The 57,671-nt window shown below is 69.5% G+C and carries 43 protein-coding genes; 21 read left to right on the top strand and 22 right to left on the bottom strand.

Going from position 1 to position 57,671, the window contains the following annotated elements; translation table 11 throughout:
- The first annotated feature begins 85 nt into the window (after window positions 1-85).
- From ABZ404_RS26825 to ABZ404_RS26780, 10 genes are all read left to right on the top strand, one after another.
- The gene (locus ABZ404_RS26825; RefSeq protein WP_358835677.1) at window positions 86-1,003 is read left to right on the top strand and encodes a helix-turn-helix transcriptional regulator; all 918 of its coding nucleotides are present in this window, start codon (window positions 86-88) and stop codon (window positions 1,001-1,003) included.
- Entirely contained in the window at window positions 1,000-1,884 is an 885-nt protein-coding gene (locus ABZ404_RS26820; protein WP_358835676.1) for an SAM-dependent methyltransferase, read from the top strand. The genes ABZ404_RS26825 and ABZ404_RS26820 overlap by 4 nt, the downstream gene beginning before the upstream one ends.
- Window positions 1,865-3,283, top strand: a complete 1,419-nt coding sequence (locus ABZ404_RS26815) for an MFS transporter (protein ID WP_358990965.1) — start codon at window positions 1,865-1,867, stop codon at window positions 3,281-3,283. The genes ABZ404_RS26820 and ABZ404_RS26815 overlap by 20 nt, the downstream gene beginning before the upstream one ends.
- Before the next feature lie 361 nt (window positions 3,284-3,644).
- Window positions 3,645-4,013: a recombinase family protein gene (locus tag ABZ404_RS26810; RefSeq protein ID WP_358832727.1), complete on the top strand. Its 369-nt coding sequence runs from the start codon at window positions 3,645-3,647 to the stop codon at window positions 4,011-4,013.
- Window positions 4,010-4,312 (top strand): helix-turn-helix domain-containing protein, encoded by a 303-nt coding sequence (locus ABZ404_RS26805; protein ID WP_358832728.1) that lies wholly within the window; start codon window positions 4,010-4,012, stop codon window positions 4,310-4,312. The genes ABZ404_RS26810 and ABZ404_RS26805 overlap by 4 nt, the downstream gene beginning before the upstream one ends.
- Window positions 4,309-4,920, top strand: coding sequence for a DUF6624 domain-containing protein (locus ABZ404_RS26800; RefSeq protein ID WP_358832729.1), 612 nt, complete (start codon window positions 4,309-4,311; stop codon window positions 4,918-4,920). The genes ABZ404_RS26805 and ABZ404_RS26800 overlap by 4 nt, the downstream gene beginning before the upstream one ends.
- Window positions 4,921-4,952: 32 nt before the next feature.
- Window positions 4,953-5,867, top strand: a complete 915-nt coding sequence (locus ABZ404_RS26795) for an endonuclease/exonuclease/phosphatase family protein (RefSeq protein WP_358832730.1) — start codon at window positions 4,953-4,955, stop codon at window positions 5,865-5,867.
- 24 nt (window positions 5,868-5,891) lie between these two features.
- The gene (locus tag ABZ404_RS26790) at window positions 5,892-6,785 is read left to right on the top strand and encodes an endonuclease/exonuclease/phosphatase family protein (protein WP_358832731.1); all 894 of its coding nucleotides are present in this window, start codon (window positions 5,892-5,894) and stop codon (window positions 6,783-6,785) included.
- 55 nt (window positions 6,786-6,840) lie between these two features.
- Complete coding sequence (locus ABZ404_RS26785; protein WP_358832732.1) at window positions 6,841-9,048, top strand: tetratricopeptide repeat protein; 2,208 nt, start codon at window positions 6,841-6,843, stop codon at window positions 9,046-9,048.
- A gap of 94 nt (window positions 9,049-9,142) precedes the next feature.
- Entirely contained in the window at window positions 9,143-9,808 is a 666-nt protein-coding gene (locus ABZ404_RS26780; protein ID WP_358832733.1) for a M15 family metallopeptidase, read from the top strand.
- A 198-nt stretch (window positions 9,809-10,006) separates the two neighbouring features.
- Here the strand turns inward: ABZ404_RS26780 and ABZ404_RS26775 are convergent, their stop codons facing one another.
- On the bottom strand, window positions 10,007-10,315 hold the full coding sequence (locus ABZ404_RS26775) for a DUF6300 family protein (protein WP_358990993.1): 309 nt from the start codon (window positions 10,313-10,315) through the stop codon (window positions 10,007-10,009).
- Between the two features lie 71 nt (window positions 10,316-10,386).
- Window positions 10,387-13,989 carry a DNA polymerase III subunit alpha gene (gene dnaE / locus ABZ404_RS26770; protein ID WP_358832735.1) on the bottom strand — a complete coding sequence of 1,201 codons (3,603 nt, stop codon included), beginning with the start codon at window positions 13,987-13,989 and terminating at the stop codon, window positions 10,387-10,389.
- Window positions 13,990-14,395: 406 nt separating this feature from the next.
- Here dnaE and ABZ404_RS26765 point away from each other — a divergent pair, with 406 nt between their 5' ends.
- Window positions 14,396-15,223, top strand: a complete 828-nt coding sequence (locus ABZ404_RS26765) for a carbon-nitrogen hydrolase family protein (RefSeq protein ID WP_358832736.1) — start codon at window positions 14,396-14,398, stop codon at window positions 15,221-15,223.
- 291 nt (window positions 15,224-15,514) lie between these two features.
- Here the strand turns inward: ABZ404_RS26765 and ABZ404_RS26760 are convergent, their stop codons facing one another.
- The 12 genes from ABZ404_RS26760 to ABZ404_RS26705 form a co-directional block, all read right to left on the bottom strand.
- Window positions 15,515-16,345 carry a methyltransferase domain-containing protein gene (locus ABZ404_RS26760; RefSeq protein ID WP_358832737.1) on the bottom strand — a complete coding sequence of 277 codons (831 nt, stop codon included), beginning with the start codon at window positions 16,343-16,345 and terminating at the stop codon, window positions 15,515-15,517.
- Window positions 16,346-16,498: 153 nt separating this feature from the next.
- On the bottom strand, window positions 16,499-21,847 hold the full coding sequence (locus tag ABZ404_RS26755; protein WP_358832738.1) for a condensation domain-containing protein: 5,349 nt from the start codon (window positions 21,845-21,847) through the stop codon (window positions 16,499-16,501).
- Entirely contained in the window at window positions 21,840-22,103 is a 264-nt protein-coding gene (locus ABZ404_RS26750) for an acyl carrier protein (protein ID WP_358832739.1), read from the bottom strand. The genes ABZ404_RS26755 and ABZ404_RS26750 overlap by 8 nt, the downstream gene beginning before the upstream one ends.
- A gap of 10 nt (window positions 22,104-22,113) precedes the next feature.
- A complete protein-coding gene (locus tag ABZ404_RS26745) occupies window positions 22,114-23,367 on the bottom strand; it encodes a condensation domain-containing protein (RefSeq protein ID WP_358832740.1) in 1,254 nt (417 codons plus the stop codon).
- A 91-nt stretch (window positions 23,368-23,458) separates the two neighbouring features.
- Entirely contained in the window at window positions 23,459-24,274 is an 816-nt protein-coding gene (locus ABZ404_RS26740) for a hypothetical protein (protein WP_358832741.1), read from the bottom strand.
- Between the two features lie 14 nt (window positions 24,275-24,288).
- Window positions 24,289-25,938, bottom strand: a complete 1,650-nt coding sequence (locus ABZ404_RS26735; RefSeq protein WP_358832742.1) for a condensation domain-containing protein — start codon at window positions 25,936-25,938, stop codon at window positions 24,289-24,291.
- Window positions 25,935-28,508: an FkbM family methyltransferase gene (locus tag ABZ404_RS26730; RefSeq protein ID WP_358832743.1), complete on the bottom strand. Its 2,574-nt coding sequence runs from the start codon at window positions 28,506-28,508 to the stop codon at window positions 25,935-25,937. Before ABZ404_RS26730 ends, ABZ404_RS26735 begins: the two co-directional genes overlap by 4 nt.
- Window positions 28,501-29,457 carry a TauD/TfdA family dioxygenase gene (locus ABZ404_RS26725; RefSeq protein WP_358832744.1) on the bottom strand — a complete coding sequence of 319 codons (957 nt, stop codon included), beginning with the start codon at window positions 29,455-29,457 and terminating at the stop codon, window positions 28,501-28,503. Before ABZ404_RS26725 ends, ABZ404_RS26730 begins: the two co-directional genes overlap by 8 nt.
- Window positions 29,454-30,698: a Zn-dependent hydrolase gene (locus ABZ404_RS26720; protein WP_358832745.1), complete on the bottom strand. Its 1,245-nt coding sequence runs from the start codon at window positions 30,696-30,698 to the stop codon at window positions 29,454-29,456. The genes ABZ404_RS26725 and ABZ404_RS26720 overlap by 4 nt, the downstream gene beginning before the upstream one ends.
- Window positions 30,698-33,784, bottom strand: coding sequence for an amino acid adenylation domain-containing protein (locus ABZ404_RS26715; RefSeq protein ID WP_358832746.1), 3,087 nt, complete (start codon window positions 33,782-33,784; stop codon window positions 30,698-30,700). The genes ABZ404_RS26720 and ABZ404_RS26715 overlap by 1 nt, the downstream gene beginning before the upstream one ends.
- 32 nt (window positions 33,785-33,816) lie before the next feature.
- A complete protein-coding gene (locus tag ABZ404_RS26710; RefSeq protein WP_358832747.1) occupies window positions 33,817-35,004 on the bottom strand; it encodes a cytochrome P450 in 1,188 nt (395 codons plus the stop codon).
- 1 nt (window position 35,005) lies between these two features.
- Window positions 35,006-37,000: a carbamoyltransferase C-terminal domain-containing protein gene (locus ABZ404_RS26705; RefSeq protein WP_358832748.1), complete on the bottom strand. Its 1,995-nt coding sequence runs from the start codon at window positions 36,998-37,000 to the stop codon at window positions 35,006-35,008.
- Window positions 37,001-37,289: 289 nt separating this feature from the next.
- Here ABZ404_RS26705 and ABZ404_RS26700 point away from each other — a divergent pair, with 289 nt between their 5' ends.
- The 3 genes from ABZ404_RS26700 (at window position 37,290) to ABZ404_RS26690 (ending at window position 40,779) form a co-directional block, all read left to right on the top strand.
- Window positions 37,290-38,711 carry a hypothetical protein gene (locus ABZ404_RS26700; RefSeq protein ID WP_358832749.1) on the top strand — a complete coding sequence of 474 codons (1,422 nt, stop codon included), beginning with the start codon at window positions 37,290-37,292 and terminating at the stop codon, window positions 38,709-38,711.
- 111 nt (window positions 38,712-38,822) lie between these two features.
- Window positions 38,823-39,374 (top strand): NUDIX hydrolase, encoded by a 552-nt coding sequence (locus ABZ404_RS26695; protein WP_358832750.1) that lies wholly within the window; start codon window positions 38,823-38,825, stop codon window positions 39,372-39,374.
- 292 nt (window positions 39,375-39,666) lie between these two features.
- Window positions 39,667-40,779, top strand: coding sequence for a hypothetical protein (locus ABZ404_RS26690; protein WP_358832751.1), 1,113 nt, complete (start codon window positions 39,667-39,669; stop codon window positions 40,777-40,779).
- Window positions 40,780-40,849: 70 nt separating this feature from the next.
- On the opposite strand, the gene ABZ404_RS26685 is transcribed toward ABZ404_RS26690, so the two are convergent.
- The 4 genes from ABZ404_RS26685 to ABZ404_RS26670 all read right to left on the bottom strand — a co-directional run bounded on the left by ABZ404_RS26685 (window position 40,850) and on the right by ABZ404_RS26670 (window position 43,959).
- On the bottom strand, window positions 40,850-41,083 hold the full coding sequence (locus tag ABZ404_RS26685) for a hypothetical protein (protein WP_358832752.1): 234 nt from the start codon (window positions 41,081-41,083) through the stop codon (window positions 40,850-40,852).
- Window positions 41,084-41,180: 97 nt separating this feature from the next.
- The gene (locus ABZ404_RS26680) at window positions 41,181-42,110 is read right to left on the bottom strand and encodes an aminoglycoside phosphotransferase family protein (RefSeq protein WP_358990964.1); all 930 of its coding nucleotides are present in this window, start codon (window positions 42,108-42,110) and stop codon (window positions 41,181-41,183) included.
- Window positions 42,107-42,931 (bottom strand): NUDIX hydrolase, encoded by an 825-nt coding sequence (locus tag ABZ404_RS26675; protein WP_358837270.1) that lies wholly within the window; start codon window positions 42,929-42,931, stop codon window positions 42,107-42,109. The genes ABZ404_RS26680 and ABZ404_RS26675 overlap by 4 nt, the downstream gene beginning before the upstream one ends.
- Window positions 42,931-43,959, bottom strand: a complete 1,029-nt coding sequence (locus ABZ404_RS26670; protein WP_358837271.1) for an NUDIX domain-containing protein — start codon at window positions 43,957-43,959, stop codon at window positions 42,931-42,933. The genes ABZ404_RS26675 and ABZ404_RS26670 overlap by 1 nt, the downstream gene beginning before the upstream one ends.
- Window positions 43,960-44,745: 786 nt before the next feature.
- Between ABZ404_RS26670 and ABZ404_RS26665 the strand changes: the two genes are divergently transcribed.
- From ABZ404_RS26665 to ABZ404_RS26655, 3 genes are all read left to right on the top strand, one after another.
- Window positions 44,746-45,642 carry an aminoglycoside phosphotransferase family protein gene (locus ABZ404_RS26665; RefSeq protein ID WP_358990962.1) on the top strand — a complete coding sequence of 299 codons (897 nt, stop codon included), beginning with the start codon at window positions 44,746-44,748 and terminating at the stop codon, window positions 45,640-45,642.
- Entirely contained in the window at window positions 45,639-47,576 is a 1,938-nt protein-coding gene (locus tag ABZ404_RS26660; RefSeq protein WP_358837115.1) for an ABC transporter ATP-binding protein, read from the top strand. The genes ABZ404_RS26665 and ABZ404_RS26660 overlap by 4 nt, the downstream gene beginning before the upstream one ends.
- A gap of 80 nt (window positions 47,577-47,656) precedes the next feature.
- Window positions 47,657-48,832, top strand: coding sequence for an NUDIX domain-containing protein (locus tag ABZ404_RS26655; protein ID WP_358837116.1), 1,176 nt, complete (start codon window positions 47,657-47,659; stop codon window positions 48,830-48,832).
- Window positions 48,833-48,949: 117 nt separating this feature from the next.
- On the opposite strand, the gene ABZ404_RS26650 is transcribed toward ABZ404_RS26655, so the two are convergent.
- The 3 genes from ABZ404_RS26650 to ABZ404_RS26640 form a co-directional block, all read right to left on the bottom strand.
- A complete protein-coding gene (locus ABZ404_RS26650; RefSeq protein ID WP_358837117.1) occupies window positions 48,950-49,981 on the bottom strand; it encodes an XRE family transcriptional regulator in 1,032 nt (343 codons plus the stop codon).
- A 49-nt stretch (window positions 49,982-50,030) separates the two neighbouring features.
- On the bottom strand, window positions 50,031-50,957 hold the full coding sequence (locus ABZ404_RS26645; RefSeq protein WP_358837118.1) for an SGNH/GDSL hydrolase family protein: 927 nt from the start codon (window positions 50,955-50,957) through the stop codon (window positions 50,031-50,033).
- 93 nt (window positions 50,958-51,050) lie between these two features.
- Window positions 51,051-51,416, bottom strand: coding sequence for a hypothetical protein (locus tag ABZ404_RS26640; RefSeq protein ID WP_358837119.1), 366 nt, complete (start codon window positions 51,414-51,416; stop codon window positions 51,051-51,053).
- 302 nt (window positions 51,417-51,718) lie between these two features.
- Between ABZ404_RS26640 and ABZ404_RS26635 the strand changes: the two genes are divergently transcribed.
- From ABZ404_RS26635 to ABZ404_RS26620, 4 genes are all read left to right on the top strand, one after another.
- Window positions 51,719-52,246: a hypothetical protein gene (locus ABZ404_RS26635; protein WP_358837172.1), complete on the top strand. Its 528-nt coding sequence runs from the start codon at window positions 51,719-51,721 to the stop codon at window positions 52,244-52,246.
- 152 nt (window positions 52,247-52,398) lie between these two features.
- Window positions 52,399-52,608 (top strand): hypothetical protein, encoded by a 210-nt coding sequence (locus tag ABZ404_RS26630; RefSeq protein WP_358837171.1) that lies wholly within the window; start codon window positions 52,399-52,401, stop codon window positions 52,606-52,608.
- A 179-nt stretch (window positions 52,609-52,787) separates the two neighbouring features.
- On the top strand, window positions 52,788-52,925 hold the full coding sequence (locus ABZ404_RS26625; RefSeq protein ID WP_358837170.1) for a hypothetical protein: 138 nt from the start codon (window positions 52,788-52,790) through the stop codon (window positions 52,923-52,925).
- On the top strand, window positions 52,925-53,095 hold the full coding sequence (locus ABZ404_RS26620; RefSeq protein WP_358837169.1) for a hypothetical protein: 171 nt from the start codon (window positions 52,925-52,927) through the stop codon (window positions 53,093-53,095). Before ABZ404_RS26625 ends, ABZ404_RS26620 begins: the two co-directional genes overlap by 1 nt.
- Window positions 53,096-53,240: 145 nt before the next feature.
- On the opposite strand, the gene ABZ404_RS26615 is transcribed toward ABZ404_RS26620, so the two are convergent.
- Complete coding sequence (locus tag ABZ404_RS26615) at window positions 53,241-54,299, bottom strand: DUF6624 domain-containing protein (RefSeq protein ID WP_358837168.1); 1,059 nt, start codon at window positions 54,297-54,299, stop codon at window positions 53,241-53,243.
- Window positions 54,300-57,671: the final 3,372 nt, after the last annotated feature.

Below are 57,671 nucleotides of genomic sequence, written 5' to 3'. Positions count from 1 at the left end.
CAACCGTGTCCCTGGCCCTGCTCCGGCAATCGCACCAGGCACCTGCCCGCCCCGCGCTTCCAGCGGTGACGACGGCGGTGTACCAATGACGACCAGCACACCTGCCCCCGTGCCGTGCGCGCCGTCCTGTGACGCCCCCTCCCTGCCACCGGTCCTGGTCGGCGCGCTGATGCGTCACTACCGCACACGCGCCGGGCTGAGCCAGATGAAGGCCGGGCACATCCTCGAGACATCGGCCAGCCGGATCAGCGCCCTGGAGACGGCCCGGACCGCACTACCCGTCTCAATCGCACACGCACTGCTGGATGCCTACGGCACACCGGCCCCCGAGACCCGGCAGGCACTCGCGCTCTTGGCCTACCCCAATCACCAGCACCGGATCCACGGCTTCGCACCGTCCCGGGCATGGGTGGACGCGTTGATAGCCGGCAGCCGTTCCGTGCACGTCTACAGTGCTGACCCGGCGTCGCTGTCGCTGTTCTCCCCGGCCGCCTCCCCTGCACAAGGTGCCCAGGGCAGCCGACCGTCCACCCCGGGACGGTGCCGGATGGTGCTGCTCCTTAGTGAGAGCCTGCTGAACTTGGCGCGGGACGGGCACCCGGCCGCAGCCCACCTGTCTCACCTCGTCCGCCTGGCCAAGAACGGGGTCATCAGCGTTCACCTCGTACCCGGACAACTTGACGCCCCGGCGCCGCTGCTGGCCGAGTACACGTACACGGTTCGGGGCTGGAACGGAAGCGTCGCAGACCGGGTGCGCCGCCAGATCTTCGTTGCCCACCACCATGACGGTGCCCCGGGAAGCGTAGGCAACGGGGGCGCGGCCGTGGCCGAGCGCCAGCTGCTGCAGCAGGCCACCCGCACCGCGCGACCGCTCCAGTGGAGCCTTCACCAGCTACGGCAAGCCGCCCGCGCACAACAGCAGGACACTGCGGCCGACGGTCCCCGCATGGCTTTCAGCCCGCCCATCTCCTCGCCGGATAGCGGCACACGGAGGACAGCATGAACCTCCGCCTGCCCACTGTGTCGGCCGCCGGTGTCCACAACGCCCTCCTGGGCGGGGACAGCGGCTTCGCGCTCGATCTCGCCACGGCCGACCAGGTGGCCGCGGCGGCACCATGGTGGCCGTCGGCTGTACGCAGCATGCACTGTCTCGGGCAGCGCATGGTGGCCCACCTCGCCGCGCGAGGTCTGCACCAGTTCCTCGACCTGGGCAGCGGAATGCCCTTGGCCGATAGACAGCAGGTCCACGAGATCGCCGCAGCCTCTCTACAGACCCCGGGCGCTACCCGTACGATCTACGTCGACCGCGACCCTCACGCGCACACCGCCCGCCGCCTCGCCCTGGCCCGTCGCCCGGGCGCGAGGACCGTCATGGGCGACATCGTCGACATCGAGACGCTGCTCGCACACCAAGCGGTCCAGGCGATCGACTTCCAACGTCCCGTTGCCGTGCTGCTGCACGACGTGCTGCCCTGGCTGTCCGGCGAGGAGGCCGTCCACCTGGTCACTGTGCTGCGCCGCCGTCTGCCTCCCGGCAGCGTCATCTCCTTCACCCATCTCCTCACCGCCCCGCCTCCCTACGCCACAACCCCGCTGGTCCGCTGCTACCGCGAAGCCGGCATAGGACTGCGGCCGCGCGACTTGGCGGTGATCACCGCGTGGAGCGGTACCTGGCCCGCGTACACCCACGGACCGCACACCGGCGCCGGGTCCCTGCCGGTATGTGCGCTCCTCCTTCGTGCCCCCGGGCCCGGTCGCTTTACCCGCCCCGCGTTCTGGTCGCCTTCCCGGCGTGGCGCCGTCCTCGGCAGCCCGCCCTCGCGTCGTACGGCACGGAGCAACTCCGTTGCAGAGGGGGCGATCCGTGCCAACACACGTGGATAGCGCACAGCCGCGGGACAGCCGCCTGTCGCTGCGCGATCACCCCAGCTTCCGTGCGTACTGGCTGGGCGAGGCCACAGCCCTGGCCGGCTCGTCGGTCTCCGCTGTTGCACTCCCCGTGATCGCGGCGATGGAACTCGATGCCACCCCAGGTCAGGTCTCCGCCCTCGCATCTGCCGTGATGGCGCCCGGGTTCCTCCTTGCACTACCCGCCGGGGTAGTGGGCGACCGTTCCTCTAAGAAGCGGCTGATGGTGAGCACCGACCTGGCGGCGGCCGCGGTGGTCGCGGTGGTTCCTGCCTGCTGGGCCGCCGACGCCCTCACCATGCCAGTCCTGTGCTGCGTGGCATTCCTGTTGGGGTCGCTGACGGTGCTGCACCAGGCGGCGGCGATCGCCATCGTGCCCGAGTTGGTGGTGCCGGAACTCGTGCCCGATGCCAACGCACGGGTGATGGCTGCTTTCGCCGTCGCGGGATCGGCCGGCGCCTACGGCGGGATTGCCGCGGTCAATCTGCTCGGCGCCGTCCGCTGCCTGCTCCTGGACTCGGCGTCCTACCTGATCAGCGCCTGGTGCGCCTCTCGTATCTCCTCCGTCCACACTGCCCAGCATCCGGCCAGACCACGCACCGGGATGATCACGTCGATCCGTGAGGGCATGGCGCACGTCCTGCGGGATCCGCTCCAGCGGCCCCTGGTCCTGACGATGGCCTACCACGCCTTCGCCGAGGGCATCGTCACGACTTACTTCGCGTACTACCTGCTGACCGAGCTCGACTACGGCGACATCGGTCTCGGACTGGTGCTGGGCGCGGTTGGGGTCGGCAGCCTCGTGGGCGCCTTGGTCGCTGGCCGGCTGGTGCGCCGGATAGGGCCCGGGGCGGTCCTGTTCGTGGGTTTCGCCGCGTACCCGATATGCGGGGCGCCGCTCCTCGTTGCCCGTCCGGGGCACGGGTGGTGGATCGCTCTCGTGGCCGCCAGTGCCGTCAAGGCTGTGGCGGTCACAGCGGCCGCGTCCACACAGAGGTCGCTCCGTCAGCAACTGTGCCCGCCCCACCTTCAGTCCCGTGTCCAGCAGACCTCGGTGTGGCTGGTCGCCGGGGCCCGGCTTCTGGCAGCCGCGGCGGCGGGCGCCGTCGCCGCGGTGGTCGGTGTGTGGGCCGCGCTGCTGACCGGCACGGTGCTCCTCCTCGGCCCCGTGGCCCTGCTGTGGGTCTCCCCCGTTCGCCGGCTGAAGGTCATGCCCGGCACCACTACAGCGCCGCCCGAGCAGACCAATCGGCCGCTGCAAGAGGGAGGGGGACCGTGTCCACTGATCGCGGTCGGCTCGACGCCGCCTTTTCCCTCGTGCGGCAAGGGCAGCGGCCTCGCCAAGCCTCCTCCAAGTCCTGTGTCCTCGCCTTGAAGGAACCTCCCGTGAACATCTCGATCCCACCGACCCGCATCGCCCCGCGTCGCCAGCAACAGGGCTCTGCATCCCGGCAGCGTCCGCGCGCTGAGCGCGCTGAGCACCGTGGGGAGGAGTCGGCGGCCCTTGCCCTGCGTGATCTTCCCTTACGCATATCGGTGGCGGTGGCGGGCCTGCTCCTCGCCGTGCGGGTGCCCATTCCGGGGTTCGTCCCGACCGGGGCGTACGCCGCCTTCCACGACACCTCCGCACGGATCCAACGGGTCTGGCCGTGGGATGAGTTCACGGCAACTGGGGGTCTGACATGACCACTGTGCCGACGGCCTTGCACCGTGACGGCGCGCCGTCTCGTCTGGGTTTGCTGCGACGCGCGCAGCTGGAGTGGGTCCTGCGAGGTGTAGCGGGCGAGAAGCGGATCGCTCTCTACGTTCTGGTCGGCTCCCGACAGGATCCCGCTCCACGTCTCGCCGACGCGCAGGCCCTCGCGACCCGACGGGGCTGGACGGTCGCGGACCGCACCTTCGACGTCACGGGACCGACCGACCCGGCCACACGACCCCAGCTCGCCCGGCTGCTCGCCGCGGCCCGGCGCCGGGAGATCCACGGCATCCTCGCCGCCTCCCGGGTCGACATCAGCGACGACGACAGGGAGTACGAGGCAATGCTCGACCAGATCCGAACCCTGGGCGCCGGACTCGCCCTCGCGCGCGAGGAGAACGTCCTGTGACCCCACCGAGCACGCACGCCGCCGCCGTGACGACACAGAGCCCGCAGTCGAACCCTCCCCCCGAACACCTCGACCTGCCCGTCATCAAGACAGGCAGGAAGCTCACCGGCTCCGCGCGAGAGGAGTTCGCGAAGAAGGTCGTGGCCGCCTACCACACCCCAGGCCGCGCGGTCACCATCCGGGAGATCTGCGAGAAAACCAACCGGTCCTACGGCGCCATCCACTCCCTCCTGAGCGAGGCCGGGGCCACCAAGCGTGGGCCCCGCACCCCCGGCACGAAAGAGCAGGCGAGCTCGTGAACGAGCCCCACCAGCCCGAACCGCGCTATCCAACGGTCGCGGAGGACCTGCTGAACCGCGCGCAGCGCGCCAAGGAGCACTGGCGCACACCCGGCGCCGAACGCCTCGGCATGACACCTGACGCGCTGGCGGCCATCGCCCAGACCCAGCACGACAACACTGTCGGCCTGAAGCGGGTCGTCGAACGGCTCGGGCAGTGGCCGGGTCGCAGCACCGTGGGGGCGGACGCCTGCCAGGCCGCCGTGGACATCGCGGTACACAGCGATCACAACCCGGCGTTCCAGCGGACGTTGCTTGGCCTGCTGCAGAAAGCCGTGAAAGCCGGTGACGCCACCAGCGCCCAGCTCGCCCACCTGCACGACCGCTGTCTCGTCAACGCCGGGCAGGCGCAGCTGTACGGAACCCAGCACTGGTACGGCCCCAACGGGCTCCTCGGACCGCACCCGATCGCCGATCCGGCTCAGCTCGACACCCGCCGGGCCGGCGCGGGCCTGCCGCCGTACACCGAACAGGCCCGACATCTGCGCGAGCGGCATGGGCCGATCGCCTCCTTATCCGCTCCCGTTGCGGTCGAGCCCGCTCCTGCTCCCGACCGGCGCGCGGCGTGACCGCCCCACCACCCGACCAAGGAGATGACCACTTGTCCCTTGCAGAGCCCACCCTCGACGTCGAAATTCGCATCGTGTGTTGGAACGTCGAGCACAACGGCCGTGGCCGGAACGGAGGGGAAGACCACCGCGACCTGGCCCGCGACATCCTCGCCTCCATCAGACCGCACGTCGTGCTGCGCCAGGAGCTGACCGGCGCGTGGGACCGCGGGAAGGCGGACCTGTACGCCGAGGCCAACCGGCTAGGCGGCCTCACGCCGTTCATGGCCGCGCCGCGGGAAGGACGTAGCCGGAACCCGGTCGGCGTGATGGTCGATCCCACCAAGTTCTTCGTCGACGGCGAGTTCGAGCACGACATGCCGTGGAAGCCAATCTGCAATCCACGCGTGCGCCTCAAAGGCTGCGCGAAGCCGATCGACCTCGCGTCGGCGCACCTGTGCCACTTCGACCCGGACCTGCGCGCGACCGAGGCGCGGCGGCTCACCACCCTCGCCGACAACTCCCGCAGCGCCCTCGTGGGGATGGACGCCAACAGCTACCCCCACCAGGCGGAGCTGGAGTCCGTGGCGCTCCCGGACTGGGATACGGTCGAGGACCGCGTGCACTACCAGCACCGCACCATCGAGCGCGCTGGCAGGCGTGTCTCGGACACCCGACCGGACGAGATCCTCTCCGGCGGCGACCCCGTCTTCATCGACCTCGGACTGCACGCCGCCGCGGCCTTGGGCCAGACCGGCGCGCTCGCGGCGACGGCGAGCCTGAAGCGCACCGACCAGGGACCCGCCCAGCGCATCGACCGCATGTACTGCACCCCCGACCTCGCGCCGGCCCTGACCGCCTTCGAGGTCCTGGCGACCGACGACGTCCGGGCGGTCTCCGACCACGCCCTACTCCTCGCGCGGTTCGACCTCGACGTCCTCCGCCGAGTCCTCACCCCCACCCGCTGACACCTCTACCTCTGGAGAGAATCCGTGCTCATCAACGCGGCGATCTGCAATTTCGAAAACAACGGCGGCGGCGACCGCGCACTGTGGCAGCGGATGCACGACCGGCTCGCGTCGCTCGAGCTGCATCTGCTCCTGCGGCAGGAGGTGTGGAACGCGCAGGACAACGGCAACGAGCTCGCGGACGCGGCCGAAGCCATGCTCGGCATGGCCGGACTGATCGGCCCGGAGTGCTGCACGGCCCTCTACCACGACCCGGACCTCTTCACCCCGGTCGGCGAGTTCCCCAAGACCGGCCCGATGTGGGTCCTCCCGCCGACCGTGCGCAGCCTGCAGCTCGCCGGTACGACCCCCAGCGCGGTCCCGCTGATCGTCGGCTCATACCACCTCAACTACGGCTCCACCACCACGCGCCTGGCGGAAGCCGAGCGGCTGACCCAGTGGAACGACAGGTGGGTCAAAGTCGACGGCCGACGCGTCCACCACCCGGCGCTCCTCGGCGGCGACAACAACAGCTACCCGGTGCCCGGGGCCCCCGGGGACCCGGCCCTGCCTGTCCTGAAGGAGATCCGAGACGAGCCCCACCGGGCGCACCGCTCCTATATCGGGCCGGACGGCCTGCGCCGGATGGACGACCGGCCGGACGACACCCTGCGCACCGCCGGCCTCCACGACGTCGCCCGCCACCTCGCCACCACCATGGGCGTCACCGCCGCGGTCGCGCCGACGGTCGACGCCTGCGACACCCACGGGCCGGACGCGCGCATCGACCGGATCTACGCCAGCGCGGAGCTCCTGCCCGCCGTCCGCGAGGTCGAGGCCATCGACATGACGGGCCTTTCCGACCACCACACGGTCGTGGTGCGCCTGGACCGGGACACCCTCACCGACATCCTCAACCACCCGATCACCCGGGCGTGAGCGACGTGATCGGGCCGCAAGAGGCGGAACGGCAACGCCGGCTGGAGGAAGAGCGATGACGCCCGCCCCCGTACCGGGGGCCGGGCCCGGATCCCGGACCGAAAACACCCTGCGCGACGTCACCATTCACGGACCGACCATCCAGGCAGGCAGCATCAGCGGCGGCGTCCACTTCCATCAGACCCCGCTCGGCCCGCCCACCCCGTGGCAGGTCAGACCCGTGCCCGCATCCTTCACGGACCGCACCGAGGACCTGCAGAGCCTCGCTGCGTGGATCCGCGGCAGATCGCCGTACGTCCGCGTGGTAGCCGTCCACGGTCCGCCCGGAGTCGGCAAGAGCACCCTGGCCCAGCGCCTCCTGGACGAACTGCGCGACGAGTACCCCGGCGGACAGCTCTACGTCGACCTGCGGGGGTACGACCCGGCGGGCCCGGCACGGCTGGACGAAACCCTCGGCCAGCTACTGCGCTCGCTGTACGGCGGTGATCTGCCCTCCGGGACGGAGGAGCGTGCCGCGTGGTGGAGGTCGGTGACGGCCGAGCGCTCCCGCCGACCGGTCGCCGTGCTAGTGGACAACGCCGTCCATGCGGATCAGGTACGCACACTGCTGCCCGGCGGGCGCGAACACCTGCTCGTGGTCACCAGCCGGACGCCGCTGACCGAGCTCGGCCGCGATGGAGCCCTCCACCATCACCTTCAGCCGTTCTCTTCCGCCGCCGCCCACGAGTACCTGGCGGCCGTGGCCGGCGAGCACCGCATCGCGGGCGACCGGCGGGCCGCGCACGCCATCGCTTCTCTGGCCGCCGGGCTTCCCCTCTCCCTCGCCCTGGCAGGGACCGCACTGGCCTCCCACCCCGACCGCTCCCTGGCCGAGCTGGCCACCGCACTGACACACAGGCGCCAGCAGATCCTCGTCTCGACACACGGCCTAACCCCCTTCGGAGTCGCCATGAACAGCTCACTGAACGAGGCCTACTGGGGCCTGCCCCGCCCGAGCGCCCGCGTCTTCCGCAGCATGGGCCACCTCTTCCCCTACGACCTGGATGCCGCCGTGACCGCCGCCATCTGCGACCTCCCCCTGGAGAAGGCCGAAGAGGAGCTGGCCGCACTCGCGGGTGCCGGCCTCCTGGTCACGGTGCGCGAGGACGCGACTCGGGGCACGGTGTACGGCTTCCACGACGAGGTCCGCGCGTACGCCCGGCACCGTGCGGTGGCCGAGGCGACGGACGGTGAACTCGACGAACAGACCCGCCGCGGACTGGACTTCTACCTGGCCACCATCACCGCGGCCGAGCGCTTGTTGACAGACACCCACCGCCGCCTGGCCCGCGACTACCGCTTCGAACCCGACGCGCCCGCGCCGTTCACCGGCAAGGACGGAGCGGCCGCGTGGCTCCATGCCCAGAGCGACAACCTGCTGCCCGCCGTCCGCACCGCGGCGGCGGCCGGTCTCCCCCAGACCACCTGGCAACTGGTCCACGCACTGTGGGCCTACCTCCGCCTCACCCACGACCATGCCCTCTGGTTCGAGGCGCACGAACTCGGCTTCATGGCCGCGCGCGAGTGCGGTGACCGGCTCGCCGAGCAGGAGATGCTGAACACCTGGGGCGTCGGCCTGCGCGGCGACAGCCAGTTCGAGGCCGCCGTCGAGCGATTCGAGCAGGTACTGCAGATCGCCCGTGCCAGCGGCGACCGGCGAAGCGAGGCGCAGGCCCTGCACGAGATCGGCGCCACCTACCTGGCCGCCGACCGCATGGACGCCGCCCGCGCGCCGCTCGAACAGGGCCTCGCCCTACGCCATATCCTCCGCACTGAGGCCACCGACCCGCACGAACAACGCACGTACACCCGCGCGGTCGCCCTCAGCGACACCGCCCTCGGGCAGGTGGCCATCAGCCTCGGTGACACTGCCGGAGCCATCACCCGACTCACCTCCGCGCGCACGACGCTCCTCGACATCCAGGACGCCCTCGATGCGGCCCGAGCCCTGGCCTGGCTCGCACGCGCGCACGCCTTGTCCGGCGACCTCGAAGCCGCCGAACGCGAAGGACGACAGGCCGTCACCGAGTGCACCGCAGTCCACTCCCCGCGCTGGACCGCCCGCAGTCTCGAACTCCTCGGCCGCACCTTGCAAGACGCCGGCCGAAGCGACCAGGCCCGCGCCGTGTTCGAGCAGTCGCTCCGGGTCTACACATCCATCAGCCCACGCGACGCCGACCGTGTCCGCCGCCTGCTCCCGCCATCCCTGACCTCCCCTGAGTAAAGGGAACGAAGGCATCTCCGTTATGAGAGAAAATCCCCGCCTGTTCCTCCCCACCGCTCACTGCATGCCCCAGCTCGCTGGGGAGGGCGTTGCGATGTCTGATCCGCGGGTCGTCGCCGTGCGGGTCGCCGATTGTGGTGAGCCGCTTGTGTCTCTACGCGACGACGACCGGTTCTTGATCGACGAGCGCAAGGCCACCGCCACCGAGACGTTTGCCATGATTCGCTCAGGCCTGGTCGACCAACTATGGATGGCTGAGAAGTACCTGCGCGAGCGCGGCCGTCGACTACGCGTCGTCGAGTGCTACCGGCCACCGGCCCAGCAGAGCCAATACTTCCAGAAGGAGATGTCGCGGCTGGCTGGCCTACATCCGGAATTGACGTCCAATCAGCTCATCGAGCAGGCCGGCCGGTACGTTTCTCCGCCCTGGGTCGCTCCGCACAGCTGCGGCGGCGCGGTCGATGTCACCCTCGCATCCCTGGACGGAACCGAGCTGGACATCGGCTACCGGATCAACACCGCACCCCAAAGACCCGGAGAAATGTCATTCCTGGATGCCCATGCCCTTAACGAGGAGGCACGCGCCAACAGAATGCTGCTGCTTGCGGCTATGGCCCACGGCGGTTGGGTGCCTCATTGGTACGAGAGCTGGCATTTCGAGATCGGCACGAGGTTCGCGGCACTGATGTCCGACCTGGACAAATCCGTGTACGGAGTGATAACCGATCCACATGCGGAATCTTTGGGACTATCCGACTGAACGTCAGAGGCGTCCATGCCAGGCCACGCTCCCGCTGCCCCGAAAGGAACTGCGGCCGAGTACCTGCGCGGAGCCAGCCGATACTGGACCAGTTGCCGAGAGCAATGCGCGGGCTTGCCAAGAACACCGGGCGCGTATGACCTCGCCTGTTCACGGCTGGCGCAGGGCGCCAGCCCGCATCCTGCCTGCGGGCAACCATCAAAGTGCGCCCCGCAGCCACTGATCGTGTTCCGCTGCGAGAAGCTCCTCGTCAACGCGTTCTTGGCGCAGTGACTCCACCCATGCCGCGACGAGCCCGCCGAAAACATCAAGATTCTCGGGACTCATCTTTTCGTCAACTGAGAATAGTGCAATCAGCTCGGCTGCGGCCGAGTTTCGGCGAGAGCACTGGGGGCATAACAAGGTCTCGCGAATGCCTGGGACATCATTTCCGGTTTGATTTTTCCACGAGTGCCTGTACTGGACGAGAAGTAGCCCAGGAGTGCCGCAGGCCAGACAGTCCGACACATCAGCGATCTTGACGAATAGCTCATCATGACTGGTGAGGACAGGAGCCCTTGCAGTCCGATTTGCGTCTGTCACGCCACACCTTGCCAAGCATCCGGCCCGAACGTGCCCTTGATATCGGAGGCCAGCGAGGCAGCGTCGACTTGCGCTGCCAAGGCAAAGACAGTCGTCTTCTGCGGGCCACGGACAGACAGGTGGACAGGGCTGTCGCCGGGGTGCGCGTGCAGGATGCGTTTCAGGTCCGCGACAGTCTGGTCGGAGACACGATGAAGGGGAAGCGCTAGGCGCACGGGGGGTTTTCCGCCGTGCTCGGCGCTAGATACGTCCAAGACCGAGAGCTCCCTACCGAAGATATTCAGGGTGCCGTCTCGGTCCTCGATCTTTCCCTTGACTGAAATGACGTTGTCTTCAGTCAGAGCGTGAGCAACGAGTTGGTAGACGGCGGGGAAGAAGAGCACCTCAATGGACCCTGTAGGGTCTGCGAGGTTGGCGATGGCCCAGTTGTTTCCCTGCTTGGTCATCTTCCGCTGGACGCCGGTGATCAGGCCGGCAAGCTGAACGTCTCCTTGGGTCCGTCCGGAGGCCAAGAGCTCAGCGATCGTGGTGTCCCTGGCCCCGGAGAGGATGTGCTCGGCACCGTCCAGGGGATGCGCTGACACGTACAGGCCCAGCATCTCCCGCTCGGTGGCGAGAAGTTGCCGGCGTGGCCATTCCTGTTCGTCGACAGGGAAGTCGAGCCCGAACCCGGCCCCAGCGTCTTCGGCTTCACTGCCTCCCAGCCCGGCGAACAGATCGTCTTGCCCGTAGGAGGCCGCCTTCTTGACGGGCACGACGGCGTCGATAGCGTCCTCGTGGATCGCACACAGGCCGCGTCGGGAGTGGCCGAGGGAGTCGAAGGCGCCGGCTTTGATCAGTGACTCGATGGCCCGCTTGTTCAGGGCCGGGAGGTCACATTTGTCGAGCATGTCCGTGAACGAGGAGAACTTCCCCTTGGACCGGCGTGCGGCGACGATGGCCTCGATCACCGCGTCGCCGACGTTGCGGACGGCTCGCATGCCGAAGCGCACGTCGTCGCCGATGGCTGTGAACTCTGCGGTCGACTCGTTGACGTCAGGCTGCAGGACACGGACGCCGTTCGCGCGTGCATCGGCCAGGTAGACGGCTGCCTTGTCCTTGTCGTCTCCGACCGAGGTCAGCAGCGCGGCCATGTACTCGGCGGGGTAGTTGGCCTTGAGGTATGCCGTCCAGTAGGAAACCAGGCCGTAGCCTGCGGTGTGGGACTTGTTGAATGCGTAGCCGGAGAACGGCAGCATGACGTCCCAGATGGCTTTGATCGCCTCTTCTGAGTAGCCATTGCTCTTCATGCCGCCCGCGAACTTGTCCCACTCGGCGGCCAGGACCTCAGGCTTCTTCTTACCCATGGCCCTGCGGAGCATGTCGGCCCCGCCCAGGGTGTAGCCGGCGAGTTGCCGGGCGATGGCCATGATCTGCTCTTGGTAGACCAGCAGGTGGTGGGTGGAGCCCAGGATCGGGTCGAGAGCGTCCTTCAGGTCCGGGTGGATTGGAGCGGGTTCCTGCTTGCCGCTCTGCCGAAGTGCGTAGTTGGTGTGGGCGTTGGCGGCCATCGGGCCGGGCCGGTAGAGCGCGAGCGCTACGGCGATGTCCTCGAATCGGGTGGGCTGCATCAGCTTCAGCAGCGCGCGCATGCCGCCGCCGTCGAGCTGGAAGACGCCGAATGTGTTGCCGTCGGACAGGAGCTGGTAGGTCTTGGTGTCGTCCAAGGGGATGACGACTGTCTCTGGGTCGCCGTCCATCGGATCCACTGTCGCCAGCTTGATTCCGCGGTTTTCCCGGATGTTCTGGATCGCCTGATCGATGACACCGAGGTTCCGCAGCCCCAGGAAGTCCATCTTGACCAGCCCCATGTTTTCGCAACTGGGGTAGTCGAACCCTGTGATCTTCACGCCGTCCGAGGCGCGCATATGCAGGGGGATGCGATCCGTCAGGCGGGTCTTGGAGAGGATCACTGCGGCGGCGTGCACGCCAGTGCCGCGCATCAGGCCTTCGACACCCTTGGCGGTGTCCATGACCCTCTTCACATCAGGTTCGTTCTCGTACAGCGCCCGGATCTCCCCGGCCTCGCCGTACCGTGGGTGCTCGGGGTCCCAGATGCCCGACAGGGTGATGGTCTTGCCTTGCTGGTCCGGGGGCAGAGCCTTCACGATCCGCTCACCATGGGAGAACGGGTAGCCGAGGATGCGGGAGGAATCCTTGATCGCGTTCTTCGCCTTGATCCGGCCGAAGGTGTTGACCATGGCGGTGTACGCGTCACCGTACTTCTCGGTGACGTACCGGACCATCCGGTCGCGCTGGCGGTCGTCGAAGTCGAGGTCGACGTCCGGCGGGTTGATGCGCTCAGGGTTGAGGAACCGCTCGAACAGGAGGCCGTGTTCGAGGGGGCACAGTTCGGTGATTCGAGTGGCGTAGGCGACGATGGATCCGGTTGCGGATCCACGGCCCGGCCCAACCGGAATTCCGTTGTCGCGCGCGTACTTGCAGATGTCTGCGACGACGAGGAAGTACGAGGAGAAGCCCATCGGACCGATGATCTTCATCTCGGTCTCGAAGCGTTCCATTACGTGGTCGGGGATTGGGTCTCCATAGCGCATGGCGAGCCCTTTGAGCACGTCCTTGCGCAGATACTCCTCCTGTGTCATCCCTTCAGGGACGTCAGGAAACTGCGGCATTTCATCGACGTTGTCGAATACATCGTCATATGAGCCGATGCGCTCGGCGATCTGCAAGGTGTTATCGCAGGCTTCCGGCAGTTCCGAGAACAGCTCACGCATCTCGGCCGCAGTCTTGAGGTAGTAGCCCGTTCCTTGGAATTTGAATCGGTTGGGGTCGTCCTTGTTTTTACCCACTCCGATGCAGAGGAGGTTATCGTGCGCCTCCGCGTCGGTCGGATGGACGTAGTGTGCGTCGTTGGTTGCCAGCAAGGGAATTTTCAGTTCCTTTGCAAGGCGAAGCAGTCCGTCTCGCACCTCACGTTCGATGGACAGGCCGTGGTCCATCAACTCGAGGAAGTAGTTGTCCTTGCCGAAGATGTCCTGGTACGCACCAGCGGTCTCGCGCGCTTCCTCGTACTGCCCCAGACGCAGGCGGGTCTGGATGGCACCCGACGGGCAGCCAGTGGTGGCGATGATCCCTTGGGGGTGCTCGCTGATCAGCTCCATGTCCATGCGCGGCTTGCCGGCAGGGAACTGGCCCGTGTAGGAGGCCTCAGTGGAGAGGTAGAAGAGGTTTCGGAGGCCTTGGACGTTTTCCGCCCACATGGTCATGTGAGTAAAGCGACCACCGCCTGATACGTCCTTTGAACCCTCACCGTCATCGCTCATCGCGCGCCGGCCACCAGGTCCCCAGAACTCCTGCTTCTTATGCCTTCGCGATGAAGGGGCGACATATGCCTCAATGCCGATAATGGGCTTTACGTCGCCGAACCCTTTAGCTACTGACTGAAATTCGTAAGCCCCGAACATGTTGCCGTGATCGCTCATAGCGATTGCCGGCATCCCTTGGCGAGCCACTTCCTCGAACATGGGCTTCATTCGCTGCGCTCCGTCGAGCATCGAGTACTCGGTGTGATTGTGCAGGTGAACGAAGCTGCTACTCACGGTGGGGTGGCTCCCTTGCGCATTGACTGGCCCGAGCAAGGGTCCCAAGCCTAGCGGGATTTGGTGATCCGTCAGGCGCGACGCACACATCCGCATGCCTCGAAGCCGCCACGCCTGTTGACACGGTGATCATGAAAAAGTCGGGTAGGGCCGCTCCGGCCTGGGGGGATGCCGGCGACACCGTTCCATCGGCGCCCCAGCGGCCGATCGGGCGCCCCGTAGCCGCCGCTCACATTGCGCCCTAATTCCGATTTGCTAGATAATGCGACCATGTGCGTCTTTGGCCGCAGCGTCCGCATCTAGGAAGGCAACCGTGCCCCGTTCCACCGCCGACTCATCCGCGCCGCCGACGCCACGATGGGACTTGCCGCACCATGCAGGCGCGGTCCGTCATCTACGGCTGGCCGTGGCGCAGAGCAACGTCCCGGAGGACCCAGCCAACCCTGCGCTTCTTCGGGCGAGCGGGGCGCAGATTCGCTCGTTGATGCGTGATGCCGCCGTCTCTGGAGTCAGGCTGGTCCAGTTCCCCGAGGGGGCGATCGTCTACCCCGACCCGGATGCCATGCCGACTGGTGACCTTGGGAGGGCGAGCTGGGCGGGGGCAGCCTGGGATGTCATTGGCGAAGAGGAAGAGTCGATCCGGTTGTTGGCCGGCGAACTCGGCGTGTGGGTGGCGTTCGGCACCATCCGTCCTCTGCCTGCAGCCGCGGCCCCACGGAACTCCTTGTTGGTCGTGTCCGACCGGGGAGAGATTGTTGCCAGGTACGACAAGCGGATTCTCTCCCACACCGAGGCCACCCGCCTGTACTCCCCCGGCAGTAAGCCGGTGGTGTTCGAGGTCGACGGGCTGAGGATTGGCTGCGCGCTGTGTATCGAGGCGAACTTTCCCGAGCTGTTTGACCAGTACGAGGCGCTTGATGTGGACGTGGTCCTGCTGTCGGTGATGGTGGACGACGCCGCCCGCGCCGTCGTCGCCCAGGCATACGGAACGCTCTTCAACTACTGGATCGGCTACTCGGTGCCCGCGCAGTTCGGCCGCACGGCCCCCGCTGGGATCATCGGTCCGGGAGGCCGGTGGCTTGCCCGTTGCCCGGCAGCGGATCGTCCAGGGCTGGCCGTCATGGACCTTGACCTGGACGCCTCAGACCATGACATCACTGTCGGCCTGCGGCTGGCCCGGCCTTGGCGGCGGCTGGCACGCGCGCAGAGCCGCGGGGCCGGGCTGTTCGACTGAGTTCCTGCTTCCGTGCCCGCTAGAAGAACCGAGAGACACACGCCGTACAGGATGGGCCGCCCCACAGGTGCTGTAGCGCCGAGGCGTCGCGCGCCAGTGGACGGTATCGAGAGGGCAGCTGTGAATGGGCCCGTCGGTAACGCAGACCGCGGCTCCGGCCGCGATGCAGGGGACGGACCGAGGCGCGACGTCGGATCCCTTTGCGCTGCTGGACGAGAGGAGGCCCCTCTGTCTCCACCGCCGATCCCCGCCATGACCGCAGGCCAGCCTCGTGCGATGGATCGCAAGCCGCTACGTTCGGTATGCCGCGATCATGCACACGGGCATGGGAAGGTGTACCTGGCCGGCGACGCTGACTGCGCGCACGCTCTCCACTAGTTTTTCGCGCGCACGCTCCCTGTCCTCTTCTGGAATCCTCTCCAGTTGTGTTCTTCTGCCGTGTGACATGCGCCAGTCCCAGAATTTCGAGACCGGCACCGAGATCGGGAAGAACATATTTAACACTTGAATTTTCACGTACTCAAGTTGGTGTATAGCGGCGACTATGGCTGAGCTGTCGATTCCCGGCATGTGCGCTCGTTCCTGTGCGGATGCGCCCATGAACTCGATGAGGGCCGCGTCTGCGGTGCGGTCGACGATGTCCAGGTCGTCAGGTGCTGCCGCGGGGGTGCAGATGGCGATGCGTCCTCCGGGGCGAAGCATGTGCGTGAGCCGCCGGAGGGTGCGTTGTGGCTCTGGAAGGAATTGAAGGACGAGGCCGGCGAGGAGGACGTCGAAGGTTCCCGCCCTTGTGGGAAGAGCGTCTGCGTCGGCAACCACCGCGAATGCGTGGGTGAGTCCGCGGGCAGCAAGTGCCCGGTTCGCTTGGCTGACCATCGCTGATGACTTGTCGATACCGATGGCTCGTCCGCGGGGGGTAACGGCCGCGGCTGCGGGCAGGAGCGAGGCACCGCGGCCGCAGCCGACGTCGAGAAGGTCCTCGCCCGGCTGTGGCAGGGCCAGCTGCACCAGGGCTTGCCCCGCTTGTTCGAAGAACTGCCCGCCGATGCGCCCGTAACTAGCGGCGGCTCGGTCGAAGACAGTGCCACGGCCCTGGCCGCTTTGCGGGCCTCGGATTTGCATGAATCCTCCAGATGGGGTCAGAGGGCTTGGGAGCGTGACCCGCCCTCTACTGAATGGCTCGGGGCGCAAGGTCCGTGCTAATCGACTGAGCGGTCACTACGCTGTTCGCCGCGCACAGATCAGGGCTGAAGCCCGCGCCAACGTCAGCTGGAGCTACGGGCCCCGGTACGGGTCTGGCCCGGGTCGCTTGGGTGTCCCGGCCGCGTACTGCCGCAGGCTCTCCCCGGCGCGCTCGAGCAGGGGGGCGGCGGGTGAGCCGTCGAGGGTGTACAGCATGAGATCAACCTGGTCGTCATCGCGGAGGACCGCGGTGATTTGCCGGGGCCAGTGGAAGAGGTCCCTGGACTGCACGATCGTCACCTGGCTTGCACCGTCTGCGGTGCGCGGCGCGCTGACGTAGTTGAAGGAGATCGCCGCATCGGGGTTCCACTGCCGCCAGGACAATGCGGCTGCGCGGATGTCGGGGAACGGCGCAGCCTCCCTGGCGTACACCCGCTGTTGGAGTTGGGCGGGGTCGTCGCCGGGGTGCAGCGGCACTGGGGTGAAGTACCAGAACATGCCCCAGGCGTCGTTGGCGTGCGCGATCGTGTTGTCTCGCCCGTTGGCAACGAGGTAGAGCGTCACGTTCTCGCCTGCCGTGACGGCTTGCCCGGTCAGCGCGGCCAGGCAGGTCCGGAGGTTGGTGCCCTGCGCCGCAGCACGGGCGCGGCACGCGCGTACGGTTTGCGCGGGGATCGTGGTGTGGTGCTCATTGGGCTGCTTCGGAGTCCAGGTGAGCGACGGCAATGGGGGCGCTGCGGCACCGGTGGCTGCTTCGCACCCCAGGTGCCGTAGGACTGGGGCGGCAGGTGGGCCGGGCGGGAGAGGGCCGCCTGCCGCCAGTAGCGTGAGCTGGTGCAGGAAGTGCCGATTGCTGTGGCCGTCCACCAGCGCGTGATGGGTCTCCATGCCCAGGAACAGGCCGTGGCGGCCGGTGAAGGCCATCAGGGTGGCGAGTGGGCCTCCATAGCGGGCTTGTCGAACATCCAGGTGGTCGGGCCCAGTCATCCAGGAGCAGGCCGCGTCCCCGTCTCCGGGTTCGACCCGCAGGTGTGGCCCGGCACTCGGTAGCCATCGCTGGGTGAGAGCGCCAGTGCTGGAGTCGGTGTGGAACCGGCGGTGGAGGATGTCCAGCCCTCCCAGCCACTGTTCAAGCCGCTGGAGGAACCTGGCCTGCTCACCTGCGGGTATGTCGAGGTGGAGGAGCTGACGTGGCAGGTAGATCCCTGTCTGCGGGCTGAGGGCGGCGAACTGGAGCATCAGCTGCTGCATGGCGCCGGCCGGGGCCTGCAGCGCGCGACGAGGTCGCCCGGTCGAGCGTGTGTGCTTCGGGGCGGTGGCTTGGGCGACCCGCTCCTGTTTCGGTTGGAGCGCCGCGTTGATGGATTCAAGGATGCTCGCGGCTTCCTTGGGGGAGGTGGTGCCGCTGTGTCTCAGGGTTGCGGTCGTGGCCTCCGCACCAGCACGGAAGGTCAGCGCGAGGGGGTACGGGGTGAGCAGCGTCGGGTTGGTGGGGGCAAGCGCCTGGATTCTGCGCTCCAGTGCGTCCGGTGCTGCGCCGGTGTCCTGGATGTCGACGGCTATGTGACCGACTGCTGATCCGAAGTCGGCCCGGCCGCTCCAGCGTAGGGCGCCGTAGCCGGCGCCCTGATCCGGGACGTCGGCAAGCTCCAGCGCCAGGTGCTCGATCGCCTCGTCCGTGGGCAGGTAGGGCGCGAGGACGGGATGATGGAGTCCGAACCAGCCGACGGCTTCGCTCAGATCCAGCTCGGGATGGCTGCGCCCGTTGCGTTCCAGGTCGATGACGGTGGGCTGGCCGTCGTTGTGGTGCCCCAGCGCCTTCCCGGTCGCGGCGAGGAGGTACGCGGCCGGGCTGTGTTGCGAGCGCTGGGTGAGCTCGCTCAGGGGCGGCAACGTGATGCTGGTCTGCCGCAGCCTGGAGACGAGCGGGGTCTGGGGCGTGGTGAGCCCCCCGGCCAGTACTGCACGCCATAGCCCGGTCTCGGCGTCGAAGTGACCGGCTGCGATCTGCTGCTCGGTCAGCTCGGCGAGTTGCTGGTATGCGTGGTCCTCGGAAAGGCTGGCACCGTCCAGGGTGAGGGCCAGCCGTCGGCCGATCACGGCCCAGGACCAGGGGTCGACGGCAAGGTGGTGCCCGAAGAGGACGAGGCGTCCCGATCCGTCGTCCCGATGGACAGCGACCGCGGCGAGCATGCGTCCGGTCACCGGGTCCACAGCGCGCTGAGCCCTGGCCAGCGTCTGTCGCAGGTCCCGATCGGAGGCGCTCTCGGCCACGGCGGCGACGAGCGGCTGGTACGGGGAGGTCACGCTGAGGGTTTGCTTGCACCGGTCGGTGCGGCAGCGCAGCGCCGGAGTGCTCTCGACGAGGTGTTCCAGCGCGGAGGCGAGCTGCGCCACCGGGGTCATACGGTCGAAGGCGATGCTGTGGCGCAGGGTCCACCGCCTCCAGGCGGGGATCTTCAGCTGGTGCATCCACCGGCCGGTAGGGGTGAGCGGAAACCGCGGGCTCGTGTGCCGGGTGGTGCTCTGGGCGCGGGCGCGGGCGAGGCGGTGCTCGAGGTCGCGGTAGTAGGGGGCCTCGTACACGTCGGCGGGGGTGAGCTGGAGTCCGGCCTGGCGCAGTCGGGTCACCAGGTGCAGGACGGTGAGGGAATCTCCCCCGTCGTGGAAGAAGTGGTTGTCCGGTGTTGGCGTGGTGCCCAGCAGTTCACGCCAGAGTTGGCCGAGCACCGTGTCGCCGGCGCCGAGCCGGGCGGACGCGGGTGTCGGTGGGGTGGCGAGGCTGGCGAGTGCGTCGTCGTCGGGCTTTCCGGTGGGGCGGGTGGGGATCCGGCCGACCTGGTGGACATGGTGGGGCCAGTGGGTCGGCGGCAGCATCTGCCGGAGCTGGGCAGTCAGTTGCTGGGCGTCGGGGCAGCCCTCCACGAAGAGCAGCAGCCGTACGACGTCGTCGTGGCGGTGCGTCAGGGCCCGTGCGGCTGTGCATAGACCGGTGCGGATGGCCTGGTTCTCAAGGGCGTCCAGCTCCACTCTGTAGCCGCGGATCTTGACCTGACGGTCGATACGGCCGAGATGGACCAGGGCCGCGGGGGTGTGCATGGCGCGGTCGCCGGTGAAGTACCAGTGCCCAGCGGTGTCCGGCAGTGGGTGAAAGGACTCGGCGGTCAGGTCGGGCTGGTCCAGGTAGCCCGCCGCGAGGCCGGCGCCGGTCAGCGCCAGTTCGCCGGGGGTTCCGGGAGGGGCGGTGGCTGCCCGGTCGATGACGATTCGAGCGGCCATACCGCGGATGGGCCGGCCGATGGGCACGGGGTCGCCGGCTCCGGGGGTGGACTCATGGACGGTTGCGGTGACGGTCGCTTCGGTGGGCCCGTAGATGTTGAACGTGCGGGCCGGGGCGAATCGGTCGAGGTCGGTGCTGCGGCAGCCGTCCCCGGCGGAGGCGATCATCCTCAGGTCGGGCAGGTGCACGTCGGCATCGAGGCTTCGGAATAGGCCGGCCGGGAGGAAGGTATGGGTGATGCGGTGGTGCCGCAGCTGTTCGGTCAGCGGCGTGGTTCCGATGGGGTTGCCCTGGATGAGGGTCGCTCCCAGGACCAGCGCCGTGGTCACGTGGCAGATCCAGGGGTCGACGGTCGGCGGGGCGACCAGCAGCACTCGGCTGGTGGTGTCGAGGCCGAACCGGTCCTGTTCTCCGTGGATGAGGTTGGTGAGCGCTGCCAGTCCGACGGCGACGCCTTTCGGGCGTCCGGTGGACCCGGAGGTGTGGATCACGTAGGCGGGCGGGTCCGGCAGGTCGTCCTGGTCCGCGGTGGGAGGAAGGAATGCGGCGCTGACGCCGTCGGCGTCCAGACGCAGCGCGGCGAGGCGGTCGGGTGGTGTGTCGCCGTCGTAGGGGATGTAGGTGCAGCCCAGTTGCAGGCAGGCAAGCCAGGCCGCGGCTCGGTCTGCGAGGCGGAGTCCGCAGACGAGGACCTCGCTTCCCTTGCGCGCGCCCGCGTGCTGCAGCGCCTCGGCGGTGGCGGTGGTCAGCCTGAGCAGTTGCGGGCCGGTGTAGTTGGCGTCCCCGTCCAGGATGACGGTCCGGTCGGTCCGGCTCAGTTGCCCGACAGCGGCTTCGTGTAGCGGCGGACCGGTGTAGCCGGGTGCCGGGGTGGCCAGGGCCTGGACGCTGGCGCGGTCTGTCGGGCTGAGCAGTTGGTCGGAGCAGAGCGGGGTGTCCGGCTCTGCGGAGAGTGTGTGCAGGAACTGGCGGAAGGTGCTGGCCCATCGGTCGAGGCCGGCGGCGAGCGGATCGCTGGCGCGGCCGGTCAGCTCGACGGTTGTGGAGCCGTCGTCCAGAGAGCGCACGACGGTGCTGAGCGCCGCGCCTTGGGGCGTGCTGTCGGCCGTGACCGGGGAGAGGGTGATGCCGGGCAGGGACGGGTCACCGGGCGGGGCGACCGCCTGCATCACGAACGCGGTGGCTCCGGGGGCAGCCAGAGTGGGGGCTCCGGCATCGTGCAACTGGTCGGGAGTCACCATGACGTGGTCGTGTGCCTCCAGGATGGCGCGGTGCGTCACCCGGATGTATTCCGGCAGCCGGAAGTTCCAGGGCATGGTCAACCGGAGCGGGAGCACGTGAGCGAACTGGCCGACGGTGTCGAGGTGCTCGTCGGTGCGGGTGTCGACGGCCACGTGGATGCTCAGATCGCTGGTTCCCTGGAGGCGAGCCGTGGTGTGGGCGTGGGCCGCCAGCAGGACAGCGGGCACGGTGGCGCGCGATGCTCGGGCGGCGCGGGCGAGGGCGGCTGTCTGAGCGGGTGCCAGGTGCAAACGGAGCCGGGGCACGGTCTGCACCGGCTCCGGATCGGGCAAGAGCTGGGCCTGCGGCGCAGCGGTGAAGTCTGTGTACCGGCGGCGCCAGTAGAGGTCGGCCGCTTCGTCGGGAGCCTGGTCGGCGAGGGCCTGCGCGAAGGAACCGGGGCGCTCGTGCCGGTCGCCCCGGTAGATCGCGGCCACGGTGTTGAACAGGAGCTTCATGGAGCGGCCGTCTACGAAGGCGTGGTCGATGATCTCGGTGACCACCCAGGTGCGTTCGGCGACGCGGTGCACGGTGATGTGGCCGATCAGGCCGTGGTCAAGGTCGTAGCGGCGGCCGAGTTCTTGGTGGAAGTCGTCGAGGATGGCCTTCATCGTCGGCTCGATGGGCTGTCCGCTCCGCCGCTGGTCGAGGAGCCGTACGTCGATGCGGGCCTGGGCGCCGGTCTGCCAGGTGTCTCGGACGGAGAGGTGCAGTCGCAACGCGTCGTGTTCTTGGGCGGCGGCGCGGTATGCCTCGGCGAGCCGGTCTTGGTCGAGGGGCCCGTCCAGGCGGAAGATCCGACCCGAGTTCGCCGTCGGGTTGCCGAGCCGCCGGGCCGCGAGCAGAGACATCTGCGCCGGGTGCACCGCGAGTTCAGACACCGGATTCTTTCCGTTCCGCGATTAGGGCGGACAGTTGCGTGACGGTGGGGTGGTCGTGTAGGTCGACGGCACCCAGGCGCAAGCCATGACGGCGCTGGATCGCGCCGGAGAGCCTGACCATGCCGAGGCTGGTCAGGCCCTGTTCGAACAGGTTGGCGTCTGCGTCGACGGGCTGGTCGGTGATGGCCGCGCAGGCGTCCAGCAGCCACGCGCGGTCGTCTGTGGGCGGGCCCTGCCGCGGGTCGGTCCGGTCCATGGGCGTGCTCTCATCCCTTCGCGGTCAGGCGGTTCAGGTGGTCGGTGGTGCGTTCCAGCAGGTCAATGGCCTGCTCTTGGGTGAGGGTGGCGGATGTCCAGGACGCACGAAGGCGTCCTGGGCCGGTGGCCGAGGCGGACAGTTGCAGGCTCAACGGGTGTTTCGGCCCGGCGTTCGGTGCAGCGAAGCTGTTCCAGGTCACCGGGCCCAGCCGGCGGGTGGTGGCTGGTTGCTCGATGGCCAGGGATATCTGCGGCCGTCCGACGGAGCGGCTGAGCAGTCCCGGTCGGGCGTGGGCGTGTCGGGAGGCAAAGTTGAGGGCCCGTTGACAGTGCTGAACGAGGCGGTCGCCGGTGGGTTCGACACGAATGGGCAAGGGGGCGGAGGCGACGAAGCAGCCGACGATGCCGGCCTCGGCGGCGGTCCGCCGCAGGCTCATCGGCATGTGCAGCACGATGCGCCCGTGCCCGGTTTGCTCGGCCACGGCCTGGGCTACGGCTGCAACATAGACCGCGGCTGGGCCGACGCTCAGACGCGCGGACACATCGGCGGTGTCTACTGGGCCGAGGGCGCGAGCTTGTTGGCCATAGCCGTTTGGGGCCGGTGGCCGTTCGAGGTACCCGGGGTAGGGGCGGGTTTCGTGCGCTTGGCAGCGCTGCGCGACGGCTTCAGCGGCCGTGCGCGCGCTGGTGGCCGCCGCGGCGCCGGTGCTGGCCTCGGCCCATCTGCTGTAGCGCAGGTCGGGGCTGGTGGGCGCCGAGATCGGAGGGGTACTGGCGCGGCGCACTATCTCGGTCCACAGCAGTTGGAGTGCGTGCTCGTCGGTGTACAGGTGGTGTGTCGTCAGTGCGCAGACCGTGCTGGGGCCGGTGGGGGTGTCGGGGAGGCGGAAGAGGTGGAATCTGAGGCGGGGGCCGTCGTCCCAGAGGTCGTAGGCGGCGGCCCGCTGCGTGGTCATCCAGGCTTCGACCGTTCCGATGGCGTCGGCAGGGTCGAGGGAGCGCAGGTCGGTCTCTTCGGTGGGTACTAGCGCCGGGCTGGGCCCGGCGCTTGCGCTGATTCGGTAGCGGTCGTCGAGGTTGAGGGTCCAGTGCAGGGCGTCGTGCCGGGCGGCGGTGTCAGTCGCGGCTTGCCGCAGTGACCTGGTCAGGACACCGTCGACGGTGATCGCGTTGACCATGGTGTATGCAGCGGGGTCCGGATTGCTGGTGCCGGCTTCGAGAATGGCCTGCTGCGGAGCCGAGAGTGTGCGTGACTGTGTCACCCGGATCCCCGATCCCGCGCGGGTAGGCCGGTGGATTGCGCAGGCAGATGACAGGGGTGCCGTGAGCCGCGCCCTAGGGACGCCGACCGAATCATCGCTTGTTGGCCCAGTAGCCGGTCATCAGGGTCTTGCGCAGGACGCCGTCCTGGCTGCCGGCGACACCGTGGAGCGAGACGGTCGAGTTGGGCATGATGAACGCCCGGTTCGGGGCGAACTGCACCTGGTGGGCCGTGCGGTGCGCGGCGTTGGAGCTGAAGTCCAGGAAGTCGTGCTCCCCGGCGTGGCACTCGTACAGTGCAGTCCCGTAGCGGTTGAGGCTGGTCTCGTCGGTGTCGCCCTCGAGCTGGAGGTAGACCACGATCGTCAGGAGCTTCGGTGCGGCGTCCAGGTGCGCGCCGAGCGCCTCGGTGGCGCCGGTGTCCTGGTTGGCGTAGAGCTTGAAGTTGGGCTGGTCCCGGTCCTGGAGTCGGTCCAGGCCCAGGTGTTCCTCCAGGGGGCCCGCGAATCGCTCGAACAGCGACCGGACGAATTCGGGGTGGCGGAGCGCCAGGCGGGTTCGGTTCCACGTCTCGGTGGCCATCGGCGCGTCGCTGCCCGCGAAGTTCTCGATGATGCGCTCTTTGCGGTTGCCGAGGTAGGCCTTGGGCTGGCCTTCCACGAACCGGGCGACCGGGTCGAAGCCGGACTGCGAGGGCCAGTTCGCCAGGACGCTGCGGTAGAGGTCCTCGGGCAGGAAGTCGTCGACGGTGGCGAACGGGAACGGGGCGTCGTGCAAGTTCAGGCGGTCCAGGGCGGGGAGGAGTTCGGCGGCACCGGCGGGGATGTCTGCGCCGATGACCCGCTGGTAGCCGTCCAGGTAACGAGCCAGGCGGGGGTGGGCGGTGGTGGTCTGTCCGGTGGTGGTCACGGTGTTCCCTTTCGTCAGTGCTGGACCGGTGTCGCCGGCGCGGTGTGGTCGTCGATGAGGGCCGCGAGGGTTCGCAGGGTGGGTGCCTGGTAGAGGTCGCGGGGGTGGATCTGCGCGGCGAAGGTTTCCCTGATGGCTGCGACCAGGAGCGCCGCGAGCAGGGAGCTTCCGCCGATGTTGAAGAAGTGGCTGTCGGCGGTGATGTCGTCGGTGCCCAGCAGTTCGGTCCACACCCCCGCCAGGCGCTGCTCGGTTGGGGTGAGCTCGTCCGATGTCACCTTGCCGGCGGGCTGTCGGCTGTCGTGGAGGGCGGAGCTCGGGAGCTGGTTGAGGGGGGCGTCCGGTTCGCTGAGCACCGCGGTGAGGACGGCCTGGAAATGGTCGAGGAGGTGGTGTGCGGTGGTGGCGGTGAGCTGGTCGGCTCGGTAGGTGGCCCGGCACGCGATCATCTGGTTGCTGGGCCACAGGTGCAGCTCGAACGGGTACCTGGTGTCGACGCGGTCGATGGGCCAGGGTGCCGCGCTGAGGGCGTGGAGGCTGAGGTCGGCGGCTGGGAGATTGTCGTAGGCGAAGGAAAGGTGCGTCAGCGGGCCTATGCGGCCGGCGTGGTCGGCGGCGAGTTGCGCGGCGATCTCGGCGATGGGTGCGTCTGCGTGGTCGAGCGCGTTGATGACCTCTTCGCGGACTTGCCTGACCAGGGCGGTGAAGGTGGTGGTGGGGTCGATGCGGCTGCGGATCGGCAGGACGTTGACGAAGAATCCGATGAGGTTCTCGAAGTCGGCTGTGGGACGGTCGCCTCGTGGCGTGTTGACGATCAGGTCCTGACGGCCCAGCGCGGTGCCCATGGCAGCGGCGAAGGCCGCGTGCAGCACGATGAACTCGGTGGATCTGGTGCGTTGGGCGAGCTCGAGCAGCTGACTGCGGGACACACCGACGGACGGGATTTGGATCTCTCGGGCGCTGCCCGGCGGATCGTCGGTCTCCTCTGCCTCCAGTAACGGGGGCTGGTCTGCGACGCCGCGCAGCTGCTCGCGCCAGTACGCCAGATCTGTGGCGATGCGCGGCCGGTTTCGGGTCTCGGTGACGTAGTCGCCGAAGTCCACGGACAGCTTCGGGATGTCCGCGGTGGTACCGGTGGTGTGGGCGGTGTAGAGGGCGGACAGTTCCCGGGCGAAGACGGATTTCGACCAGCCGTCGCACACCAGGTGGCTCATCAGCCAGAACAGCACGTGCTCGTCAGCGCTCAGGCGCAGCAGCATGACTTTGAACCCGGGCTCGCCGGCGACGTCGAAGGGGCGTGCGGCCTCGGCTTCGATGATGCTGCGGGCCGCCGCCTGCCTCTCCGCGGCCGTGACAGGTTGGAGGTCGACCACGGGCAGCGGCACGGGGCTCGCCTGGTGGACCAGCTGTGCGGGCAGCCGGTCCGGTGCGAGCGATGACGGCTCGATGGCGGGAAAGGTGGTGCGCAGCACGTCGTGCCGCTCGGCGATGCAGTCCAGGGCCCGCCGGAGCGCGGGTACGTCGAGGGCTCCGGTCAGGTGGACGGCGGTAGGCACGTTGAGGGCGACCGGTCCGCTCGCGGCGGTCTGCAGCAGCATGCCTTGCTGGCCGGCGGTGAGCGGGCGGCTCCTGGCATGCGGCGGGTTGGTGGCTGAGGCCGTCATGGGGCGGTGTCCTCCTGGGAACGGGTGAGCGCGGCGCAGAACGCGTCGAGGACGGGGTGGTCGAACAGGGCGCGCACGCTCAGCTGCGGGTGCCCGCTGCGGCGCAGTCGGCTGACGACACGGGCCGCGGACAGAGAGGTGCCGCCGCTGAGGAAGAAGTGCTGCCCCGGGGCGACCGGGCGGCCGAGGATCTCGGACCACAGGGCGGCAACCGCTTGGAACTGCGGGTCGTCGGCGTCGTGGTGACCGGCTGTGCTCTGTCCGGCAGCGGGAGAGGCAGCGAGCAGGCGTGCCACCGCCCGGCGGTCGGGTTTTCCGCTGGGGGTGCGCGGCATCCGGGCCAGCCCGGTGACGGCGGCCGGGCGATGGGAGTGCGGCAGGCGGCTATCCACCCAGGCGAGCAGGTCGCGTTCGTCGAGGAGGACGGTCTCTCGGACCGTGCCCAGGGCGGCGGCCGGTGAGGCGTGGCTTTTTGTGTAGCCGGGGCGGCGAGCGTACAGGTAGTGCAGGCTGGCGCCCTGTGACATGGGGTCGGCTTCGGTGACCGTGTGGAAACCGCGGGTGTGGAGCTGGTGTACGAGGTCGGCGAGCCGGCCCTCGATGTCGTGGACCTCGGCGACGATCTGGTGGATGCGCGGCCAGTGGCGCTCGTCGATGCCGGCGAGGACGTCGGCCTCGGCCTTCTGCACATCGATCTTCAGCAGGTCGACCTCGTCCACCCCGGCGGTATCGAGCACGTCGGACAGACGCAGGACCCGGCAGGGGAACAGGTGACCGCGCAGCTTCCCCTCGATGATGTCGGCGGCTTGCTCGCGCCAGGCCTCGGCGTCGTCCACCGCGCCCGTCTCGATTTCGCGGCGGGCGATGGCATGCAAGGTGGCGGCCTCGGCGACGGGGTCGGGGTGGAGGGTGGACAGCCCGGTCGCCCCCGGGTACCAGGTGATCTCGGCGGTTCCGGTACGGCTGCCGAGGGCAGCTTCGAGGAGCTGCACCGTGGCGGCCTCGTTCAACTGCAGGTTCGCGGCGCACAGTTGGTAGGTGGGTGGACACGGTTCGAAGGCGAGGACCCGGGCGGCACGCTGGGCCACGGACAGGGAGAACAACCCGATGTTCGCCCCGGCATCGACGACCGTGGCGCCGATCGGTACGACGATGCCGTGCCGCTCGTACACGCGGTGCCGGTAGATCTCCTCGTGCATGTGCGTGGTTTCGGGTGGGTTGGCTTCGAGGACGTGCAGTTGCGCGTCGAGGTCGCGCAGCGGGTGGGCGCTGTCGTCGATCAGATGTCCGGGACGCAGCTGGACAGCGGCGTGAATGCGCGGATCCTGGTCAGGGGCGGTGAGCGGGACGGCGACGGCCTCCAGGACGTCCTGGTGGTTACGCAGAGCCGCCTCGACCGCGTTCAGGTCGACCAGTTTCCCGGCCACCTTGACCTGGCGGTCGGCGCGGCCGGTCAGCACGATCCGGCCAGCCTCGTCGACGCGAGCGAGGTCGCCGGTGAGATGCCAGCGGCGGCCCTCCCGGGTCACGAACCGGGTGTCCTGTTCGCTCTGCTGATAGCGGTAGCCGCGGGCCAGGCCGGGGCCGGACACGGCGACCTCGCTTCGTCCGTCGGCGGGATCCTCCTGCTGCGGGTGGAGCGCGACGTGGGTGCCGGACAGCGGGTCGCCGATCGGGAGGTAGCCGTCTCCTGGCAGGGCCGACGCGGTCACCAAATGGGCGGCGACGATGCCGGCGGTCTCGGTCAGCCCGTACATCGCGAAGAACCGCAACTCGGGCAGCAGCGTGGTCCAGCGCCGGGCAAGGGCGGCGGGGATGGGTTCGCTGGCGGCCATGATCCGGCTCAGGCCGGTGGCGGCGAGCGCGTCCGACGCCTGGGTGTCGGCCAGCAGGGCCAGCAGGGAGGGGACGGTGTCGAGGCTGGTGATGTGCTCGGTGGCGATGAGCGCGAGCAGGGCGTCGGGATCCTGGCGCTGCGTCTCGTCGGCGACGACGACGCACGCGCCGTGGAGCAGGGGCAGGAACAGTTGCCGGACCGAGGAGGAGAAGCTGAGGGGGGCCAGGAGCAGGCAGTGGTCCTCGGGGGTGATCTCGGTGAGCTGGTTCAGGGCCGCGAGGTTGTGCAGGACCGCTTGGTGCGGAACCTCCACCAGTTTCGAGGCCGCGGCCGTGCCGGATGTCGGCATGACGTAGGCGATGCCGTCGGTGACCGGGGCCTCGTCGGGCGCGAACGGGACGAGGGTGGCATCGCGGAGGAGGAAGTGCGGCTTGGCCCGGCCGGTGATCTGCTCCGGGTCGTGCGCGGGGTCGAGCGGAAGGTAGGCACACCCGCAGGCCATGACGGCCAGCAGATCCAGGAGCGCGGGCACGGACCGTGAGACGTCCACGCCGACCAAGGCACCTGGGGTCAAGCCCTGCCGGCGAAGGGCATCGGCGTGCTCGCGGATGTGATCGGCCATCTGGCCGTAGGTCAGTCGGCCGTCGGGCAGCCGTAGCGCGGAGGCCTCGGGCTTGGCGCGGGCGACGGTCTGCAGCGCGGCGATCAGGTCGGCGGAGGCCCGGTCAGGCATGGAACGTCACCGCCTTGACATCGGCGGCGGCGACCGGCCCGCCCATCGCGACCAGGATGGTGCGCTCGCCCTGGAAGGCGCGGCGGCCGTGGGCGGTCAGCATGTTGTCCAGCAGCAGGACGTCCCCGAGCTGCCAGTCGAACTGGTGGGCCTCCTCACGCAGGACGGTGCGGGTCAAAGTGAGCAGCTCGGTGGGGATCTCCGCGCCGACGCCGGTGCGCGCGTGCATCGGCATCTGCTCGCCGAACAGGTCCCGCCACAGCTCCTCGCGGTCGGGACCGCCGTGGGAGGCGTGCCACAGGTGCATCTGGTTGAACCACACCGACTCGCCGGTGACCGGGTGGCGGATCGCGGTCGGAAGGCTCTGGGCGGTGCGCAGGGTGTCGCCGGGCAGCCAGGCGTGGTCGATGCCGTGCTCGGCGCAGTAGCGGCTGACCTCGTCCTTGTCGTCGGTGCCGAACGACTGCCGCCAGCTGATGCCCGGCCCGTCTGCGCCTGTCTGGTGCCGGATGTAGGTGACCTGGTCGGGTATCTCGCCCGCGGCGGCGGTGACGCGGGCGAAGACGGTGCGGCCGTCGACGAGCGGGGTCTGTCCGCCCCGGCCGAGGGTCGGCGGCTGCGCGCAGTAGAACGCAATCCGGGCCGGCCACAACGGGCTGTAGGCGAGCTCATGGTGCGGCGGAATGTCCTGCGTGCTGTCCCATTCGGTGCTGGTGTAGACGCCGTCGGTGACGGGCGTGCGCGGGGAAGCGCCGTGGACGTAGGGCAGGAGGTCGCCGAGGAAGGGGCGGACGGCCTGCCTGAACTCCTGCGGGCCGCTCACGGTGAACCCGCGCAGCAGGACCGCGCCGGTGGCGGCGAGCGCCCGCTCTACCTGGTCGGCGTGCTGGCCGGTCCAGGTGGCGAGCGGGACGGAGGTCGGTGCGGTGAGGGTACGCGGGATGGTCATGCAAGGCTCCCCGGGCGTGAGGTGAGCGCCAGCGCGGTGTCCTGGAGCATCTGTGCGCCCAGGACCAGGTCATCGGGGCTGGTGTCCTCGTGCGGGACATGGCTGACGCCGCCGATGCTGGGCACGAAGATCATCGCGGCAGGGGTGATGGCCGCCATCATCTGAGCGTCGTGCCCGGCTCCGCTGGTGAGGGACAGCGTCGGCACCGCGCGCCGGGCGGCCGCCGCGGCGATCGACCGGCGCAGGGCCGCGTCGGTGAGCACCGGCTTGGAGGTTGCGGCTCGGGTACACGAGGCCTTCACCGTGCGGCGCTGCGCGATGCTCTCGATTCGGCGCACGGCCTCGCCGGCCGCCTGGTGCAGTTGCCCTTCATCGGCGTCGCGCACATCGACGGTCAGGTGCACGAGGCCCGCGATGGTATTCGGCGAGTTGGGCGCGGCCTCGAGCCGGCCGACTGTGGCCACCTGGCACCAGTCGGCGGCGGACATGCCTTCGACAGCGAGGATGATCTCCGCAGCGGCGGCGAGCGCATCGGAGCGGCCGGGCATCGGGGTCGTGCCGGCGTGGGCGGCCGCGCCCATGAGCTCGACTTCCAGTTGGACACGTCCCACGATGGCGTCGACGATGCCGATGGAGATGCGCTCGCGTTCCAGGACCGGGCCCTGCTCGATGTGCAGTTCGAGGTAGGCCAGGAGCTGATGCGGGTCCAGGCGGGCCTGGTCGATGGCGTCGAGGTTGCCGCTGGCCTGGGTGAGCGCGTCCCGCAGGAGGGTGCCGTCGTAGGCGGTGGGCGCTGCCGCGGGTGTGGGCAACTGTCCGCTGGCGGCCAGCGATCCCCAGAACGGCTGGGGGTGCAGCGCCCCTTCCTCGTTGGCGAAGGCGATCGCGGTGACCGGGTGCGCGAGGTCGAGGGAGGTGAGGTTCTCGACGGCTTCCAGGGCGGAGACCACCCCGTAGACCCCGTCCAGCGGACCGGCGTCGACGACGGTGTCCAGATGCGAGCCCAGAATCAGCGTGGTCGTGCCGGGACGTGGGCGCGGCCCGAGCCACAGATTCCCGGCGGCATCCACTGCGGTGGGGAGACCGGAGTTCTCGGCTTCGCGGACCATGTAGCGGCGGGCTTCGAGGTCCGCAGGGCTGAAGCCGGGGCGGGTCACACCGCCGCTCTCGGACCGGCCGATCTGGGCGAGCTCCGTGAGGCGGCGCAGGAGCCGGTTCCGGTTTACGGGCTGGGTGCGCATCAGTTCACCTCTCCTTCCGGTGTTGTCGGCGCGGCCGTGTGGTGGAGCTGGTGGGCCTCGACTGTGTGAACGCACAGCTCCCCCAGACTCGGAGACCGGTCGACGGCAATCAGAGCGACCCGGGCGGGCAGGGAGAGGGTGCGGGCGAGCACGAGGGCGGCACCGGTCGTCCAGGACAGCGTGTTGGGCAACTCGCTCGCGGCGTCGGCGGCCGGCTTCAGGCCCAGGGCATCGGTCACCTGCTGGCCGATGGCGTTGTCCACGGCGGCATGTCCGGTGGCGTGGTGCCTGGTATTTCCGGGCGCCGGGAGCGCGGAGCGGTCGACCTTGCCGTTGGCGTTGAGCGGGACGGCGGGGATGGCGATCAGGTGGGTGGGGAGCAGGTGGTCGGGCAGCCGCGTGGCCAGGTGCTGGCGCATCTGGCCGCTGTCGATCGGCGTGGTGGCGACGTAGTAGCCGGCCAGGGCCAACAGTTCGCGGCGGCTTCCGACTGCCGTGACGACGGCCTCGGTGACCTGCGGGTGGCTGGTCAGCGCGGCCTCGACCTCGGCGGGTTCGACGCGGAATCCGCGGATCTTGACCTGCTGGTCCCGGCGCCCCAGGAACTCGATGCTCCCGCCGGGCTGCCAGCGGCCGATGTCGCCGGTGCGGTACATCCGGGCAGCCGGGTCGGCGGCGAAGGGGTCGGCTAGGAATCTCTCGGCGGTCAGCTCTGGCCGGCCGCGGTAGCCGCGGACCACGCAGGCGCCGCCGATGTACAGCTCGCCTGGGACACCGACAGGAACCGGCTGCTGGTCCTCGTCGAGGACGTACATGGTGGTGTTAGCGATCGGGCGGCCGATCGGGACGAGCTCCACACCGAGATCAACGGTGTCGTCGATCGTGTGCACGCTGTTGCCGACGGATGCTTCGGTGGGCCCGTATTCGTTCAAGATCCGTGCGTGCCGGGTCGGTTCCCGGTCGCGCCAGTGCGCCAGGGTGCGGGTCGTGAACGCGTCCGCACCCACCACCAGCATGCCGGTCAGTTCCTTGGCCTGGTCCGCGGTGAGGAGCTCGGCCAGCGCGTCGAGCTGTCCGGGGGTCAGTTTCAAGAATGCGAACGGAGCGTTCTCCGCCAGCACCTCGGTGATCTGGAAGAGGTCAGCTCCCTCCGGGATCATCAGAACGCGCTGCCCGGCGAGCAGTGGCGCGTACAGGTTCGGCACGACCATGTCGTAGGCGACGCTGGAGAACACCGCGCCGCCGCCGGTGCGCTCGCCGATGTACTGCTCGACGCACCAGCGCAGGTAGTTCACCAGGCCGCGGTGTGGCACCTCGACGCCCTTGGGCAGACCGGTAGACCCGGAGGTGTAGATGACGTAGGCCAGGTCGTCACCGGTGACTTCCGGAAGCCCCGTTGGGACATCGGGATCAGTGTCGCCACTGGCCAGGTCCCGGATTTCCGAGGCCGTCCACGGGCCGTCCGGGGTGCTGGCGGCGTAGGTGGCGTCGCTGAGCACCAGGGTGACCTTCGCGTCATGCAGCATGTGCACGGTCCGGCTCTCTGGCGCGAGCGGGTCCAGCGGGAGGTAGGCCGCGCCGGCCTTCATGACCCCGACGAAGGCCACCAGCAGGTCCGCGTTCCGGCGCGCCCGGACCGCGACGATCGCCCCGGGGCCGATGCCGAGCCGGGCGAGCCGGGCCGCCACTTGGGCAGCGCGTTCGTCCAGGTCCCGGAACGTCAGCTGCTGGTCCGGGTCCTGGACGGCGACGTGGCCGGGCGTGCGGCGTGACTGCTCCTGCAAGAGCCGGTGCAGCGGAGTCTGCAGGTCCCAGCCACGCTGCGGCCCCTGCCAGGCGGCCATCGTCAGGTTCTCGTGCGGCCGCGTCAGGACCCGCGGCCCAGCGGAGCGGGGCGGCAGTGACAGGGCGGTCTGGTGGACCTCGCCCAGTGCCCGCATCTGTGCCGGGCTCAGGCGCATGGAGACCAACTGCAGCTCGATGGTTCCGGTTCTGGGGCAGTGGATCAGGTGCAGCAGCACCGTTGCGTCCGCCGGGTGGGTGGTGGCCGATCCGAGCGCCGTGCCTCCCAGCGGGATGAGCTCGCTGGTGTCGGGGTCGGCCAGGTCGGCGGCAGGCCCGTGTGCGTCGACGAGGACCTGGGTGTCCAGGACGTCCACCACGCCGAGCTTCCGAGCGATCTCGTAGAGGGTGGCCGAGGCTGTCGCAGCCAGCAGGGAGCGGCCAGCACCGGCCTGATCGTCGTCGAGGCGGCCGGTGCTCTCGGTCGGCGGCACGGGGGCGCTGGTCACGATCAGGCGCTGGCGGCTGCTCAGTTGGACGGATATGTTCGGGGCCGGGCGGCCAGTGGCGGTACGCACCGCCGTGAGATGCGCATTGATCAAGGACTCCAGCGAGTGGCCGGGGCCGACCGGCACCCGGACCTGGACCGGGTCGCCCGGCGAGGATGCGGCTGTGTCGCAGGCCGAATCCGTGGGCTCGGTGATCCAGAACCGGGGCTGCTGCGCCCCGTCCTGCACCTCTGCTACTGCCACAGGCGGCCTTGCGGACGGCAGGGCCAGCTCGGCTGCGTTCCGGCGGGAGGCGGCGGCGGCCTGGTGGTAGCGGTGCAGGACCGTGGCCAGCGCCTGAGTCTGCTGCCCCAGGGTCAGTGCGGCCGGGTTGTGGACCAGCAAGAGAGCGGCGGCACCGGGCCCGGTGATCAGCCCGAGGCGTACGGCCGGCGACAGTGCCTCGGGGGCGGGATCCAGCCGGGTGACCTCGCTCCCCCAGGCCGTGGCCAGCGCGCCGACGGTCTTCGTCAGGGATTCTGCGGGTTCATCGCCGAGGTCGTGAACGGTCAGGGGCGGCGGTTCGTCCAGGAACCGCCACACAGGCGTGGTCTCGCACAGGGTCAGCGCCTTGCACAGCCCGGGCAGATCCGTGGCAGCGGCACGGTAGGCGGCTTCGAGGCGTACGCGGTCGGGGACGAAGCCAAGCTGAAGGTGGACGACGGCGGCCCCGGCGCGGACACCTACGCGCAGCAGCGTCAGCTCGTCCGCATCCAGGGCCCCGGCCGGGGCCGATGACGTTGCGGAGGTGGTCATGGTGCTCTCTTTCGGCAGGGTGTGAAGGCCAGTCAGCTGAGCAGGGTGACGGGCAGGTAGTCGTAGCCCCAGGTGCGCAGAGAACGGGACCGTCGCCCGTCTCCGGCCGGGGCGAGCTGGGTCACTCGCTGCGCCATCGCATCGAGCAGGCAGGTGAGGGTCAGCCGCGCAAGCCAGGCCCCGAGGCAGTGGTGTGAGCCCATCCCGAACGACAGGTGGTGGTTGGGCTGGCGCCCGATGTCAACCTGGTCAGGGGCGGGAAAGACGCTGGGGTCGCGGTTGGCGATCGGGTGCCAGGCCGTGATGCGCTCCCCGGCTCGGATCGTGGTGCCGCCGATGGTGAGGCCCTCGGTTGCTGTCCGCATCACGTTCAGGCTGGGCGCGCTGAGGCGCAGGACTTCCTCCACCGCGCCCGGTAACAGATGCCGGTCGGTGCGCAGTCGCTGCCACTGCTCGGGCGCCGCGATGAAGGTGCTGGCCGCGCCCACCAAGGCCTGCCGTGTCGTCTCGTGCCCGCCGGCGAGCAACAGGTGCGCGTTGTAGAGGATCTGCTCCAGGCCGAGATCCACCTGCTTGTCGGCGCGCAGCCGGGCAAGTACTCCCTCGCCCGCGCCGGGACGGTGCAGGAGCTGCTGGAAGTAGAGGAACAGCTCAGTGTTGGCTTCGGCCACGTCCTGCTGGCTTGGTTCGGGCGCGGGAAGCGGGCCGGAGCTGGAGCCGAAAGCCGCGGCGGTCCACTGGGAGACCTGCTCGCGGTCGGCGGCGGGGATCCCGAGGATCAGACCGGTCAGGGTCAGGGTCATCCGCGTGGCCACGGCCGTAGCGAAATCGACCTTCCCGGCCTGGAGTACCTCGTCGACCACCCTGCGCGCCGTCTCGGCCAGCGGATCCTCGACGAAGGAGAGCGCCTGGGGTGTCATGGCCCGGCTGAGCGCGGCCTTCATCCGGCTGTGTGCGCGGCGGTCGGACTGCACGAGCATCCGGCCGCGGGCCGGCTGGTCGGCCTCGTTCAGCTGTCCGACGTGGACGCCGTACTGGCTGGAGACCTGCCGCCGGCTTCGGTACAGCTCGACGACGTCGGCATACCGCGTCAGCGCCCAGAACCCGTTAGGAGTCCCGGAGTTCCAGTAGACCGGGCAACTGCGCTGCAAGTCCCGCAGTTCCTCCAGCCCGCCGGTGGTGGCGAACAAGCCCGGGTCGGCGAGGTCGATGCCGGGCACGTCAGCCCCCGTGGTGGGGGTCGTACTGCGCCATTGGCAGTTCCGGTGCCGTGTAGGCGGGAATGGCGTCCCAGCCCAGCAGCGCCCGCCGGCGCAGGTCGAGCGCCATCGCGACCGCCCGGTCCGGCTGCCAGCCGAGGTGCTCGGCGGCCTCCCGAAGCGGGCGCTCGCCAGTGGCCAGGTCGAGCAGGAGCGCCTCGTCCGGGTCGAGACCGGTGGTGCTGGCGCCCGGCGTACGGACTGGTCGCAGGGCGAGGCGATCGGGGCCGGGGATCTCGGTCGTGCCGATGAACAGCCGGTCGAGCTGGCTGCCGAACAGGCAGTCGATCGCCTCTGCGGGGTCCTCGACGATCGGCTTGCCCCGGACGTTGAAGCTGGTGTTCAGCACCATCGGGATCCCGGTGAGCCGCTCGAACTCCGCGATGAGCGCCCGGAAGCCGCCGGGCAAGTCAGCGGCCACGGTCTGCAGGCGGCAGGTGCCGTCGACGTGGGTGATCTCCCGCACCTGCGGCGCCTTGTCGGGCCGAACGGGGCAGACCAGGAGCATGAACGGGCTGTCGTGACACGGCAGGTCGAACCACTGCGTCGCCTGCTCCTGGAGGACCGAGGCCGCGAATGGCCGGAAGCCCTCGCGGAACTTGACGCGGGCGTTCAGACGATCTTTCATCCCGGCGATCCCCGGGTGGCACAGGATCGAGCGGGTTCCCAGGGCTCGCGGGCCGAGTTCGGCGCGGTCCTGGAACCAGCCGACGATCTCCCCCCGTGCGACGGCCGCGGCCGCTGCTTCGGCGGCGCCGCGCTCGTCGGCGTGGGTCACCGGATCCAGCCCGGTCTTCTGAGCGAGGGCCTGGATGGTGTCCTGCTGGCCGGTGATTTGAGATGGTCCGAGGTAGACGTGGGTCATACGTGAGGAGAGTGCGGGGGCGGCGCGGCCGAGCAGGACACGGTCGGCGTACAGGGCGGCGCCGACGGCGTTGCCATCGTCAGTCGCGGCGGGGAATACGAACAGATCCTCAGGCTGCAGTTCCGCGGCGATGCGCGTGTTCAGGGCACTGTTGAGGAAGCAGCCGCCGGCCAGCACGAGGCGGCGGGTGCTGGCCTCCTGCATCGTCCGGGCGGCCAGCGCCAGGCAGGCGGTCTCAAACTCCCGCTGGAGCTGAGCCGCCAGGTCGAAGTGCTGGTGGTCGAACCCGCCCCCGCCGTGCGAGGGGCGCAGCAGGTAGCCGTCGGTGGTGCGGGTGGCGAAGCCGAGGTCGGCGAGGTGAGCGGCAGCCCCGTCAAACCGGATCCGGTCCCCGTCGACGTGGATGAAGAGCGACTCTTTCGACAAGGGCTTGCCGTAGCTGGCCAGTCCCATCGTCTTGCCGGCGTCGTCGTAGGTGGACCCAGATTCGGCGAAGCCGAGAGCGAGTGTGACAGCCCGGTATACCTCGCCGATGCCGGACAGATCGGACGGGATCCACAGGGCACCGCCCCGGCGGCGTCCGGCGATCCTGCTGGAGGGGCGCACCGTTCGCCACAGCAGCTGGGGCTCACCGGCCGGCTGGAAGAGGAACGCACTCTCCTGCTCGCGGGCATTCTGGCCGATACGTGAACCGTAGGCGTCGATGACAAGCGCGGCGGCCGGATGGTCTGCGGCGCTGCAATAGAAGGCGGCGCTGGCATGGGCGAGGTGGTGCCCGGGGTGGGGCAGCGCGAGCGCAGATGCCGGGTCCGTGAGCAGCCCAAGGCTTTCCAGCAGCCCGTTCTCCTCGCCCTGGCTGCGGGTCTCGGTAGAGGTCGCGATCCAATGATCGACGTCCCGCCGACTGAGGTCCTGGTCAGCAAGGACCGCGTCGATCAGGCGGGCCATAGCAGCGGGATAGGCGTGGTGGGCGACGACACCGCGCTTCACACCGGTGATGCGCTCCAGGGCTAAGGCCCCGCGAACTTGGCCGTCCACGATGAGCGCCGCGGCGCTGTCGTGGCTCATGTTGCAGCCGACGATGACGGTCATGAGGCTCCTCTTAGACAGGCGGAGAGCAGCAGGAGGCCACCGGTGCACGAGAGAACTGAGAGACCGTCAACCCGACTGCTGTGGAAGCCCTTTGAGGGTGATGGGCGTATCTGCGTAGCCGCTAGAGCTGAATGCTGTGCAACCTGTGCAACCCGCTGAGGCCCCTCCCCAGCGACCGCCTAGGGCCGGGACGATCGAGCCACTTCCTGGAAGTGACCCGGAACAAATAGCAACGCGGTGTAAATTCGCCGTCACTCTCTGATGCACCATCGTGTTGAAGGGCTGCCCCATGGCTCGATCAAAAGAGCTCTCACCCAATCACCGGCTCGGACAGCTGATAGCCGAGACTAGATGGGACAACGCCGGCGTTCTCGCCGACCGCGTGAACTGGCTACTCCACCAGGCCGGCAGCCGCCGCGTGATCCACCGCACCACCCCGTACAAGTGGCTGCGTGGGCACGTCCCGAGCGGTCCCGTTCCGGCTCTCGTCGTCCGAGCGCTATCGACCGCCCTGGGGAGGGACCTCACATTCGATGATGTCTGGGTTCACCGCGGCCCGACGACCGTCACCGAGGTGATCCGCGCACACGAAGGACTCGATCAACCCTGGGACATCAACGGCCTGCACAAGCTGCTGAAGGAACTGGACACCGCGCCCGCACGCCGTGTAGTGCTGGCCGCCACAGGAACCGTCCTGACAACACTGGCCTGGCAATCCCTCGCCGCCCCGACTCCCCGCCTCACAGCCTCACGCAAGCCGACCACCGCGGTCCCGCCATCCGCACTGCGGATCGTGGACAGCCTGGTCACCTCCGCGCAGGCCGCTGACGACAGAGAAGGCAGCTCCGCCAGGCAGACCATCAGCATGTCCGTCCCGATCATCGTGAAGCTGCTCCAAGAAGGCGACTACTCCCCCGAAGCCGGAGCCCACCTGGCCCGATCACTTGCCCAGATCTGCCAGACCCTGGCCTCCATGCATCATGACGAACTTGCTGCTGGCATTTCCCAACGCCTCTACCTCATGGCCTTGCGAGCCGCCCATGCCGCAGGCGATCACGCCCTCGTCGCAAGCATCCTCGCTCGCATGTCAGGGCAAGCGGCTGACTATGGACAAGCCGCTGATGCCGTCCAACTCGCCGCGACGGCCACCGAGGCAGCCGCGCACGCCACACCGAGCGTGCGAGCACTCGTCGCCGCCCGCAAGGGCATCGCCCACGCCAACGCCCGCGAACTGGACGCCTTCGAGGCATCCATTGACGACAGCAACCGCTTCTTCGAACAAGCGGTTGTTCAAACCGGAGCCCCCTCCTGGGCCAGCCATACCGACCGGACCGAACTCGACGCCATCGCCGGACGCGGCCTGGTCATTCTCGCCGCCAAACGCACCGCTGACCCGTTGATCGTGTTACCCCGGGCATCCGAGCTCTTACAGGCCAGGGCGCAGACACCTCTGGGTGGCGACCATCAACGCTCCGCCCTACGTCACGGAGCCCTCTACAGCCTGGCTCAGGCCCAGCTCGGCAACCTCGACACCGCCGTCGACGCAGCCGAGACCGCCCTCACCCGGCTTCCGACCGTTGCATCCACCCGAAGCGTGATGCTGCTACGCGATCTTGCCTTCCTCCTTGACCAGCACAGCGCCGCATACCCACGGGCCCGCACGATCGTTCACGAAATCAATGGCCACTGCCAGCGTCTTCATCTGCGCTAGATGCCACCACCGATAGTGACGCTTCACCATGTCCGGCCCTGTGGCTGAAACGCGCGCCAAGCAACGCATCGTGCCTCTGCTGGCAAAGCACATTCACACGGAGGAGTGAGCATGATCAACGGCTGGAGAACGATCTCGTCGACCGTTCAGTACACGGGAGTCCGGGTGGTGGTACGCCGCGATTCGGTCTTGCGCACAGACCGGAGTCTGGGGACCTACGAGTACACAGAGTCGGTCGACGGCGTGCGCGTCGTAGCCCTCGATGAGCAACGCCGGATTGCCCTGGTGGAAGAGAACGTCTACGTGTGCGGTCAGCGGCTGCTGATGTGTCCCGGTGGCGGATGTGAGCCCGGCGAGGCCCCGCAGGCAGCTGCGCACCGGGAGCTGGCTGAGGAGGCTGGCATCCGCGCCGCCGAGGTCGAACCGCTGACGAGGATGTGGCGGATGCCCGCCGGCGCGCGCACCCGCGAGCACCTCTTCCTCGCGCGGGACCTAAGCATCGGTGAGCACAGCCGGGACGCGAGCGAGGCCGATATGGAGCTGCGCTGGGTCGCGTTGGAGGACTCGGTAGCAATGTGCGAGGACGGTCGGATCACCGAAGCCGGCACCCTTGCAGCGATCTTGCTGACCGCGCAGCGCACAGCTGCTAGCCCAAGGCACTGACTCGCGGGTCACAGATGCCCGCCTAGCAAAGACGTCCGCCTGAGCGTCGGCGTTTCGGCCAACCCATCACCGGGCGCCTGCTCTTGCGTGGCAAGGGTCGATGCAGCACTCGCCTCTAATCGTCCGGGAGAATCTGGCCACCCCGCACACCGCGGCGCCTTGCGACAGCTCCCGTCACCACCGGCTGCTCTACCGGGCCGCGATCCGCTGCCCCTGGGCGCTCCGTACCTCGTCCGGGCGGGGAGCGGCGAGATCCCACCGGTGCTTGGGTTGGCGCCACTAGATTGTCGGCATGGCCGAGAAGGAGCACTCACTCAGCGAAAACCGCGTCAACCGGATCGGCAGGGAGGTCCACGCGGTCTGCCCGCAATTCGACGCCGAGGCATTCGCCCGCGACGTCGTCGCTGGCTTCCCGCGGCTCGGGCTGAAGGACCGGATCATCCGCACCAGCAAGGGACTCAGCACACATCTGCCGGTCAGCGGACTCCAGGCCGTTGACATCCTGCTGCGCTCGCTGCCCGCCACACCGCAGGACGCGGAAATCACCAACGACTTCGGCTTCTACATCTACGCCCCGCACAGCCACTTCGTCGCCGAGCACTGCCGCAACGACAGGGACCTGGAGCAGGCGCTGGACGCGCTGCGGCGCTTCACCTCGTACTTCTCGGCCGAGGACGCCATGCGGTACTTCATCGCGGACTTCCCGACGGAGACGTTCAAGGTCATCGAGTCCTGGACCGCCGATCCGGATCACCGGGTGCGTCGCCTGGCCAGCGAGTGCACCCGTCCACGCCTGCCGTGGTCGGTCCGCATCCCCGTGGCCATCGACGCCGGACTGCCGATCCTCGACCGTCTCTACGGCGATGCCAGCCGGTTCGTGACCCAGTCGGTGGCCAACCACCTCAGCGACATCGCCGAGGACAACCTCCCCCTCGTCCTGGCCACCCTCGGCCGCTGGCGGACCGAAGGCCACGCCACGCAGAAGGAGTTCGACTTCATCGCGCGGGAGGCCCTGGCCACCCGGCTGAAGAAGGGCGACGCCGCCGCGTACGAGTTCCTCGGCTACCCGAGCGATCCGCCGGTCCAGCTCTCGCCCGTCCGTCTGGAGAGCAACCAGCTGCGCCTGGGCGACCTGCTGGTGTTCGCCGCGGACATGACGGCAGCGGCATCGACGAAGGTGCGGGTGAACTACGTGATCTCCTCGCCCACCAAGACGGGCAAGCGCCGTGTGAAGGCGTACGTCCTGAAGACCACCGCGGTCCAGGCCGGGCAGACCATCGAGCTCAGCAAGGGACACGCCCTGAAGTCCACGGCCACCGTGACGCTCATTCCCGGCACGTATTCGATTGAGATCCAGGTCAACGGCCGAAGCTCCGCCCCCGTCGAATTCACCGTCGTCGAGTGACGGGCACGGGCGGACCGGCTCAAATGATGGGCGGGGACTCGGCCACGAACGTCTCTCCCCGTCGCGGCCGTCAGTCGCGAGCGGGTAGCTCGGCCCTTGCCGCATCGGGGCCGTCCGTGTCACCCGCTGTCGACCAGCGGCGCGCGTAGCGGTATCCCCAGATGCCTGCCGCAAGCGCGCTCAGCCACATCCAGGGTCCGGGGCTCACCCCAGCGACCGCGCAGAGGCCGACGGCGATCAGCCCGCCGGCGAGCGCGGGGATGAGAGCGAATCCGATGCGGTGCGCGGGGTCGACCGTGGCCATACGGTCATCCTGCCCGAGGAACACGGGGCGGCACCGCGATTCCGCCATCGAATCCGTCGAGGACACGCCCCGTCTGTGAGCTGCGGTGTTGGTGGGGTCACAGACGAGTTAGGATCCGCGCCAACTCGTCGACGAGCGCGATGAGTCGAGCACGTTCGGCTCCGTGGCGGCCACGGCGGAACCCACGCCGGCGGCCGCCGTAGGCGGCTTGGACCGCACTGAGCTGCGCCCACCGCCGTGCGCGCTCTCGATCGAGCTCGGCGGCGCTGGTGAAGGCGTCGAGGGTGCGGTCGATCCCCCTGACCAGGTCTCCCTGCTCGGCGAGGACGACCGACCGGGACTTGGTCAGCGTGCCGCAGTCGTACGCCCGGTCGCCCACCCAGCCCTTCGGGTCGACGGCCAGCCAGGGCTCTCGGGCGCCCGCCAGGATGTTCCGCGCGTTCAGATCGCCGTGGATGAGGGTGTCCGGCTGGTGGTGCGCGAGCTCGCGCACCGTCCCCATCGCGGTCTGCACCGTACGGGACGGCAGAGCGTCCGGGAAGTCCCGGGCGTCCCGGCGCAGTTGCTCCTCCCACCCGGCGGCCCGGTCTTGAACCCGGAGCAGTCCGGCGGGCGCGGGGACGGCGAGGCGACGGCTGACGCTCCCCGCGATCGCCGCCACCTCGTCGCCCTGCGCGGCCTGGGCCAGCGTCGTGGGGTGCGCCCGCTCCAGAAGCATGGCGAACCGGTCGTCGTCCCGCTCGTGCAGCAGGACCGCTCCGCGCCCGCCCCAAGCCGAGAGCGCGTCCGGCTCGAACATGTTCTCGGGATGAGGAAAGGACACCTTCAGCACGGCAGGCTCGGTCGTCTTGCGCAGCACCGGGACAACGATCCCGACGCCCCCGTACAGCGGGTCACCGTCCGCCGTGCAGTCCCAGCGCTCGGCCAGCTCCCGCACCGTGGCCGGGAGGGCGGAGAGCCATGCCGAGCCGGCCGGGCCTTCGCGGTCCACGGTGACCCGCACGAACCCCTCCGGGAGAACGATCACCGGCGCACCGCCCGGCCGGAGTACGCGGCGCCGTGCCGGTGCGCGGCTCCTACCAGTCGGCGTGTCACTGCCGTGTCGGCCACTGCTGCTCCAGGAAGCTCCGGGGTGGTCGGCGGGAGCTCGTCCAGGGCGCGCACCCACTGGTGGCGATCGTGCTCGGACAAGGTGACCGGGCCCGGCTTCTCCGGCGTGCAAGCGAAGACGAACTGGCGGCTGGTGCGGCCGCGGGCGTTGGTGTAGTCGAAGTGGCCCGCGTAGCGGTCGATGGTGGTGGTGAGGCCGGTCTCCTCCATGATTTCGCGTGGGAGTGCGTCGATGATCGACTCGCCTCGCTCGAGCCGGCTGGCCGGGGTCTCCCAGGTGCCGCCGAGGTAGTCGTCCGGGTTGCGGCGGACGACCAGGAGGCGTTCGTCGTGCACGATCAGGCCGCCGGCAACGAGGGTGTGGATTCCGTCGCCGTGTGCCTGGTCTTCGAGCTCGGCGGCGAGACCGCGCAGGGCGGCGTAGCGGGCGAGCGGGCGCATCGGGCGGTCCCCGAGGTCCTTCGGGTCGATGAACGCGAGCGCGCAGCCTTCGGTGAGGGTCAGGGTGTCGGGGTCGCCGTCCCAGGTGCCGCGGAAGACGTAGGTGAGGTGCCCGTCGTCGGCGGTGTGGGTGAACAGGTGCGAGAGGTACACGGCGGCTTCATGGAGGCCGACCTCTTCGTGGACTTCGCGCACGATGGTGCCGCGCGGTCCGGCATCGGCGGCCTCTGGTTTGCCGCCGTTGGGTGACCAGGTATCCGGCCAGCAGGTTCCGGGGCTGTCGCCGCGCAGATGCATCAGGAGATGCCCGCTCCGGTTGCCGATCGGGCCAAGGTGCCGTAGCCGTACGGCGGTTGGCGTGGCGTGAGGAGCTCCAGGACGCGGTCGGTGTCCTGGCGGGTGGTCGGGTGCAGCGGGATCCGGTCGAAGTCGTCACGCGGGATGAATGCGAGCTTGCGGCCTTCGGTGAGGGTCAGCGTGTCGGGGTCGCCGTCCCAGACGCCGTGGAAGACGTGGCGGGGGTAGCCGTCGGTGTGGGTGGAGAACAGGTGCGTCAGCCGGATGTTCTCCAGACCGGTCTCCTCGCGCAGCTCGCGGCACGCGGCGGCGTGCGGGTCGGGGTCGTCGGGCTCGGCGCCGCCGCTCATCGGCGCCCAGGTACCCGGCGCCCAGATGCCCGGTTTGTCGTCGCGCAGTTGCATCAGCACCTTGGTCGTGGCCGGATCCGTGATCACGACGAGGGCGCAGTACGGATCCTCGTCAGCCGGGCGGTCCTGGCGCGGCAGGCCCAGGCTCGCCAGGACCCGGGCGCGCAGGACGGGGTCGCCGAGTTCCGAGGGCGAGCGCCATTGCGCCGCGGCGACCTCTTCGGCCTGAAGCGTCAGGTCGACCGGTCCGCGGGCGCGGAAGAGGTAGCGGACGTCGTAGTGCACGTGGGCGGGCTCGTTCTTGTCCGGCCGGGCCGAGATCGTGTGGACGTCGATGTGCACCGGCGTGCCGTCGCCGAACACTTCCAGCTCGGTGACGCCGGTCTCTTCGGCGATCTCGCGCTGGACGGCCTGCCCGAGCGTGCGGTCGGAGTCCTCCGGGTGACCGCCGGGCTGGATCCAGCGGCCGGAGGCGAGGTGGTGGATGAGCAGGACGTCGTCGGCGTCGTTGATGACGACGCCCGAGGTGGTGACGTGGCCGTCGAACTCACGCCTGTCGGTCACGTTGGCGCCGGCGGCGAGACGGTTCACGAGGGGCTGAAGCAGCGGCTGCTCGTCGGGGTGCCTGCACAGGTAGTCGGCGACGAGGTCCTGGAGGTGCGGGGCGGGAATGGGCATGGCTCTCCTGGTGACCTCGTGCGCAGCGCAGCTCCACAGGGGGCGCAGCGGGGGACGGCGCGTTCGAACGTAGCGGCCGATCTGCGGGCGCGGGCACGGAACGTGAGAACACCACCCGGGCGTGCACCGGCCGCGTCGAAGGTGCCGATGCTAGCCGCCATCGCGGCCACCCAGGGGCGTGACGCACCGGGTGCTCACCCGGCCGCGAACCAGATCGAGCCACTCTCGCGGGCGCCGGATTCCGGGCCAGCCCAGAGAGTTCAAGAATCCTTTCTCCCCGAATCACCCCCGGTCAGAGCCATCCCTTGTGTGGGCGGCGGCTGGCGGCAGGGTGGGCTCGGGATGACCGGATCACGGTGCTGGTGGCCGCGGATTGTCAGTGGCGTGGGCGAGGGTCCGTCCGCAGAGCACAGCCACACCACACCGAAGGAGACGGGTGCTGTCGACGCGTCATGCAAGCCGCCGCTCGGGCGACCGTCCCGCCGCCTTCCCCGTACGTGTGAATCGAACGAAGCGAGAGGAGCCGCCCACGCCGGCGTCGAACCTTCACTCGACTCGTCGCCCGCGGCTGCCCGTAGCGGCCCTGTGATCAGGTCCGTTGTCCGGGTGCTCTGCCCCCCTTCCGAACCGAGGAGAAACCGTGAATCCCGTCCGCTTGGCCACCCTTCACCCTGCTCTCGAGAACCCTCCTGCCGCGGCCGCCGAGGCCCTCGCGCACCGGCGGCCCGTCGACGTCCGCCGCGTCCTGTTCGCCGCAGCATCACGACCGTCATCGGGGTGGGGGGCATGACCAACCCGACCACTTCGACTACTCCGCCCCCTGCCCTGCTCGCGTGGGCCAGCCGGGTACTCGACGCCCGTCCCGCCGTCAAGGACGTCAGCCATCCGCGCGAGAACTCCCGCGTCTGGCGGCTCGACCTGCCCAGGCTCCGCTTCTACCTGAAGATCTCCCCCAAGGCCGTGATGTACGAGCGCGAGACGCTCGCGCTGCGAAGTGCTGCGCCGGCCCTCGGCGCCGGCGGTGCGCCGCAGCTGCGCGCCTCGAGTGCGGAGCATCTGGCACTGCTGCTGACCGCCGTCCCAGGACGGCCGCTCAAGCAGCTGGAGCTCTCGCCCGTGGAGGAAGCACGCGCGCACCGGAACGGCGGCGCCCTGCTGGCTCGCCTCCACGCGGCCGGTGATCTGTCCGGTCCTCGACGGGCCGAGGCAGAGCAGGCTCTGCAGGCCGCGGCCGAAGGCGCCGAGGGGCACCTGTCGGCGGCAGGGGACCGGCTGACCGCGCCGGAGCAGAAGCTCCTGCGCCAGCTGGCCGAGGAGCTGCGGGCCCTGCCGCCGCTGCCGCTCGCGTACATCCACGGCGACGCGTGGGACCGCAACCTCATGTGGTCGACCGCCCGGCAGCAGGCCGGATGGATCGACTTCGAGCGCTCCCGGGCCGCGACCGCCGTGCAGGACTTCGTGCTGATGGCCTGCTCCACCTGGACCGATCGACCCGACCTGCGGGCCGCGTGCCTCCAGGGTTACGGCCGCAACCTCACCCTTGAGGAGCAGCACGCCTTGAGATGCCTCGCGGCGATCGACGCGGTGAGCTGCCTGGTCTGGGGACCGAAGCTCGACGACCCCCACGTCACCGCACGCGGCCGGCGCACCCTGGACCGGCTGATGGCGGGGGTGTTCGCATGACCGCACCGCACAACCCGACCGACTCCCCGGCCATCGACGCAGCACGCGGTGGGGCGGCGTCGCTCCCGGCCGCTCGGACGGGCGCTCCGCAGCCCTCCGCGCCGCCCGAGCTCGACTACAACGGGCGCAAACACCGGCGGGCGATGGACGACGCCACCTTGTGGGACATGGCCCGCCGCATCCCCGCGGCCCTGATCCAGACGGCCCGACTGGCCTGGAGCGTCGACCGGCGCATGGCTCTGACGATCGTCGTGTGCCAGCTGCTGTCCGGCATCGGCACGGCCGTGATGCTCACCGCCGTCGCCAAGGCCCTGCCGCAGCTGATGGTCGACGACCTCCGCCAGGGCCTGGCCCACGCGTGGCCGGCGCTGACCGTCGCCGTCGTCGCGATGGCCACCGGCGCGTCCATGTGGATCCTCGCGGAATGGGCGACCCGGCGCCTGAACCCGCAGATCGCCTCCGCTGCTGACCTGCAGCTCGTGGATCTCCACATGCGGGCCGAACTCGCTGCCTACGACGCGGAAGGGTTCGGCGACCGGAGCCAGGCGGCGGAGATCGGCGCGCTGCGCGCCGTCGACCTCGCCGACGACGCCAAGACCCTCACCAACGGGCTCATTCAGCTCGCCTCCGCGGCCGTGGTGCTCACCACCTTGCACCCCCTGCTCCTCGGTGTGCTGCTGCTGTCCGTCGTCCCCCGCGGACTCGGCGGCGTCATCGCCGCCCGGGTCGACTACCGCGTCCACGACCAGACCATCTCCGCCCGCAATGTCCGCGGCATGATGCGCTGGTGGCTGACGACGGCCGAGCTCGCCGACGAGCTCCGGGCCAACACCATGCGCGGCTACCTGCACTTCTGGTACCGGTCGATGTGTGACCGCGTCGAGATGCGGGAGGTCGCCGGGGCCCGCCCGTACCTGCGGATCACGCTGCTGGCCGCTTCGCTCGGCGGCCTGTTCACCCTCGGCATGTGGGCCTCGCTCGCTGGCCTGGTCCTCGCCGGGGCGATGACGACCGCGATCGCAGGCACAGCGATCGTCGCGTCGCAGACCGCCGGCCGTGCCCTGAACTCGATCATCCGGTACTCGACGGTCATGTTCCACCACGGCCTCTACCTCTCCGACTACTACGACTTCATCGACGAGGTCCGCGCCATGACCACTGCGCGTGGCACCGTACAGGCCAAGCCCCCGCAGCAGATCCGCCTCGAAGGCGCCTCTTACACCTACCCGAGCAAGGAGACCCCGTCCGTACAGCCGATCACCCTCACCCTGAACCGCGGCGAAGTCGTCGCTCTCGTCGGAGAAAATGGCGCTGGCAAATCCACGCTGATCCGCATGCTCACGGGCCTCACGGTCCCCACGTCCGGCAAAGCACTCTGGGACGAAACTGACCTGTCAACCGCCGACGCGGAGACGGTGTGGCAGCACGTCGGCCTGGTCCCGCAGAAGAACGGACATTGGCCGCTCGCGGCCCGGGAGAACGTCACCCTGGGCCAGCCCCGCGAGTACGGCGATCAGCGGATCTGGGATGCAGTCGAGCGAGTCGGGATGACCACGGCCCTGCATGAGCTCCCCGAAGGGCTTGAAACGTTGCTCGCCCGATCAGTGTGGGGCGGACACGAGCTGTCCGGTGGTCAGTGGCAGAGGTTGGCCTGCGCGCGAGCGATGTACAGGGAGCCGGCCGTGCTCGTCCTGGACGAGCCGACCAGCGAGATGGACGCCCGAGGAGAGCACCAGATCTTCCGCAAGCTGCGGGCCATGGCCTCGGACCGGATCACCGTGGTGGTCACCCATCGCCTCGACAACGTACGAATGGCCGACCGGGTGATCGTCCTCGACCAGGGGGCTATCCGGGAGCAGGGCTCCTTCGATGAACTCGTCGCGACCGAGGGGAGTTTGCTCGGCGAGCTGTACGCCCTCGCCCAGGACCGCTGACCCGCGGCCACCAGAAGAGGTCAACGCGGGGCCGCGCAGCCGGTGCGGCCCCGCCACTCCCCCGGACACCAAGGAGCGCCATGCACAGCCCCGAGCCCGAAGCCGTCAACGCCCGCGCCTGGACCACGTACGGCACCCACCATCTGCAGCGCGGCACTGACGTCCCCGAAGTGGACCGCATCTCCTGGGGATTCTGGGCGACCGGCCCCGGCGCCGAGGTCCTTGGCGACCTGACCGGCCTGCGGGTCCTGGACCTGTGCTCCGGCCTGGGCCAACAGGCCGCCTACCTGGTGCGCGAGCACGGCGCCACGGTCGACGCCGTCGAAGCATCCGCTAGCCAGCACGCACGCGCCGTCGCCCGGTACGGCGATCTCCAGGGGCTTACCCTCATCCACGCCGACGCCGTCGAGCACCTGCACCACGCCGCGCCCTACGACGTGATCTACTCCATCCACGGCTTCGGCTACATCGACCCCCATCGCCTGCTGCCCGCCCTCCGGTCGGCCCTGAAGCCCGCCGGGCGCCTCGCCTTCTCCGTCCTGCACACCAACTGCCGTGGCCAGGGGCCCTCTTCGAGTGTCACGCCGCGCGCGGAGATCCTGCCGCTCGCCGGCGGCGAGGAACAGACCGTCGAGATGTGGGTGCTCAACCCGAAGCTGTGGGAGGACCTCTGCGTCGACAACGGTCTCCTCGTCGACGGGATCGACGCACTCGACGCACCCGAGGACGACAACCCGGTCTCCGTCCGCCTCTACCGCGCGCACAGCCGCACCTCGACCACCAGCCGGGCGCGCGCCACCCGCCCGCCGGAGCCCAGCGCCGCGCTCGGGGTCGGCGCGATCCTGCACGGGCCCCGGGGACTCCTGCTGGGACTTCACCGCCGTGGGACCACTGAACTACCTGGCGGGACCGTGGAGCCCGGCGAATCCCTGGAACACGCGGTCATCCGCGAGCTCCACGAGGAGACCGGCTGCCGTGCCCACGAGGAGGACGTCGTCCTGCTCGGCGTCCTCGTGGACCAGGTCGGATCCGTCGTACGCACCACAGTGCCCGCGATCGTGACCCGCTGGGACGGAGACCCAACGACGCAGCCCAACGAGAGCGTGGGTGACTGGGGCTGGCACCGCCTCGACCATCTCCCGAACGGTCTGTTCATCCCGAGCGCGCAGTGCCTCACCGCCTGGCGGCCGGACCTCGCCATCGACCATCCGGGCGCCCGGTTTTATCCGTTCGCCAGCCAAGCAGGGTTGCCCTAAGCGACGCCGCGGCCATGACAGTTCAGTTTGTGGCTGCGGTGCTCCGCTGCCCCTGTGGCAGCGGGTGTGTGCCCTGGTGCAGGTGTTCGTGGGCCTTCACCTTGAAACCCTACGAATTCAGCCGACCACACCGCTGCGCTCGGCGAGGCCGCGTAGGTCCGTCGAGGTTGGCCCGGAGACCAGAAGGTTCGAGATCAGCGACTTCGTTGCTGGGTGGGCGTGGATCTCTTCGGGAGCACACCTTTCGGCCGCCAGAAGGGTTCGAACACAGTCGCTGCGCCGGCCGAGGCGGTCGTAGGTGACGGCGATGTCGCCCAGGGCGCGGGAGCGGCGCTCGACACTGGGCAGCGCCTTCAGCGAGATCGTGCGGGCGGCGGCCAGCGCGGCCAGAGGGTCCCCCGCGTGGTTCTCGGCGCTGATCTTGTGGAGCTGCACGGTGAGGGAGCTGAAGCCTCCGCCGTGGTCACGCAGCAAGGTGGCGTCGCCGAGTTCCTTGGCGATCGCTGCGGCCTCGTCGGTTAGTTCTCGCATGCCGTCCCGGTCGCCGCGGCGCGCAAGCGTGTAGGACGCGCTCTGGACAAGGAGACCTCTTAGGGCCGCGCCCGCGCGCCCGGCGCTGCGGAGGTCTGCATGGTCGGCGGCTGTCATGGCGATCGACAGTGCTACTTGATGCCGGCCGGCCTTTCGCGCGAGCACGGCGAGTTGCCTGGCGGACTCGGCGACCGAGAGGGCGTAGCCGCCAGTTTCTGCGAGCTGGCGGGCGCGGTCGGCGGCAATCCAGCCGAGCTGGTGTTCGTTCATTTTGACGAGCATGCGGGTTGCCAAGAGGTAGCTCTTGGCGAGGAGTCCGTAGTCCTGCGCTTCACCGGTGCTGCCAATGAGGGCGTGTCCGGCTCGAATGAGGCAGGGCAGTCGGAAAGCGAGGCTGGCGTAGCGGCAGGCGTCGAAGTCGGCGAGCGCGCGGGAGAATTCCCTCGTGAGCATCGCGGACGGCGGAACTGCCGATGCCTGGCCGAGGCCGAGCATGGCATCGCGTAGACGGGCGACAAGCAGCTCGCCGAGCAGGGGCTCGTCCGCCTGGGCGGCGGCCGTGCCGGGCTCAAAAAGCAGGGACGTGGCGGCCGTGGCAGCCAGGCCCGCGATCAACATCCTCCGTCGCAAGGGAACTTCACCGTCCTCCCGCCCGAGGCTACCCACCCTAGTGGCGGGTATCCGGGGGTCGGCGGCAGCTGCCCCGATCGGCTTCACCATCGGCGGGCGGCGAACAGTGGCCCGTACGCGGTACGTCGAGGAGCTTCTCAACGATGCGGTGCTCTGCGAGCAGTTGCTCGGCCTGCTGGAGCAGGACGGTGTCTCCGAGCTCGGTCAGGTGTACGCCGTCGCTCCAGAGGGCGGCCGGGGCGCCGGTCATGTGCTGGGCGGCCGCGGTGAACGGGTTCCACACGTCTAGATACTGCGCACCGTGCGCGGCAGCGGCCTGGGCGGCGGCCTCGTTGTAGCGGGCGAGTTCCCTGTTCATCGAGGTGACGGTGGCGGGGTCCTCGATCGGCCCGAAGGGGGTTTCGGAGACGACGACGACCCGTCGGGTGTAGCCGCTTAGCCGGTGGAGCATGCCGGTCAGGTGCCGGGTGTACTCCTCAAGGTCGACGGCCTCGGAGGTCCGGCCCTGGAAGCGGCGCCAGACGTCGTTGATGCCGCATCCGAGGAACACGAGGTCGTATTCGGTGCCGTTGGTTGCCCGGTCGGCTTCGACAATGCCGGCGACGTCGCGGCTCGTGGCGCCGCCCTTACCGTGGTTATGGACGTCGAAGGCGATGTGCGGCCAAGCGGCGCGCAGAGACAGGGTCAGCCGGTGGACCCAGCCTCGCCGTGCCCAGCTTTCGACAGTGACCTGGGAGCCAACCTCGGGCAAGTTCGCCTGGGTGGTCATCTGCGCGTTGACGGCTTCCAGGTGCTCCATGATCGAGGTACCGAAGAAGCCGACGGTAAGGGTTCGGAGGGCCTCGCACGGCGCTGGATCACCGCCGAAGGCGCGGATGGAGGTCGCCGGGACGCCGGTGTCTCGCCGCTGGGCAAGGCGCTGCCCTACCGGGATCTCGCCCTGACGGAACGTCCCCGCAGTCACCGAGGTGCTCGCTTGGCCATCGCTCCGTACTCGTCTTTGGGTGTCGACCTGCGAGGACTCCGCAAGCTCGTCAATCCCATGAATGCACCCAGGTCACTTTGACTCCGCGGCTTCCGCTGATGCGGCATCGTCTCCACCAGTCGGGTCCTCGCTGCTGACGTGGGCGTGCCACTCGGGCGGGACCGCGACTGCGGCTGCTTTGCCCCGGTAGGTCACCGCCACGTGCTCCCCTGCGTGAGCGCGGTCGAGGAGCTCGGCTAGTCCGCGGACGGCGTCCTGAGCGGTGATCGTGTCCGTCACGGCTCCGCCGGCCTCTGCGTGCCAGGCGGCCGGCACCAGCACAGCGGCCGGGTGCCCGTGCCGGGTGACCACGTGATGGCCCCCCTTCAGGCGTACCCGGGTCAGAACGGGGCTCCATTCCGACCGGGTGTTGTCGGCGCTGCTGCTGGTCGTCTCCATGGGCCGTAAGTGTACGGACTGCCAGGACTTCACGGACAGCCACAGACTTCCCGAACTTCCACAACTTCCCGAACTTCAAGGTTTTGCGCTACGGTCGTTCTCGTCGGAGCGAAAGCCCCGATGGCGTCATCTCCGTCTCCCGCAGGCGGAGATCGCCATGCCCTGGGCTGCATCAGGGCAGCTCAGAGCACCACCACACGAGGCGCGGGGGATCTCTTCTCCCGCCTCCGTCGGTGGGCGGCGTCTCCAGCGCCGCCCACCGGCGAGCCCGATCACCCTCACGAACCGAGGAGCTCCACCGGATGAACACCACCAGCAAGCGCGCGGGCGTCGCGGCTGTCTCAGCTGTCGGGATGCTCGGACTGCTCTCGACCACCGCGCAGGCCGACGGCGTCGATCCCGACAAGCCGGTCCGCACGTACACCGAGGAGCGCATCGACCCGGTGACCGGCGAGACGGAGACGGCCACCATCACCGAGTACCCGGACGTCATCAAGCGCGGCACCGGCCCCAGCCCGGACGCCCGGAGCCGCACCTCCTCGACCGGCGCCGTACGCGAGGACCGGCCCGGCGGAGTCAACCGGTCGGCCGCGCCGGCGGGCATTCTGCAGCCCGCGGCGGGCACCGGCGGCCTCTTCCTCCGCGACGCCGGAGGAGCGGTCAAGGGGCTCATGGGGGAAGGCGACCGCGCGCGGATCATCGCCTGCCACCCCAGCGACCCGAACCTGGTCGAGGCCGAGCAGATCACCAGCGGGCACAAGGGATGGGGCGTCTACCGCGGCTACGTGAAGATCTCCGCGACCGCACAGCCGGGCCGTATCGCCTGCTGATCCTCCCGCTCCACGGCTGTGGCCGGGGTTCGCCCTCGTGCGGGCCCCAGTCACGGCACCGGCTGCCCGGCAATGCCACCAACGGCTGTTCGGAAGCGCACCGGGGCGCCGAGCTTCGTACCCGTCCCACGGACATCCACAAGGAGAAGTACGTGCCCGACGACATTCAGACCCTCGCCAAGCGCCGCTCATACCTCGTCCGCTGGCTCATTGCCTCCGGCAAGGACCTGCCGCCGATGAGCAGCGGCCCTGATCGTGCGGACGCCGACTACGCGCACGCTCTGCTGACCGATGACGTCGCGGCCCTCGAAGCCGCGCTGCTCGCGGGCCTCCCGGACGACGAGAACCGCCACAGCAGCTGACCTGCGGCGGCCGCCCGGCCCAGCCACGGGGACCGCGCTCTGCCCCGATGAGCATGTCCGCTCGCGGCGCGCGTCTTCAGCCCCGTCGTAGAAGCGGCCCTGGCCTGGTGTCTCCAGCACCCGGCCAGGGCCTCGCTGGCAGAGCCCACACACCACGAACCGGCAAGGAGCTCAGCAGCATGCCCAACCGTACCCACGGTCGCGAGTTCGATCGCAGCCTCCAGCGGACCAAGGCCGCCTCCCTGATCACCCTCGGTGCCGAGGGGACTCTCAGCAAGCCGTCCGTCAGCGTCAACTCCCAGCTCGGAGGGGTCTGATGGCCCTCCGCCGCAACAGCGACAGCAGCACCAGCCGCTCCAGCCAGAGCAGTTCGACCCCCAGGGGGTTCACGCCGGAGCAGAAGGCCGGGCAGCAGGCCCTCAATGACCGGCTGACCTGCGCCCGCTTGGAAGAGCGCCCCCGGGACACACCGCCCGGCAGCTTCTGACCATCTCCCCGCCGCCGCGTGCCGCACAGGGCGGCGCCCCTTCGCCGTCCCGGCCCTCGCCGGGACGGCGTCGTCCGTTCAGCCCGAACCGGCGGGGCCTCGCATCGGCCGTGTGGACCCTGGCGGCCCGGAGTCCAAGGGGCGCTCACGCTCGGTGTCGGCGTGCACCGTCGGCACGACCTTCCAGTCCGCTGGCCGTGGCCCCGCTCAGCCGTCGGCAGGCTTCGACATACTCGCCCAGCGGCTCCAGCCCGACCTCAAGCCGTCGAAGATCGACCTGCTCGGGATCCCAGATCGGGGCCGGGGCGAGTTCCCCCTTCTCGTCGGTGCGCAGCTGCGTGCCGAAGACTTGGAGCCGGTCCTGGGCGACGCGGACACGGTCCTGCAGTAGTGCCCCGTGCCGCGGGTCCGCCTCGCCGGCCAGCACCGCTTCCGCGAGCAAGTCACGGCACCTGAGCTGGAAGTCGGGGGCCGGATCGCTGTGTTGGGCGATCAACCACACGGCTGCCGCGGCCCGCTCCCCCACTTCGGAGATGCCCGGCCACCCCCGCTCGGCGAGGAGCTGCTCCAGCCAGACCCGGTTGTCCCGGTCGAGCTGCTGCCATCGCTCCAAGACCTCCGGCGTGCGGGACGCGGGAGGCAGCAGCCGGACCTCCTGGTCCAGCTCCATCCGGCGCAGCAACTCCGCCGCCAGTTCCTCGTCCGGCGCGGCCGCGGCGTTCGGCCGTGCGGCGGCACCGATGACGTCGAAGAGGTGAGCGCCGAGGACCTTGGTGTCGGCCGGGGTGTCCAGGACCGCCAGTTCGTCGCGGTCCACCCAGCGCACCGGGAGCTCAGGCGGGCCCTGCGGTTCGTACGGGAGCGGCACGACGCCGACGAAGATGTGGTCCCTGTGCAGGTGACGCGCATTGGCCCGACCGTCGGGGCCGGCCGGCATGTCCACCGTCCACCACGGGCCGGGAACGCCGGGGTGCGGATATCCGCCGGGGAGCGGCGCTGGCAGCAGGCGCGGGAGGTAGCCGGACTCTTCGAGCGCCTCGCGGAGCGCCGCGTCCTGGGGCAGCTCCCCCTCCAATTCGTGGACGTGTCCGCCAGCGGCGAGGTAGCCGCCGTGCCGGGGATGCTCGATCAGGCACATCCGCCAGGATGTCCCGAAACGCGCGAAGAGGAACGTGCTCGCGGTCTGATGCCGGATCGGGCTCATGGCACACCTCCAGTGACGAGCGTCGGGACTGTTCCAGGTCTTCCCCCGGAGACGCCCGTCCACAGCTTGACGTCGGCGCCTCTGCGCCATCTCCGTCGTACGGGTGCGCCCCCATAGCGACGCGGCGGCGGGGGTCAGTCCCGCCGTCCGGGATGCGGAGCCAAGTCGTGTCCCGTAGAGCGCGATCTTTCGACTGGGTGCTCGGGTCGAGTCGGCAGATGCAGACAAGCTGGTCGCAACCAGTCAAGCAGCGGTCCGGCCTGCCCAGGGCGAACTCGACTGTTGCGACCAGCCGCCGCGGGCGCGGTGCTCCTGCCGCTCGCGGACCAACGCCTCGATGCCAGCAGTAGTGCCCCATCCTCGCGGTCACAGAACAGGACTTGTCTACATGCATTCTCTTCCGGAGGCGCTCGTGTTCGCCGCCGTAGACGAACGGCTGCGTGAGGCTGAGCGCCAGCGCTTGATCAGTCGCGCCGTCGCAGCGCGTCGGCGGCAGCGCCGGGCGGCCCGTGCGGCGAGGCGGGAGCGCAGGGTCTTGAAGCAGCTTCCGCCTCATCAGGTTCCGGCGAACATCGTGGTGCAACGCCACTCGTCGTGAGGGCGCGGCGCGCATGATGGTTGCCCCGCTCGGGGTGGAGGCGTTCACGTCTTCAACTGGCATGCAGCGCCGCCTGCTGATCCAGCCATCCGGAAGGTTCGTCTTCCGGCAGTGGGCGGTTGGCCAGGGTGCTGAGGCGGGTGGTCCAGGTGCCTGAGTGGCGCGGTCGCGGAGCCTGGCCGGTCGCCGCAGGGGTGGTCCCGCGGGTGAGGCGCAGGTACGCCTTCCTGCCCTCCTCGCTCAGCGGCGCCAGCTCCTCGGCGGAGCGTGAGCGGGCTTCGGATTCGCAGGGCGGGCACATGCCGGTGATCGGATGGACGTGCCTCCTGGTGCCGCATGGGCCGCACACCGTCAGTCGCGCTTGGTCGGCGGAGCAGGGGCCGCAGATTCGACCTGCTGTGAGCTCGCGGTCCTGACCGCAGTCGCGGCACGGAGCCGTTGTGCGGCCCTCCCTGCGGGCCTGGCAGGGCGCGCAGAGCTGGGCCCCGGTGCGCCTTCCGTGGAAGGTGTACCCACAGTCTGGACAGCGTGTGACCTGGGGAAGCTGCGACAGAAGCCAGCCCAGGGGGCTCACGATCACGCCTCGGTCGTCGGCCGCATCGCCTGGTGTTCCCACCGTCATGGGCGCGAGTCGCGCCTGGAGCTGGGCACCGAGTGCGACAGGCGAGGTGGTGCAGAGCACCGCGTTGATCGCAGCAGCAGCTGTGACCAGTTGGCCGTGATTGAGGACATCGCGGATGGGACTGACCGCAGCGAGGACCTCCTGAACCCCGTGTCGGAACGTCCGCGTCGGGACGCCTGCTTTTGCTCGGTCACGGCGAGCAGCACTCCGTCGATTCGAGGTGTTCGTACCCGGCGCTGACGCCGCGGGGCTGGCAGGTGATGTGGGGTGCATCGGAGGAGTGTTCTTCTTCGCGCGCGCACGCGCGCTTCCGGCGACGGTGGTTGCCCCTCCAACGGCTTCGCCGGAGATCCAACCACTATCCGGAACTCGAGCAGGGTGGCCAGGCGGAGGTGAGTGGTGTGTGTGGAGGTGTGCAGCAGCGTCGTGGCCCCGAATTGCGCCAGGAACGCTCTTGTGGGGTGACCTGATCCCTTGGGGGCCTTGGGCCGACGGATCATCGCGACCTGCGAGATCGCCGAGTGCAGTACAGGCGTCCTCCAGCTCGCCGGATCGTGCCTCGGCTACGGGCAGAGGACTCTGAGGCACGTCAGTGGAGTCGTTGTGACTCCGCGAGCTCGGCTCGCACTCCGGAGCGGACACCGGCCCTGTTGCCGCCGGGCGGGCTGCCGGCTCCGTTCGAGCACGTCGAGGTGCGGCCTCGGGGCGGGAGCTGGAGGCGGAGGGGCACGTCGACGCACGGCGGTGCAGTGCTTCGACCAGTGCCGGCAGCACGACGCGGCTCTTGCCGTCCATGCCGGTCGCGGTCGCGGCCTGGGTGATGGCCACGACTCCAAGGGCGGACAGCCGGCCCAGCACCTTGGCCCCAGCGGCGGGAGTTACGGCGAGAAGGCGGGCCACGGTGGTGGCGGGGCGCCCTCGGCGTGCGTCGACTGTTCCCGGGCACAGTCGTAGGCGGCCGCGGTCGGTGGTGTTGAGGGCCATGAGGACCAAGGCCAGGCGGTCGGTGGCGGCACCGCGGCCGGTGCGCCCGGCGAGAAGCCCGGCGGGAGTCGCGGTCTTCTGCGGGTCGGCGGGCTGCCATCCCGGACCGATCAGTGCCTCCAGGAAACGAAGCAGGGTGGCAAGTTCGGGGCGGGTTAGGGCCAGTGGGTGCGTGATGTGGCCGTCGCGCCGAGCGCGCCACATCGGCATCACGACGCACTCAAGCCCGCGAGTCCGGGCGTTCGCATCGGTCAGCGGGCGGGTGGCCAGCAGGCCGCTGGTGCGCAGTGCCGGCAGGACGTCGTGGGCGACGGTGGACTGGCTGACACCGAGCCAGCGCCCGAGCTCCGAGGCCCAAATCCGAGCCCTGCCGTCGTGTGCGGACGTCTTGGCCATCAGAACCACGAGTCCCAGGGCAGCCGCGTCCGTCGCCCCGGCCTTTCGGGCCTCGGACACTGCCGCCGTAACGGCGGTGTGGAGCCGGCGCCGCATGGCCTTGCCCAGTCGCAGAGCCTCGGCCGGCTCGGGGTAACCGTCCCGAGGCAGGGTTGCTCGTGACGCCTCCGGCGTACTCGGATGCCCCGGAACTGTCCAGTTCGGGTGCCGCGTCATCGCGTCGCTCCGAACGCCGGGTCGGCTGCGGTGTCCACCGTCCAGTGGGCATCGCCTTGTACACCCTCATGCGACGCGTGGGCGGGAGGAAACTTTGGGACTTTCTGCGCGTTCTCTGCCATCTGGACACGCCAGAGCTGGCAGAGAGCAGCACGATGCTGCACCATGTCTAGGAGCCTCGTTCTGGAGAGAGGGAGGCAACACGAAGCCGCGCTGCGGCTTCGAGATCCTCGTCGGATCAACTCCCCTGGCCGGACCGGCCTTCGGGTCGGACAGCAGGGGTCTTCGCTCGGGTTGCTGCCGAGCGGTGACGGAAGGGCCGGAGTCAGGTACGCCAATACCTGGCCCGGCCGCAGGGCGGAGCGCCCGTCAGGGCGCCGCCACTTCTCGCGGCTACATCACGTCCGCCCCTCCCTCTCAGGAGCGGAGGCGGCGCCCACTACACCGGGCCGCGGGGGGGGGGGGGGGCGCGGCGCGGCGGGCGCGGCACGGGCGGTCCGCGCATCTCCGGCCACCTACCAAAAAACAACACAACACACACCACACAAAAAACACA

The organism is Streptomyces sp. NPDC005878 (assembly GCF_040629815.1).
Lineage (GTDB): Bacteria > Actinomycetota > Actinomycetes > Streptomycetales > Streptomycetaceae > Streptomyces.
Note: the sequence above shows the minus strand (reverse complement) of the source record. Positions and strands in the feature narration are given on the sequence as shown.

Excerpts from the sequence above, each read along its gene's own strand:
- ABZ404_RS26825 (WP_358835677.1), top strand. The coding sequence starts at position 86 with ATGACGACCAGCACACCTGCCCCCGTGCCGTGCGCGCCGTCCTGTGAC.
- ABZ404_RS26820 (WP_358835676.1), top strand. The coding sequence starts at position 1,000 with ATGAACCTCCGCCTGCCCACTGTGTCGGCCGCCGGTGTCCACAACGCC.
- ABZ404_RS26785 (WP_358832732.1), top strand. The coding sequence starts at position 6,841 with ATGACGCCCGCCCCCGTACCGGGGGCCGGGCCCGGATCCCGGACCGAA.
- ABZ404_RS26780 (WP_358832733.1), top strand. The coding sequence starts at position 9,143 with ATGTCTGATCCGCGGGTCGTCGCCGTGCGGGTCGCCGATTGTGGTGAG.
- ABZ404_RS26760 (WP_358832737.1), bottom strand. The coding sequence starts at position 16,345 with ATGCAAATCCGAGGCCCGCAAAGCGGCCAGGGCCGTGGCACTGTCTTC.
- ABZ404_RS26750 (WP_358832739.1), bottom strand. The coding sequence starts at position 22,103 with ATGGACCGGACCGACCCGCGGCAGGGCCCGCCCACAGACGACCGCGCG.
- ABZ404_RS26735 (WP_358832742.1), bottom strand. The coding sequence starts at position 25,938 with ATGACGGCCTCAGCCACCAACCCGCCGCATGCCAGGAGCCGCCCGCTC.
- ABZ404_RS26730 (WP_358832743.1), bottom strand. The coding sequence starts at position 28,508 with ATGCCTGACCGGGCCTCCGCCGACCTGATCGCCGCGCTGCAGACCGTC.
- ABZ404_RS26725 (WP_358832744.1), bottom strand. The coding sequence starts at position 29,457 with ATGACCATCCCGCGTACCCTCACCGCACCGACCTCCGTCCCGCTCGCC.
- ABZ404_RS26720 (WP_358832745.1), bottom strand. The coding sequence starts at position 30,698 with ATGCGCACCCAGCCCGTAAACCGGAACCGGCTCCTGCGCCGCCTCACG.
- ABZ404_RS26715 (WP_358832746.1), bottom strand. The coding sequence starts at position 33,784 with ATGACCACCTCCGCAACGTCATCGGCCCCGGCCGGGGCCCTGGATGCG.
- ABZ404_RS26705 (WP_358832748.1), bottom strand. The coding sequence starts at position 37,000 with ATGACCGTCATCGTCGGCTGCAACATGAGCCACGACAGCGCCGCGGCG.
- ABZ404_RS26700 (WP_358832749.1), top strand. The coding sequence starts at position 37,290 with ATGGCTCGATCAAAAGAGCTCTCACCCAATCACCGGCTCGGACAGCTG.
- ABZ404_RS26695 (WP_358832750.1), top strand. The coding sequence starts at position 38,823 with ATGATCAACGGCTGGAGAACGATCTCGTCGACCGTTCAGTACACGGGA.
- ABZ404_RS26690 (WP_358832751.1), top strand. The coding sequence starts at position 39,667 with ATGGCCGAGAAGGAGCACTCACTCAGCGAAAACCGCGTCAACCGGATC.
- ABZ404_RS26685 (WP_358832752.1), bottom strand. The coding sequence starts at position 41,083 with ATGGCCACGGTCGACCCCGCGCACCGCATCGGATTCGCTCTCATCCCC.
- ABZ404_RS26675 (WP_358837270.1), bottom strand. The coding sequence starts at position 42,931 with ATGCATCTGCGCGGCGACAGCCCCGGAACCTGCTGGCCGGATACCTGG.
- ABZ404_RS26670 (WP_358837271.1), bottom strand. The coding sequence starts at position 43,959 with ATGCCCATTCCCGCCCCGCACCTCCAGGACCTCGTCGCCGACTACCTG.
- ABZ404_RS26665 (WP_358990962.1), top strand. The coding sequence starts at position 44,746 with ATGACCAACCCGACCACTTCGACTACTCCGCCCCCTGCCCTGCTCGCG.
- ABZ404_RS26660 (WP_358837115.1), top strand. The coding sequence starts at position 45,639 with ATGACCGCACCGCACAACCCGACCGACTCCCCGGCCATCGACGCAGCA.
- ABZ404_RS26655 (WP_358837116.1), top strand. The coding sequence starts at position 47,657 with ATGCACAGCCCCGAGCCCGAAGCCGTCAACGCCCGCGCCTGGACCACG.
- ABZ404_RS26650 (WP_358837117.1), bottom strand. The coding sequence starts at position 49,981 with ATGTTGATCGCGGGCCTGGCTGCCACGGCCGCCACGTCCCTGCTTTTT.
- ABZ404_RS26640 (WP_358837119.1), bottom strand. The coding sequence starts at position 51,416 with ATGGAGACGACCAGCAGCAGCGCCGACAACACCCGGTCGGAATGGAGC.
- ABZ404_RS26635 (WP_358837172.1), top strand. The coding sequence starts at position 51,719 with ATGAACACCACCAGCAAGCGCGCGGGCGTCGCGGCTGTCTCAGCTGTC.
- ABZ404_RS26625 (WP_358837170.1), top strand. The coding sequence starts at position 52,788 with ATGCCCAACCGTACCCACGGTCGCGAGTTCGATCGCAGCCTCCAGCGG.
- ABZ404_RS26620 (WP_358837169.1), top strand. The coding sequence starts at position 52,925 with ATGGCCCTCCGCCGCAACAGCGACAGCAGCACCAGCCGCTCCAGCCAG.
- ABZ404_RS26615 (WP_358837168.1), bottom strand. The coding sequence starts at position 54,299 with ATGAGCCCGATCCGGCATCAGACCGCGAGCACGTTCCTCTTCGCGCGT.